The sequence below is a fragment of the Streptomyces tricolor genome (assembly GCF_002155905.1).
Taxonomy (GTDB): domain Bacteria; phylum Actinomycetota; class Actinomycetes; order Streptomycetales; family Streptomycetaceae; genus Streptomyces; species Streptomyces tricolor.
This window is the reverse complement of record NZ_MUMF01000209.1, coordinates 1-55,560: the sequence shown is the minus strand read 5'-3', so window position 1 is coordinate 55,560 and position 55,560 is coordinate 1. Positions and strand designations below refer to the sequence as shown.

The 55,560-nt window shown below is 70.0% G+C and carries 58 protein-coding genes and 2 pseudogenes (1 of these 60 only partly in view); 28 read left to right on the top strand and 32 right to left on the bottom strand.

Going from position 1 to position 55,560, the window contains the following annotated elements; translation table 11 throughout:
- The coding region annotated (locus CCN44_RS16335; protein WP_086698062.1) for an ATP-dependent Clp protease ATP-binding subunit crosses the window boundary (this coding region is incomplete at its 5' end): on the top strand, nt 1–98 show 98 of its 1,893 nt. The annotated region extends 1,795 nt beyond the left edge of the window.
- A gap of 3 nt (nt 99–101) precedes the next feature.
- Here CCN44_RS16335 and ggt read toward each other — a convergent pair.
- Nucleotides 102–1,898, bottom strand: a complete 1,797-nt coding sequence (gene ggt / locus CCN44_RS16330; RefSeq protein ID WP_208639784.1) for a gamma-glutamyltransferase — start codon at nt 1,896–1,898, stop codon at nt 102–104.
- Nucleotides 1,899–2,005: 107 nt separating this feature from the next.
- Here ggt and CCN44_RS16325 point away from each other — a divergent pair, with 107 nt between their 5' ends.
- Both CCN44_RS16325 and CCN44_RS16320 read left to right on the top strand, forming a co-directional pair.
- Nucleotides 2,006–2,749 (top strand): hypothetical protein, encoded by a 744-nt coding sequence (locus tag CCN44_RS16325; protein WP_086698061.1) that lies wholly within the window; start codon nt 2,006–2,008, stop codon nt 2,747–2,749.
- Between the two features lie 107 nt (nt 2,750–2,856).
- The gene (locus CCN44_RS16320; protein ID WP_086698060.1) at nt 2,857–4,422 is read left to right on the top strand and encodes a CocE/NonD family hydrolase; all 1,566 of its coding nucleotides are present in this window, start codon (nt 2,857–2,859) and stop codon (nt 4,420–4,422) included.
- A gap of 49 nt (nt 4,423–4,471) precedes the next feature.
- On the opposite strand, the gene CCN44_RS16315 is transcribed toward CCN44_RS16320, so the two are convergent.
- From CCN44_RS16315 to CCN44_RS46245, 10 genes are all read right to left on the bottom strand, one after another.
- Nucleotides 4,472–5,350, bottom strand: coding sequence for an amino acid ABC transporter permease (locus CCN44_RS16315; RefSeq protein ID WP_086698059.1), 879 nt, complete (start codon nt 5,348–5,350; stop codon nt 4,472–4,474).
- Nucleotides 5,347–5,991, bottom strand: coding sequence for an amino acid ABC transporter permease (locus CCN44_RS16310; protein WP_059254096.1), 645 nt, complete (start codon nt 5,989–5,991; stop codon nt 5,347–5,349). The genes CCN44_RS16315 and CCN44_RS16310 overlap by 4 nt, the downstream gene beginning before the upstream one ends.
- Before the next feature lie 11 nt (nt 5,992–6,002).
- Nucleotides 6,003–6,926, bottom strand: coding sequence for a glutamate ABC transporter substrate-binding protein (locus CCN44_RS16305; RefSeq protein WP_086698058.1), 924 nt, complete (start codon nt 6,924–6,926; stop codon nt 6,003–6,005).
- Between the two features lie 17 nt (nt 6,927–6,943).
- Entirely contained in the window at nt 6,944–7,687 is a 744-nt protein-coding gene (locus CCN44_RS16300; RefSeq protein WP_059254092.1) for an amino acid ABC transporter ATP-binding protein, read from the bottom strand.
- Nucleotides 7,688–7,822: 135 nt separating this feature from the next.
- Nucleotides 7,823–8,242, bottom strand: a complete 420-nt coding sequence (locus CCN44_RS16295; protein WP_059254090.1) for a DUF6278 family protein — start codon at nt 8,240–8,242, stop codon at nt 7,823–7,825.
- Between the two features lie 15 nt (nt 8,243–8,257).
- The gene (locus CCN44_RS16290; protein ID WP_059254088.1) at nt 8,258–9,037 is read right to left on the bottom strand and encodes an exodeoxyribonuclease III; all 780 of its coding nucleotides are present in this window, start codon (nt 9,035–9,037) and stop codon (nt 8,258–8,260) included.
- A 35-nt stretch (nt 9,038–9,072) separates the two neighbouring features.
- The gene (locus CCN44_RS16285) at nt 9,073–9,708 is read right to left on the bottom strand and encodes an MBL fold metallo-hydrolase (protein ID WP_059254087.1); all 636 of its coding nucleotides are present in this window, start codon (nt 9,706–9,708) and stop codon (nt 9,073–9,075) included.
- Between the two features lie 38 nt (nt 9,709–9,746).
- The gene (gene pcaDC / locus CCN44_RS16280; protein ID WP_086698057.1) at nt 9,747–11,033 is read right to left on the bottom strand and encodes a bifunctional 3-oxoadipate enol-lactonase/4-carboxymuconolactone decarboxylase PcaDC; all 1,287 of its coding nucleotides are present in this window, start codon (nt 11,031–11,033) and stop codon (nt 9,747–9,749) included.
- Nucleotides 11,034–11,519: 486 nt separating this feature from the next.
- Nucleotides 11,520–12,695, bottom strand: coding sequence for a tyrosine-type recombinase/integrase (locus tag CCN44_RS16275; protein WP_237480900.1), 1,176 nt, complete (start codon nt 12,693–12,695; stop codon nt 11,520–11,522).
- Nucleotides 12,696–14,774: 2,079 nt separating this feature from the next.
- Entirely contained in the window at nt 14,775–15,197 is a 423-nt protein-coding gene (locus CCN44_RS46245; protein WP_244203928.1) for a hypothetical protein, read from the bottom strand.
- Between CCN44_RS46245 and CCN44_RS16265 the strand changes: the two genes are divergently transcribed.
- Nucleotides 15,096–15,449, top strand: coding sequence for a YcaO-like family protein (locus CCN44_RS16265; protein WP_404829632.1), 354 nt, complete (start codon nt 15,096–15,098; stop codon nt 15,447–15,449). The genes CCN44_RS46245 and CCN44_RS16265 overlap by 102 nt on opposite strands.
- Before the next feature lie 15 nt (nt 15,450–15,464).
- Here CCN44_RS16265 and CCN44_RS16260 read toward each other — a convergent pair whose 3' ends face one another.
- Entirely contained in the window at nt 15,465–16,784 is a 1,320-nt protein-coding gene (locus CCN44_RS16260) for an MFS transporter (protein ID WP_086698071.1), read from the bottom strand.
- A gap of 191 nt (nt 16,785–16,975) precedes the next feature.
- Here CCN44_RS16260 and CCN44_RS16255 point away from each other — a divergent pair.
- A pseudogene (locus CCN44_RS16255) lies at nt 16,976–17,832 on the top strand (IS5 family transposase).
- Between the two features lie 118 nt (nt 17,833–17,950).
- On the opposite strand, the gene CCN44_RS16250 reads toward CCN44_RS16255, so the two are convergent.
- Entirely contained in the window at nt 17,951–18,343 is a 393-nt protein-coding gene (locus tag CCN44_RS16250; protein WP_086698053.1) for a phosphotransferase family protein, read from the bottom strand.
- A 62-nt stretch (nt 18,344–18,405) separates the two neighbouring features.
- Here CCN44_RS16250 and CCN44_RS16245 point away from each other — a divergent pair, with 62 nt between their 5' ends.
- Nucleotides 18,406–19,422 (top strand): NAD-dependent epimerase/dehydratase family protein, encoded by a 1,017-nt coding sequence (locus tag CCN44_RS16245; protein WP_086698052.1) that lies wholly within the window; start codon nt 18,406–18,408, stop codon nt 19,420–19,422.
- Between the two features lies 1 nt (nt 19,423).
- On the opposite strand, the gene CCN44_RS16240 is transcribed toward CCN44_RS16245, so the two are convergent.
- The gene (locus tag CCN44_RS16240; RefSeq protein WP_237480904.1) at nt 19,424–20,752 is read right to left on the bottom strand and encodes a DNA-binding protein; all 1,329 of its coding nucleotides are present in this window, start codon (nt 20,750–20,752) and stop codon (nt 19,424–19,426) included.
- A 438-nt stretch (nt 20,753–21,190) separates the two neighbouring features.
- On the opposite strand from CCN44_RS16240, the gene CCN44_RS16235 reads away from it, so the two are divergent.
- The 6 genes from CCN44_RS16235 (at nt 21,191) to CCN44_RS16210 (ending at nt 26,419) form a co-directional block, all read left to right on the top strand.
- The gene (locus CCN44_RS16235; RefSeq protein WP_143649795.1) at nt 21,191–21,589 is read left to right on the top strand and encodes a hypothetical protein; all 399 of its coding nucleotides are present in this window, start codon (nt 21,191–21,193) and stop codon (nt 21,587–21,589) included.
- Nucleotides 21,586–22,185: a hypothetical protein gene (locus CCN44_RS16230; RefSeq protein WP_237480906.1), complete on the top strand. Its 600-nt coding sequence runs from the start codon at nt 21,586–21,588 to the stop codon at nt 22,183–22,185. The genes CCN44_RS16235 and CCN44_RS16230 overlap by 4 nt, the downstream gene beginning before the upstream one ends.
- A gap of 130 nt (nt 22,186–22,315) precedes the next feature.
- Nucleotides 22,316–23,290, top strand: a complete 975-nt coding sequence (locus CCN44_RS16225; protein WP_086698050.1) for a D-alanine--D-alanine ligase family protein — start codon at nt 22,316–22,318, stop codon at nt 23,288–23,290.
- 53 nt (nt 23,291–23,343) lie between these two features.
- Nucleotides 23,344–24,315 (top strand): threonine ammonia-lyase, encoded by a 972-nt coding sequence (locus CCN44_RS16220; RefSeq protein WP_237480907.1) that lies wholly within the window; start codon nt 23,344–23,346, stop codon nt 24,313–24,315.
- A gap of 31 nt (nt 24,316–24,346) precedes the next feature.
- Nucleotides 24,347–25,006 carry a peptidase gene (locus CCN44_RS16215; protein ID WP_308406200.1) on the top strand — a complete coding sequence of 220 codons (660 nt, stop codon included), beginning with the start codon at nt 24,347–24,349 and terminating at the stop codon, nt 25,004–25,006.
- Between the two features lie 15 nt (nt 25,007–25,021).
- Nucleotides 25,022–26,419, top strand: a complete 1,398-nt coding sequence (locus CCN44_RS16210; protein WP_086698048.1) for a UDP-N-acetylmuramoyl-tripeptide--D-alanyl-D-alanine ligase — start codon at nt 25,022–25,024, stop codon at nt 26,417–26,419.
- On the opposite strand, the gene CCN44_RS16205 is transcribed toward CCN44_RS16210, so the two are convergent.
- Complete coding sequence (locus CCN44_RS16205; protein WP_086698047.1) at nt 26,416–27,852, bottom strand: UDP-N-acetylmuramate--L-alanine ligase; 1,437 nt, start codon at nt 27,850–27,852, stop codon at nt 26,416–26,418. The genes CCN44_RS16210 and CCN44_RS16205 overlap by 4 nt on opposite strands.
- A 995-nt stretch (nt 27,853–28,847) precedes the next feature.
- On the opposite strand from CCN44_RS16205, the gene CCN44_RS16195 reads away from it, so the two are divergent.
- From CCN44_RS16195 to CCN44_RS16175, 7 genes are all read left to right on the top strand, one after another.
- Nucleotides 28,848–30,050: an IS110 family RNA-guided transposase gene (locus CCN44_RS16195; RefSeq protein WP_107502075.1), complete on the top strand. Its 1,203-nt coding sequence runs from the start codon at nt 28,848–28,850 to the stop codon at nt 30,048–30,050.
- Nucleotides 30,047–30,457 carry a hypothetical protein gene (locus CCN44_RS16190; RefSeq protein WP_237480910.1) on the top strand — a complete coding sequence of 137 codons (411 nt, stop codon included), beginning with the start codon at nt 30,047–30,049 and terminating at the stop codon, nt 30,455–30,457. Before CCN44_RS16195 ends, CCN44_RS16190 begins: the two co-directional genes overlap by 4 nt.
- Nucleotides 30,458–30,465: 8 nt before the next feature.
- Complete coding sequence (locus CCN44_RS44435; RefSeq protein ID WP_158103108.1) at nt 30,466–30,627, top strand: hypothetical protein; 162 nt, start codon at nt 30,466–30,468, stop codon at nt 30,625–30,627.
- Between the two features lie 40 nt (nt 30,628–30,667).
- On the top strand, nt 30,668–31,006 hold the full coding sequence (locus CCN44_RS16185) for a hypothetical protein (protein WP_143649793.1): 339 nt from the start codon (nt 30,668–30,670) through the stop codon (nt 31,004–31,006).
- Between the two features lie 10 nt (nt 31,007–31,016).
- The gene (locus tag CCN44_RS16180) at nt 31,017–32,951 is read left to right on the top strand and encodes an RHS repeat-associated core domain-containing protein (protein WP_308406201.1); all 1,935 of its coding nucleotides are present in this window, start codon (nt 31,017–31,019) and stop codon (nt 32,949–32,951) included.
- A 26-nt stretch (nt 32,952–32,977) separates the two neighbouring features.
- Nucleotides 32,978–33,262: a hypothetical protein gene (locus tag CCN44_RS44055; RefSeq protein WP_143649791.1), complete on the top strand. Its 285-nt coding sequence runs from the start codon at nt 32,978–32,980 to the stop codon at nt 33,260–33,262.
- A 729-nt stretch (nt 33,263–33,991) separates the two neighbouring features.
- Nucleotides 33,992–34,819 carry a glycoside hydrolase domain-containing protein gene (locus tag CCN44_RS16175; protein ID WP_086698043.1) on the top strand — a complete coding sequence of 276 codons (828 nt, stop codon included), beginning with the start codon at nt 33,992–33,994 and terminating at the stop codon, nt 34,817–34,819.
- A gap of 77 nt (nt 34,820–34,896) precedes the next feature.
- On the opposite strand, the gene CCN44_RS16170 is transcribed toward CCN44_RS16175, so the two are convergent.
- The 3 genes from CCN44_RS16170 to CCN44_RS16160 are packed head-to-tail and all read right to left on the bottom strand — an operon-like array spanning nt 34,897 to nt 36,929.
- On the bottom strand, nt 34,897–35,877 hold the full coding sequence (locus CCN44_RS16170; RefSeq protein WP_086698042.1) for a M56 family metallopeptidase: 981 nt from the start codon (nt 35,875–35,877) through the stop codon (nt 34,897–34,899).
- Nucleotides 35,874–36,245, bottom strand: coding sequence for a BlaI/MecI/CopY family transcriptional regulator (locus CCN44_RS16165; protein ID WP_086698041.1), 372 nt, complete (start codon nt 36,243–36,245; stop codon nt 35,874–35,876). The genes CCN44_RS16170 and CCN44_RS16165 overlap by 4 nt, the downstream gene beginning before the upstream one ends.
- 45 nt (nt 36,246–36,290) lie before the next feature.
- Nucleotides 36,291–36,929 carry a class I SAM-dependent methyltransferase gene (locus CCN44_RS16160; RefSeq protein WP_086698040.1) on the bottom strand — a complete coding sequence of 213 codons (639 nt, stop codon included), beginning with the start codon at nt 36,927–36,929 and terminating at the stop codon, nt 36,291–36,293.
- Between the two features lie 129 nt (nt 36,930–37,058).
- Between CCN44_RS16160 and CCN44_RS16155 the strand changes: the two genes are divergently transcribed.
- From CCN44_RS16155 to CCN44_RS16135, 4 genes are all read left to right on the top strand, one after another.
- Nucleotides 37,059–37,820 (top strand): cytochrome c biogenesis CcdA family protein, encoded by a 762-nt coding sequence (locus CCN44_RS16155; RefSeq protein ID WP_086698039.1) that lies wholly within the window; start codon nt 37,059–37,061, stop codon nt 37,818–37,820.
- 621 nt (nt 37,821–38,441) lie between these two features.
- Nucleotides 38,442–39,611 (top strand): urease accessory protein UreH domain-containing protein, encoded by a 1,170-nt coding sequence (locus tag CCN44_RS16145; protein ID WP_086698037.1) that lies wholly within the window; start codon nt 38,442–38,444, stop codon nt 39,609–39,611.
- On the top strand, nt 39,611–39,868 hold the full coding sequence (locus CCN44_RS16140) for a heavy-metal-associated domain-containing protein (protein ID WP_086698036.1): 258 nt from the start codon (nt 39,611–39,613) through the stop codon (nt 39,866–39,868). Before CCN44_RS16145 ends, CCN44_RS16140 begins: the two co-directional genes overlap by 1 nt.
- A gap of 431 nt (nt 39,869–40,299) precedes the next feature.
- Nucleotides 40,300–40,647 carry a DMT family transporter gene (locus CCN44_RS16135; RefSeq protein WP_086698065.1) on the top strand — a complete coding sequence of 116 codons (348 nt, stop codon included), beginning with the start codon at nt 40,300–40,302 and terminating at the stop codon, nt 40,645–40,647.
- A gap of 50 nt (nt 40,648–40,697) precedes the next feature.
- Here CCN44_RS16135 and CCN44_RS16130 read toward each other — a convergent pair whose 3' ends face one another.
- The 3 genes from CCN44_RS16130 to CCN44_RS16120 all read right to left on the bottom strand — a co-directional run bounded on the left by CCN44_RS16130 (nt 40,698) and on the right by CCN44_RS16120 (nt 42,564).
- Nucleotides 40,698–41,540 carry a Crp/Fnr family transcriptional regulator gene (locus tag CCN44_RS16130; RefSeq protein ID WP_237480912.1) on the bottom strand — a complete coding sequence of 281 codons (843 nt, stop codon included), beginning with the start codon at nt 41,538–41,540 and terminating at the stop codon, nt 40,698–40,700.
- A gap of 65 nt (nt 41,541–41,605) precedes the next feature.
- Nucleotides 41,606–42,091: a hypothetical protein gene (locus CCN44_RS16125; protein WP_086698035.1), complete on the bottom strand. Its 486-nt coding sequence runs from the start codon at nt 42,089–42,091 to the stop codon at nt 41,606–41,608.
- Nucleotides 42,092–42,261: 170 nt separating this feature from the next.
- Nucleotides 42,262–42,564 (bottom strand): DUF427 domain-containing protein, encoded by a 303-nt coding sequence (locus CCN44_RS16120; protein WP_086698034.1) that lies wholly within the window; start codon nt 42,562–42,564, stop codon nt 42,262–42,264.
- Between the two features lie 42 nt (nt 42,565–42,606).
- Here CCN44_RS16120 and CCN44_RS16115 point away from each other — a divergent pair, with 42 nt between their 5' ends.
- Nucleotides 42,607–43,038, top strand: a complete 432-nt coding sequence (locus CCN44_RS16115; RefSeq protein WP_143649789.1) for a thioredoxin domain-containing protein — start codon at nt 42,607–42,609, stop codon at nt 43,036–43,038.
- A 156-nt stretch (nt 43,039–43,194) separates the two neighbouring features.
- Nucleotides 43,195–43,569: a sensor histidine kinase gene (locus CCN44_RS16110; RefSeq protein WP_237480913.1), complete on the top strand. Its 375-nt coding sequence runs from the start codon at nt 43,195–43,197 to the stop codon at nt 43,567–43,569.
- Between the two features lie 105 nt (nt 43,570–43,674).
- Here CCN44_RS16110 and CCN44_RS16105 read toward each other — a convergent pair whose 3' ends face one another.
- Together CCN44_RS16105 and CCN44_RS45045 are read right to left on the bottom strand one after the other, a co-directional pair.
- The gene (locus CCN44_RS16105; protein ID WP_208639783.1) at nt 43,675–44,877 is read right to left on the bottom strand and encodes an MFS transporter; all 1,203 of its coding nucleotides are present in this window, start codon (nt 44,875–44,877) and stop codon (nt 43,675–43,677) included.
- Nucleotides 44,878–44,897: 20 nt separating this feature from the next.
- Nucleotides 44,898–45,044, bottom strand: coding sequence for a hypothetical protein (locus CCN44_RS45045; RefSeq protein ID WP_167403988.1), 147 nt, complete (start codon nt 45,042–45,044; stop codon nt 44,898–44,900).
- Nucleotides 45,045–45,135: 91 nt separating this feature from the next.
- On the opposite strand from CCN44_RS45045, the gene CCN44_RS16100 reads away from it, so the two are divergent.
- The gene (locus CCN44_RS16100; protein ID WP_086698032.1) at nt 45,136–45,561 is read left to right on the top strand and encodes a MerR family DNA-binding protein; all 426 of its coding nucleotides are present in this window, start codon (nt 45,136–45,138) and stop codon (nt 45,559–45,561) included.
- 169 nt (nt 45,562–45,730) lie between these two features.
- On the opposite strand, the gene sigE is transcribed toward CCN44_RS16100, so the two are convergent.
- The 4 genes and pseudogenes from sigE to CCN44_RS16085 all read right to left on the bottom strand — a co-directional run bounded on the left by sigE (nt 45,731) and on the right by CCN44_RS16085 (nt 49,155).
- Nucleotides 45,731–46,519, bottom strand: coding sequence for an RNA polymerase sigma factor SigE (gene sigE / locus CCN44_RS16095; RefSeq protein WP_086698031.1), 789 nt, complete (start codon nt 46,517–46,519; stop codon nt 45,731–45,733).
- Nucleotides 46,520–46,717: 198 nt separating this feature from the next.
- Nucleotides 46,718–47,809 carry a PDR/VanB family oxidoreductase gene (locus CCN44_RS16090; protein WP_404829636.1) on the bottom strand — a complete coding sequence of 364 codons (1,092 nt, stop codon included), beginning with the start codon at nt 47,807–47,809 and terminating at the stop codon, nt 46,718–46,720.
- 99 nt (nt 47,810–47,908) lie between these two features.
- Nucleotides 47,909–48,208: pseudogene (locus CCN44_RS47820) on the bottom strand (hypothetical protein); the annotation flags it as partial.
- A complete protein-coding gene (locus tag CCN44_RS16085) occupies nt 48,208–49,155 on the bottom strand; it encodes an FAD:protein FMN transferase (protein ID WP_143649787.1) in 948 nt (315 codons plus the stop codon). The gene CCN44_RS16085 and the pseudogene CCN44_RS47820, both read right to left, overlap by 1 nt.
- Nucleotides 49,156–49,406: 251 nt before the next feature.
- On the opposite strand from CCN44_RS16085, the gene CCN44_RS44050 reads away from it, so the two are divergent.
- Complete coding sequence (locus tag CCN44_RS44050; protein ID WP_143649785.1) at nt 49,407–49,634, top strand: hypothetical protein; 228 nt, start codon at nt 49,407–49,409, stop codon at nt 49,632–49,634.
- Between the two features lie 271 nt (nt 49,635–49,905).
- On the opposite strand, the gene CCN44_RS44045 is transcribed toward CCN44_RS44050, so the two are convergent.
- The 3 genes from CCN44_RS44045 to CCN44_RS16060 all read right to left on the bottom strand — a co-directional run bounded on the left by CCN44_RS44045 (nt 49,906) and on the right by CCN44_RS16060 (nt 53,167).
- Nucleotides 49,906–50,442: a hypothetical protein gene (locus CCN44_RS44045; RefSeq protein ID WP_143649783.1), complete on the bottom strand. Its 537-nt coding sequence runs from the start codon at nt 50,440–50,442 to the stop codon at nt 49,906–49,908.
- 144 nt (nt 50,443–50,586) lie between these two features.
- On the bottom strand, nt 50,587–52,908 hold the full coding sequence (locus CCN44_RS16065; protein ID WP_086698025.1) for a heavy metal translocating P-type ATPase: 2,322 nt from the start codon (nt 52,906–52,908) through the stop codon (nt 50,587–50,589).
- Between the two features lie 46 nt (nt 52,909–52,954).
- Nucleotides 52,955–53,167, bottom strand: coding sequence for a heavy-metal-associated domain-containing protein (locus tag CCN44_RS16060; protein ID WP_086698024.1), 213 nt, complete (start codon nt 53,165–53,167; stop codon nt 52,955–52,957).
- Nucleotides 53,168–53,300: 133 nt separating this feature from the next.
- Here CCN44_RS16060 and CCN44_RS16055 point away from each other — a divergent pair, with 133 nt between their 5' ends.
- A complete protein-coding gene (locus CCN44_RS16055) occupies nt 53,301–53,717 on the top strand; it encodes a heavy metal-responsive transcriptional regulator (protein WP_208639782.1) in 417 nt (138 codons plus the stop codon).
- Here the strand turns inward: CCN44_RS16055 and CCN44_RS16050 are convergent.
- Together CCN44_RS16050 and CCN44_RS16045 are read right to left on the bottom strand one after the other, a co-directional pair.
- Nucleotides 53,707–54,426, bottom strand: a complete 720-nt coding sequence (locus tag CCN44_RS16050) for a tRNA-dependent cyclodipeptide synthase (RefSeq protein ID WP_086698022.1) — start codon at nt 54,424–54,426, stop codon at nt 53,707–53,709. The two genes, CCN44_RS16055 and CCN44_RS16050, sit on opposite strands and share 11 nt — an antisense overlap.
- A gap of 390 nt (nt 54,427–54,816) precedes the next feature.
- Nucleotides 54,817–55,392, bottom strand: coding sequence for a histidine phosphatase family protein (locus CCN44_RS16045; protein WP_086698021.1), 576 nt, complete (start codon nt 55,390–55,392; stop codon nt 54,817–54,819).
- Between the last annotated feature and the right edge of the window lie 168 nt (nt 55,393–55,560).

Genomic DNA, 55,560 nt, shown 5'->3' with positions numbered 1-55,560 from the left:
GCACGATCTCCGAGGGCAGCCGGGTGACGGTGGACGTGGCGGACGGGCGGCTGGACTTCCGCGCCGCGCAGGCGCAGCCGCCCGCCCCGGAGCTGTGAGGGCTACGGCGCCGGGTTCACCACCATCGCCGAGCCGCCGCCGCGTCGTACCTTCTCGGCGGCGGCCAGCCATTTCCCGCCGGGCAGCCGCTGCACCCCGGTCGCCGCGCCGATCTCCGGGTTCAGCTTGAAGCGGTGCCCGATGGCCTCCAGCCGCTTCCTCAGGTCGCCGTCGTACAGCGCGGGCTCCAGCTCGGTCTGGGCGGCGTTGCGCTGGCTGGCGCGGGGTGCGGCGATCGCGTCGACCAGCGGCAGGTGCCGGTCCAGGAATCCGGTGAGCGTCTGCAGCACGGTGGTGACGATGGTCGCGCCGCCGGGCGAGCCGAGCGCCACCACGGGCTTGCCGTGCCGGTCGAGGACGATGGTCGGGGAGATCGAGGAGCGCGGGCGCTTGCCCGGGCCGGGCAGGTTCGGGTCGTGCACGGCCGGGTTCGCCGGGGCGAAGGAGAAGTCGGTCAGCTCGTTGTTGAGCAGGAAGCCCCGGCCAGGGACGGTGATGCCGCTGCCGCCGGTCTGCTCGATGGTGAGCGTGTAGGCGACGACGTTGCCCCACTTGTCGGCCACGGTCAGGTGGGTGGTGTTCTCGCCCTCGTACGTCGTCGGTGCCGCCTTGCCGCCCCGGCCGCAGGGCACCGGGTGACGCGGGTCGCCCGGGGCGAGCGGGCTGCCGAGCACCGCGTCGTCCTTGATCAGGCAGGCCCGTGAGTCGGCGAACCGCTGGGACAGCAGCTGCCGCGTCGGTACGGACTCGAAGGCGGGGTCGCCGACCCAGCGCCCGCGGTCGGCGAAGGCGATCCGGCTGGCCTCGATGTAGCGGTGCAGGTAGCGCACCTCGCTCGCCTTCGACAGGTTCGTGTTCTCCAGGATGTTGAGCGCCTCGCCGACGGTGGTGCCGCCGGAGGAGGAGGGCGCGATGGAGTACACGTTCAGGCCGCGGTACGACGTCCTGGTGGGCGCCTGAAGTTCGACGCGGTAGCCGGCGAGGTCCTTCTCGGCCAGCTTGCCGGGGCGGGCCTTCCAGCCGGAGGCGGGGTCCACGGGCGGGTGTTCGACCGTCTCGACGATGTCGTCGGCGATGTCCCCGCGGTAGAGCGCGCCGACGCCCTTGCGGCCCAGCTCGGCGTAGGTGCGGGCGAGTTCCGGGTTCTTCAGGGTGGAGCCGACGACGGGCAGCTTGCCGCCCGGCAGGAACAGCTTCACCGTGTCGGGGAAGTAGCGGAACCGGGTCTCGTTGGCCGCGGTCTGCGCGCGGAAGGTCTCGTCCACCGTGAAGCCGTCGCGGGCGAGCCGCTCGGCGGGCCTCAGCAGCGTGCGGAGCCCTTTGCTGCCCCACTCGTCCAGCGCCTTCTGCCAGGTGGCGGGGGTGCCCGGGGTACCGACGCTCAGTCCGCTGGTGACGGCGTCGGCGAAGGGCAGCGGCTTGCCGTTCTCCGTGAACAGGTCGGCGTCGGCGCTGAGCGGTGCGGTCTCGCGCCCGTCGATGGTGTGCACCGTACGGGCCCTGGCGTCGTAGTAGACGAAGTAGCCGCCTCCGCCGATGCCGGAGGAGTAGGGCTCGGTGACGCCGAGTGCGGCGGCGGTGGCGACGGCCGCGTCCACCGCGTTGCCGCCGTTCTTCAGTACCTCGATACCGGCGGCGGAGGCGTCCGCGTCGACGCTGGCGACGGCGCCGCCGTAGCCGACGGCCACGGGAACCTTCCCCGCCGTCGCCTTCGTTGTCGCGGTGGGTGGCGCCGCCGCCCCCACCGACACCACGACGGCCGAGACCGCCAGGACAGCCAGCTTCCGCGTACCACCCATCCGAACCTCCCGTCGGAACAGTCCGCGCAGCGTAACCGGATTGCCGGTACTCCGACAGTACGCCGCGGCACGGTGGCCGTCGCCCGGGCCCGCTAGCATGCGCGGCCATGAACGACGACCTGCGCAACATCGTCCTGGGGGTGATAGCCGCCGGCATCTCCGCCGCGCTCGGCTGGGTCGCCCGTACGTATCTGTGGCGGCGCGGACTGCGGCGCAGGCAGGCCTTCTTCGGGCTGCCGGACCACTCGGAGTCGCTGCTGGTCGTCAACCGCAAGGCGGGCGGGCCGGAGCTGACGGTGATGCGGTACGACATGTTCGCGCTGCTGGAACTCGCCGCGCTGATCAAGGACTGCAACGCGCGCGTACAGATCGTGGCGCACGACGCCACCCAGCAGGGCTTCGGCGAGCGGACGGAGTTCTGCGTCGGCGGCCCCTACTCCAATCTCCGGATGGCGGCCCACCTCTCCTCGCTGCTGCCGGGCGTGCGGATGAACGTGGAGGCCGAGAGCGGTCCGGAGCTGGGCGCCCTGCGGATCGGCGCGGAGGAGTACCGCATGGAGCGCGGCCGGAGCGAGTACATGCTGCTCGCCCGGCTCACCGCCGACGGGCGGGAGGACGTCCGCCCGGTGTTCCTCTTCTGCGGCCAGCGCGCCATCACCAACCAGGCCGCCACCCGCTACCTCGCCCGCCACCACGAGCGGTTGGCCCGGAAGTACGGCGGCGGCTCCTTCGTCCTGCTGCTGAAGGTGGTCAACTCGCAGGCGTACGGCCCGGACGTGGTGGAGCTGGTGGCGGACGTGACGCGGGAGGCGCGGACGCCGCTGCCGGAGCCCGCCGTCACCACCGAGTGACACTTCAACAATCTTTACCCGTACGTAACTTACCGACGGGTTACTTGAGGTAAGAGCGCGCGGTTACCGTCGGGTCACTTTGTATACACGAATGAAGGAGTGACCCCATGGGACAAGGTCGCACCGCGCTGCGCACCTCCGCCGCCGCGGCCGTGTCGGCGGCGCTGCTCGCGGGCACCGTCGTCGGCGTGGCACCGGCCGCCCAGGCGGCCCCGGCCGTCCGGTTCGTCGACATCGCCGGCGACGGCGGCACCGTGCTGAAGGCCAACGTCCTCACGCCCCAGGGCGCCGACGGCAAGCGCGCCTACCCGCTCATCGTGCTGCCCACGAGTTGGGGCCTGCCCCAGGTGGAGTACCTGGCCCAGGCCCAGCGGCTGGCCGACGCCGGCTATGTGGTGCTCACCTACAACGTGCGCGGCTTCTGGCAGTCCGGCGGCCGGATAGAAGTGGCCGGCCCGCCCGACATAGCCGACGCCTCCCGGGTCATCGACTGGGCGCTCGCCCACACCCCCGCCGACCCGGAGCACATCGGCATGGCGGGGGTGTCCTACGGCGCCGGGATCAGCCTGCTCACCGCGGCGCACGACAAGCGGGTCAAGGCCGTGGCCGCGCTCAGCGGCTGGGCCGACCTGATCGACTCGATCTACTCGGGCCGCACCCAGCACCTCCAGGCGGCGGCCGTGCTGGACGGCGCGGCCACCCTCACCGGCCGCGAGAGCCCCGAACTGCGACAGATCTTCGACAACCTGTACTCCTCGAACCTGACGAAGGAACAGGAGATGATCGACTGGGGGCGGAAACGTTCCGCCACGACCTATGTCGACCAGCTGAACAAGAACGGCGCCGCCGTCATGCTGGCCAACGCCTGGGGCGACACGGTCTTCCCGGTGAACCAGTACGCCTCCTTCTACGAGAAGCTGACCGTCCCCAAGCGGCTCCAGCTGCGCCCGGGCGACCACGCGACCCCCGAGCTGACCGGCCTGTTCGGGCTGCCCAACGACGTGTGGACGGACACCCGGCGCTGGTTCGACCACTACCTGAGGGGCGCCGACAACGGCGTCGAGCGCGAGCAGCCGGTCCGGCTGAAGTCCCGTAACGCGGGGGGATACGAGGGCTACCCGGACTGGAAGTCGGTCACCGCGACCCGGAAGAAGATCGCACTGGCGGGCTCCACCACCATCCGCGCGAACGTCGACTCCGGCGCGGACGGCGGGATCGTGTTCCTCTCCAGCATCCTGGACCAGGTCGCCCAGCTCCCGCCCGTCGCGTCGCTGCCGCTGCTGCCGCGCCGCTGGGCGGCCGTGTGGCAGTCGGAGCGGTACGGCAGCGCGCAGCGGGTGCGCGGCACCACCACCCTGCACACCACGCTCACCCCGACCGCGGAGAGCGGCACGCTCGTCGCCCACCTGTACGACGTGGGCCCGCTCGGCTTCGGCAAGCTGGTCACCCACGCGCCCTACACCTGGCACGGGCGGACGCCCGGCGCACCGTTCGCCGTCAACCTGGAGCTGTTCTCCACGGCCTACGACGTCCCCGCCGGGCACCGCCTCGCGCTGGTGGTCGACACGGTCGACCCGCTCTACGCCGAGCACAACCCGTCCGGCGCGCAGCTGACCTTCTCCTCGCCCGCGGACGACCCGTCGTACGTGTCCGTCCCGCTCGGCGAGCAGTGATCTCCGGCTGCCGCCGGACGAGCAGGGCCCGCGTGAACTGCCGCCCCCCTTACGGTCTCGGGGCCGTGGGGGGCACCCCACCCGGCAGCAGCGCCCCCGGCCCGGGTGTGGCGACCGCCACCCCCTTGGTCTTGGGGCTGCGCCGCTCACGCCGGGACACCCAGTCGGCGAACCACGAGAGCAGCATGCACATCCCGATGTAGATCGGCGAGATCACCATCACCACAGGGATGAACGGCAAATCGTAGTCGAGATCGGAGGCGATGAGTTTCCCGGCATGGAGGAACTCCTCGTAGGTGATGAGAAAGCCGAGGGAGGTGTCCTTCAGGGCGACCACCAGCTGGCTGATGATGGCGGGCAGCATGGCGCGCACCGCCTGCGGGACGAGGACGTGCGCCATGACCTGCGTCTTGCGCATGCCGAGCGCGAACGCGGCCTCCCGCTGGCCGCGTTCGACGGCGTTCACGCCCGAGCGGAAGACCTCGGCGAGCACCGAGCCGTTGTAGAGGGTGAGTCCGGCGACCAGCGCGGGCAGCGGCTGCACCCGCAGCGCCACGAAGATGAAGAAGATCATCACCAGGACGGGCATCGCGCGGAAGAACTCCACGACGAGCGTGGCGAGCCAGCGCACCGGCCGGTGGTCCGACAGCCGGCCGGTGGCCAGCAGCCCGCCGAGCGCGAGCGAGAGGACGGCCGCGATGGCGAAGGCCTTCAGGGTGTTGCCGAGACCGCGCAGCAGCAGTTCCTGAATGCCCTGGTAGGCGAACGGCATCCACTTGGTGGAGGTGAACTGGCCGGTGTCGAACAGCAGGTACAGGATCCAGGCGAGCAGCGCGAGGATGACGACGGTGGACAGGGCGCCGTAGAGGGCGTGCCGCCGGCGGGTGCGCGGGCCCGGGAGGTCGTAGAGCGCGGTGGCCTCGGTCATCGGGGCACCCCCCAGGTCCGTTCCAGCGCGTGGAACAGGGCGCTGATGGCGAGCGTGATGACCAGATAGCCGGCGGCGATCCAGACGAACGTCCAGATGATGTTGTAGCCGAGTTCGTTGAGCGTCTTGTACGTGCCGAGGAGTTCGGTCACGCTGAACGCGCCCGCGATGGCCGAGTTCTTGGCGAGCGCGATGAGGGTGGAGCCGACGGGCGGGATCACGGACCGGAACGCCTGCGGCAGCACCACCAGCGACAGGGTCTGCCCGAAGGACATCCCGAGGCTGCGGGCCGCCTCCCCCTGCCCCTTGGGCACGGTGTTGATGCCGGAGCGCAGCGCCTCGCAGACGAACGCCGAGGTGTAGCAGCCGAGGGCGAGGACCGCGAACACCTGGAAGGGCAGCACCAGTCCGAACCGGGGCAGGCCGAGCAGCACCGCGAAGAAGAGCAGGGTGAGCGGGGTGTTGCGCAGCACGGTGACCCAGGCTGTGCCGAACACCCGCAGCGAGCCGACGGGCGCCACCCGGAAGGAGGCCATCAGGAAGCCCAGGGCGAGGGCCAGGAGGGAGGCGTAGACGGTCAGTTCGAGGGTGCCGAGGAAACCGGCGCCGTAGGTCGAGAAGTTGTCTGTCAGTACGTTCATGCCGTCCTCGGTCAGCTCGCCGGGTAGCGGTCGATGGCGGGCGGCTGGGGTGCGGGCACACCGGACAGGCCGAGCGTGGCGTCGTACGCCTTCTTCCAGTCGCCGTTCTTCTCGCGGGCCGCCAGCGCGTCGTCGAGCGCGAAGCGCAGGGCGTTGTCGCCGTGCGGGACGCCGATGCCGTAGGGCTCCTCGGAGAAGGGCTTGCCGACGACCTTCAGTTCGCCGGGGGCCTTGGCCGCGTAGCCGATCAGGATGGCGTCGTCGGTGGTGACCGCCTCGACCTGGTAGGTGAGGAGGTTGTCGACGCAGACCGAGTAGGTGTCGTAGGCGACCAGGACCGCCTTCGGGTAGTCGGCCTTGATGCGCTGGTACGGCGTGGAACCGGCCGCGGAGCAGACGCGTTTGCCGGGGAGGTCCTGGGGGCCGTGGATGTCGTGCTCGTCGGTGCGTACGAGGAGGGACTGGCCGGCCAGGTAGTAGGGGCCGGCGAAGCCGACGAGCTTCTTGCGGTTCGCGTTGATGGTGTAGGTGCCGACGTAGTAGTCGATCTGGCCGTTCTGCAGGGCGGTCTCGCGGTTGGCGGAGGCGATGGTGCGGAAGCGGATCGTCTTCGGCGGGAGGCCGAGGGAGGCGGACATCATCTTGGCGATCTCGATGTCGAAGCCGGAGTAGGTGCCGGTGGCCGGGTCCTTCTCGCCGAGGTAGGGCTGGTCCTCCTTGACGCCGACGACGAAGTGGCCGCGTTTCTTCGCCCGGGTCCAGGTCCGGGAGGCGGGCAGCCGGAAGCCCTCGGCCACCTGGTAGTGCGGGAGTCTCTCGGCCGCCGGGCCCTTGCTGGGCGGGCTGCCCTCCTTGCCGCAGGCGGCGGCGAGGCCGGCCAGCAGTCCGGCGAGGACGGCGCACAGGGCGCGGGGCGCGCGGGTGGTACGGAACACGGGTCGCACTCCCCCGGTCAGTGCTTGAGGATCTTGGAGAGGAAGTCCTTGGCGCGGTCGCTGCTCGGGGCGGTGAAGAACTCGTCCGGGCTGCGGTCCTCGACGATCCGGCCGTCGGCCATGAAGACGACACGGTTGGCGGAGGCGCGGGCGAAGCCCATCTCGTGGGTGACGACGACCATGGTCATGCCGTCCCGGGCGAGCTGCCGCATCACCTCGAGCACCTCGTTGATCATCTCGGGGTCGAGGGCGGAGGTGGGTTCGTCGAAGAGCATCGCCTTGGGTTCCATGGCCAGCGCGCGGGCGATGGCGACGCGCTGCTGCTGGCCGCCGGAGAGCTGGGCCGGGTACTTGTCGGCCTGGTCGAGCAGGCCCACGCGGTCGAGGAGTTCGCGGGAGCGGCGGTCGGCGTCGTCCCGTTTCCGCTTGCGGACCTTGACCTGGGCGAGCGAGACGTTCTGCAGGACCGTCCGGTGGGCGAAGAGGTTGAAGGACTGGAAGACCATGCCGACCTCGGCCCGGAGCCGGGCGAGCGCCTTGCCCTCCGCGGGCAGCGGCTGCCCGTCGAGGGTGATAGTGCCGGACTCGATGGTCTCCAGCCGGTTGATCGTCCGGCACAGCGTCGACTTGCCCGATCCGGAGGGGCCGATGACCACGACCACCTCCCCCTTGCCGACGGTCAGGTCGATGTCCCGCAGGACGTGCAGCTCCCCGTAGTACTTGTTGACGTTCCGCAGTTCGATCAACGGATCGACGGCCATCCGCAGCCCTACTCACTCTCAGCTGTGTCGTGGTTGCCGCAACCTATCCAGACGCCAGCGGAGTTGACGGGCGACACGCACCTTCCGGGCAATAGCCGTATTTACGCCAATGGGGGGATCGGGGAGCCGCCGGTGTCAGGTCTCGGCGATCTCCGCGTACAGCTGGGACAGCTCGGGGGCCCCGTTCGCCGCCCACTCCTGCCCGGCCGGCACCACCTCCACCGTCCGGCCGGAGGCGAGCCGTACGACGGGCTCGCCGTCGGGCGTCAGCTGCCAGGCGGCGCCGGGTACGGTGCGCACCACGACCGTGCCCAGGTACAGCCCGGCGTCATGGCCCAGCGCGGGCAGGGTCTCGGGGTCGTCCCGCCAGCGCGGGACCAGCTGGTCCAGGGCCTCCAGGGAGGCCGGGGTGCCGTCGAGGCGGACGCCCGCCAGGTCCGCCTGCGCGCGGAGCAGCTCGCACTCGGCCAGCAGCGCGGCGACCGCCTCGGGGGCGGCGGGCGGCGCCGCGTCACCGCTCTTCACGCGCCGCGGGCCCAGGAACGGAAGGTGCATGGACCCAGCGTGGCATCACACGTCCAGGTCGACCACCACCGGCGCGTGGTCGGAGGCCCCCTTGCCCTTGCGCTCCTCGCGGTCGACGTAGGCGTCCTTGACGGCCTGCGCGAACGGCTCGTTGCCGTACACCAGGTCGATGCGCATGCCGCGGTTCTTCGGGAAGCAGAGCTGGCGGTAGTCCCAGTACGTGAACGGGTGGTCGTACTTCAGCGGGCGCGGCACGATGTCGTCCAGGCCCGCCTCGCGCAGGCCGGCCAGGGCGGCGCGCTCGGCCGGGGTGACGTGGGTGGAGCCCTCGAAGGCGGCCGGGTCGTAGACGTCGTCGTCCGTCGGTGCCACGTTGTAGTCGCCCAGCACGGCGAACGGGCGGCTGCCCTGCGCGTCGCCGTACACGGCCGCCTTCAGGGCCTCGAACCACTGGAGCTTGTACGCGTAGTGCGGGTGGCCCACCTCGCGGCCGTTCGGCACGTACACCGACCAGACGCGGACCGGGCCGCAGGTCGCCGAGATGGCGCGCGGCTCGGTCAGGCCGTCGTAGCCGGGGTCGCCGGGCAGGCCCTTGACCACGTCCTCCAGACCGACGCGGGAGAGCACCGCCACCCCGTTCCACCGGCCGGTCGCGTGGACCGCGGCCTCGTAGCCCAGCTCGCGCAGTTCCTCGAACGGGAACTGCTCCTCGGCGATCTTGGCCTCCTGGAGGCAGAGCACGTCGGTGCCGCTGCTCTCCAGCCAGGCCAGCAGACGGGGGAGGCGGGCGGTGATCGAGTTCACGTTCCAGGTAGCGATGCGCATGCCTCACAACCTACCCGGAGCCACTGACAACGGGCTCAGACCTCGGTCCACGCCCCCGGCGTCAGCCGCTGGTGGTCCGCGCCGCCGAGGCGGCCGAGGTGGCCGTCGTAGATCGGCCGGGCGAGGTCGGTGAGCAGGGCGTCGTGGACGTCGTAGGCGCGCCGCGGTCCGACCTCGCGGACGTAGTCGATGACCTCGGAGATCTTGTTCCAGGGGGCCATCACCGGCACCAGCAGCGTCTCCACCGGGCGGTCGGGGACGGTGAGGGCGTCGCCGGGGTGGAAGACCGTACCGCCGTCGATCAGGTAGCCGACGTTGGTGACGCGCGGGATGTCCGGGTGGATCACCGCGTGCAGCTCGCCGTGGACCTGGACGTCGAAGCCGGCGGCGGTGAAGGTGTCGCCGTGGCCCACGGTGTGCACGCGGCCCGGGAAGGCCGCCGTGATCCGGTCGGCGACGGACCGCAGCGTCCAGATGCGGGCGGCCGGGTTGTTCTCCATGGCGGCCCGCAGCCGGAACTCGTCGAAGTGGTCCGGGTGCTCGTGCGTGACCAGGATCGCGTCCGCGCCGAGGGCGGCGTCCTCCTCGGAGAACCCGCCCGGATCGATGACGAGCGTCTGCCCCTCCTTCTCGAGCCGGACGCAGGCATGGGACTTCTTCGTCAGCTTCATGGCTCCCCATCCTGCCGCCTGCGGCCGTCTCGCGGGCGCTACTCGGCGGGCGTGGTCTCCTCCCGGATCACCTGCTGGGCCACCCGGAACGCGCTGTTCGCGGCCGGCACCCCGCAGTAGACGGCCGCCTGGAGCAGCACTTCCTTGATCTCGACCGGGGTGAGCCCGTTGCGCAGGGCCGCCCGGGTGTGGAAGGCCAGCTCCTCCAGGTGGCCGCCCGCGACCAGCGCGGTGAGCGTGATGCAGCTGCGGGTGCGGCGGTCCAGGCCCGGCCGGTCCCAGATCTCGCCCCAGGCGTAGCGGGTGATGAACTCCTGGAAGTCCCCGGAGAACTCGTCGGCCTGCGCCAGCGCCCGGTCCACGTGGGCGTCGCCGAGCACCTCGCGGCGGATCTTCAGCCCCGTCTCGTACCGGTCCGGGGGCCCGGCGGGCGGTGCCGGTACGGCCGCGGGGGCGATCTCGGCGACCGGCGCGGGCTGCGGCGCGGCCGGCACGGGGACGGCGGGGGCGGCCGGCAGGACGGTCTGGCCGGTGTCGAAGGGCTGCTGCCAGGCGGTGCTGAAGTGGTGGACGAGCAGGTCGGTGACGGCGGCGGGCTGCTCCACCGGCACCAGGTGGGAGGCGCCGGGGACGACCGCGAGCCGGGCGTCCGGGATGCCGGCGACCAGGGTGCGGGCCTCGGCGGGGCCGGTGACCTGGTCGTCGGAGCCGACCAGCACCAGGGTCGGCACCCCGACCCGGCCCAGCTCGGGCCGGACGTCGAAGGCGGCGAGGGCCTCGCAGGCGGCGATGTAGCAGCCCGGGTCGGTGGTGCGGACCATCTGCACGGCCCACTCGGTGATCGCGGGCTGCGCGGCGGCGAACCCGCCGGTGAACCAGCGGTCGGGCGCGGTCCGGGCGATCGGGTCGAGCCCGTTGGTGCGTACGACCACCCCGCGCTGCCGGAACTCGTCGGCGGTGCCGAACCGGGGGGAGGCCGCGACCAGCGCGAGGGAGGCGACCCGCGCGGGGTGGCGCAGGGCCAGCTCGATGCCGATCGCGCCGCCCAGCGCACAGCCCGCGTAGCCGAACCGCTGCACGCCGAGCGCGTCCAGCGTGGCCAGCAGCCGGGCGGTCAGCTCGGCGACCGAACCCGCCGGGTGGGCCGGGGCGCCGCCGTGGCCGGGCAGATCGAACCGGAAGACCCGCCACTGCTCGGCCAGCTCCGGCACCTGGCGGTCCCACATGTGCCATGTGGTACCCAGGGAGGGACCCAAGATCAGGACGGGAGCCTCTTCTGGCCCGTCAAAGCGGTATTGCAGGGTGTTCGACGGTGTCTCACTCACGCCTCAGACCCTCTCACGTCTCACAAAATCTCACAGAGCCCGGGGAACCCGCCGGCTCTTGACCCTCTCGGCGCGGCACGTCCGACACTGCCGGAACCCTCGAGCATCCCAGATACGAGTCCTCCGGCGTGTACGCGTGGCCGCTTGGACCGTGCGTCCTCCTGGATCGCGCGCTCTCCCAGTCCCTGCGCCGCAAAGCTTCCTTCTTCGGCATGGCTTCCAGGTGGTCCGGGTTGCAGCAAAGCGTAAATTGCCGTCCCCAAGGATCGGCACGACGCACCTGGAAGCCCTCCGGAATCTCACCGACCAACAACCTGAACACCACACGGTGGACAAGCTGTGTCTCTCCCTCATAGGAGACCTGGCCGTAGCCTGACTGCCCCTCGTTGCAGCTACCGGTCTACAGCCAGCAGCCGGTCTCCGGGTCCACCTCGATCTTGGCTGCCATGCAGCTGGGCAGGTCGCTCGGTCGGTAGGCCGCCCGGCTCACGCTTGCCCCTCCGTCGCAGCACCGTGCAGGCCATCCCACGTTGTGGCGGCTTCGCGAAGGTCTTCGACGTCCGGCTTCACGTACCACTTCTTGGTGGTCTTCACATTCGTGTGTCCGGCCCACCGCGCAAGGATGTGATCCGGCACGCCGTTGTTGGCCAGAAACGTGAGGCACGACGAACGAGCGTCGTAGAGACGGACTCGGCGGAGACCGAGGATTTCCATGAGCCGATACGCGCGTCGACGGAGCTGCTTGATCGTGAAGGCTGCTCCGGTCTCGTGCACCAAGACGTAGCCGGACTCTGCGTATGCCTCACCCAGGGCCAGCTTCTCCTTGGCCTGGAGGGCCTTGAACGACTTGAGAGCAGCCAGCACCGGAGCCGGCAACGGAAGGTCCCGTTCACCGGCCAGGGACTTGGTGTCCTTCTCCACCACGTACCGATTGCCCATCATCGTCCGTGTGTTGGCTATGGTGATCGTGGCGTTGTCCAGATCGACGTCTTCCCACCGGAGTCCGCAGACTTCAGCCGGACGTAGACCCATGAGGGACAGCAGGAGCGGGGCGTAGAGCCGTTCTTCGCTGACGCCACGGACGAACGTCTGAACCTCCAGGACGTTCCAGGGCTTCACCTCCTGCTTGTTCTTCCTCTCTTCCTTGCGTGCTCTGCGCGGAATGGTCACGTGCTGGGCGACATTTATGGGCACCAGCCGACGCGTCACGGCTCGGTTCAGAGCGTCCTTCAGCCGAGCAAGGCTCATGTCCACGCTGGTCACTCCGAGCGGAGTGCCGGCCTTTCCACCGCGTACGCGCCCGTGCTTCAGAGCCCAGTGCATCCACCCTTCTACGTCCTCTTCAGTGAGCTCCTGAAGACGGATGCTGCCCAACTTCCCCCGCACCCGGTCCAGGGTGATGCGGTAGTTGTAAATAGTGGTTTCTTCCAAGTCGTCAGCCTTCATGGCCAGCCACTGGTCGAGCCACTCATTCACGGTGAGCTTATTTGGCGGTGCGAGCGTCCCTTCCTGGTGACGGTTGGTGATGCGGGCATACTCGGCCTTCGCTTCCTTCAGCGTGCCGAATGTACGAGTTAGCTGCTTGCGCTTCCCGGTGGTGGGGTCGATGCCTATATCGACCACGAACCGGTACCGGATCTGCCCCTTCGTGTTCGGCGGCAACTTCTTGATCGGGTCGGACAGGGTTAATCACTCTCCTTAAGGCCGTAAAATTCCACATTGATGGAGGGCCGCAACGCCTCAGGGAAGGGACGCCGCGGCCTCAAGGCGCCAGCAGACGGTGCCGTTCTCTACTAGTTGCGGCGCCATTTGCTGCATCCGCTACTGCTCCACCGCCAAGCGCAGCCGCATGCGGACGCCCTCAAATGGTCATCACGATTGCCGGTTTGGCTAACCGGCGATCGTGGTCTATGTTCCGCGCCCGCACAGGCAATCTCGTTAGTGGACGAAGTTCAGGAGACCAGCCAGTACGACGGAGACGGGGCGTCGCGCCGTCCGTCACTGGCACCGGGGAGCCCATCGCGGTGAGCCGGTCGAGGTTTGCCTGCCACGACGCGCTCGGGAGCAACAGCGGTCCCGGCGACGTGTTCGGGTTGCGGCTCCAGGGCGTGCCGCCATGTGGGCGAGGTTCCTCGACCCCGGCGGTAGCCAGCTTTGCTGCAAGTCCTCGCCGAACAGCCCGCCTACATACACGCAGAGAGGCAACGCCTTGGAGACGGCCCGTAGTTCTTTCACTGTGCGGTCCGCGCGTTCCTGGCGCCAGGCCGTTGGGAAGGGTGCAACGAGTAAGTCGGAGAGTGGCCTTCGGCAGGTGGGACTCCTTGGATCGGGGCCTCGGCGAGAAGGCCGAGGAGCGTGAGCTGATGTACCGGCTGCCGTCATGGCCGACCTGTCTGTTGGTCGACCCGGAGACCTAAGCCCCTTGCTGACCTGGTATTTTCCCGGACGTTTTAGGTTGACATGGTCTCGGAGCAGGTTCCAGTCCTTCGGGGCTATTTCTCGTCTGCCGAGGGCGAATCCGCCGCCCTGGAGACGCCCCGCGCAGCGACTGCTGTGACTCGGGTTATCCGGCTCGGAGTATCGGAGCCGGTTACGTGTTCCTTGCCAGGAAGCGCACTGGGCGACAGAGCGGGATCAACAACGCCAGATTCCACGCCGACTCGGCGGAAGCATCGCTGTCTTTCAGCGAACGGGCGCTGCGGATTTCAGGACAGCAGCGGGTGGGAGCCGCTCATTACCTCCTGGTGTCTTTGCGGCACTACCTACTGCGTCCGCTACGACTCCACCGCCAAGCACAGCCGCTGCGAACACCCTCAATGGTCTTCACGATCCTCGGTTTGGCTAACCGGCGATCGTGGTCTATGTTGTGCGCCCGCAGGTTCACGGACCCTTCCTAACGGACGAAACGCAAGGGACCAGCCGGCACTACCAGAGGCCCGGGTCCCACTGGCCGTCACGAGCGCCAGGGGCCGGTCGGGCCGGTCGAGGTTTGCGGGTCAGGGTGCGGCTCCGCGGTGTGTCGCGATGTGCGCGAGGACCAGTCGGTCCGGGCGGTAGCCGCGTTGCAACACGCCTCGTCGAACAGCTCGGCCGCACAGACGCAGAGACACAGCGCCAGGAAGAGCGCCCCGTAGCCCTCTCGCTCCTGTGCGGTCCACACGTTCAGGTGCCAAGTGCCAAGCGGAAGGGAGTGGTGAAACGGGCGGGTCGGAGAGCCGCATTCGACAGGTGGTATTCCTTGGGTCGGGGCCTCTGCGATGAGGCCGGGCAGCATGAGGTGCGCCGGCTGCCGTCACAGCCGACCTGTCTGTTGGTTTGCCCGGAAGCCCGAACCCCTCTGCTGGCCTGGTGCTGTCCGGGACGTTGTACGTTGACATGGTCCCGGAGCAGGTTCCAGTCCTTCGGGGCTCTTTCTCGTCTGCCGTGGGCGAATGCTGTCCGCTGTCATCGAACCCAGGCGGCGACGATCCTTGCCATCCAACCGAGTCGTCCCAGGTCAGCCCTGTCTGAGCCACCTATTCAGCACGACGGGCTTTGACAGCGAGCCCAGTCCGCGCAGGTCGGAGGCGTTGACCGGACTGGGTTCGCTGTCAACGGACAAATCCGCCTCAGGCACCGGCATGCGGTGGTTGCGGTATCTCGGCCTCCCCTACATGGAGCAGTCTTCTGGCGTACGCACGCGGCGCCTGCTTGGCCTGGCGGCTGTGGGACCACGGCAGCGAGGGAGCACGACCAGGAGCTTCAGAAACTGAGGACCTCGGTGAGCTGAGCACGCGGCCGACCGGTGAGAGCGTTGCGCAGCGCCTCGGCCCGGGTTTGTACCAGCCCGGTACGGAATCCGGTGGGGAGTTCGTTCCACACGTCGGTCGCCATGTCGGCGGCGCCTTGGGGGTCCTTGTCGATGCGCAGGCATTGGGCGTGGTCGAGTGCCAGGAGGGCTCGGGTCATGACGGAGGGTGAGTCGGTGAGGGCGAGGTGTGGCACGCCGAGCGCGCCATCCCGGACGCCTCCGTGCCGCAGGCTCCCGCCTGCGCCCTCCACCTCCCCTATGCGGTAACCGACTTGGAACAGCACCAGGAAAGCCTCCTGACCCACCGTGTGCTCCTCGACTGGATCCCCGCCCGCCCCGTGGCCGATGGCGCCGAGACGCTCGTGCCAGAGCACGCGGTACGGCTGGGCCGCACGGTCCACAACGACTGGCGCCTGCACCTGCCCAGCGCCTCCACCAACGGTCTGGCATCCGGAAACACCCGCGCCGAGGCGATCGTGCACGGCCCGTGCGAGGTGATCGAGCGCGACGTCCTGTCCGCCCTGACCGGCCCGGGCCTACTGGGACCTGCCCACAGATGCTGGCCTCGACGTGCGCGATGCCGAAGCCCGCGACCGGGGCCTGCGCAGCTTCGTCGCCGCCATTGAGACCGCCCGCACCTTCTACCTCGGCGCCGTCACCAGCACCGCAGCCTCCGCTTCCGCTTCAGCGGGGGCGAGCGTCAACGCCCTCACCTGACTCAGCATCAACGGCACGAACATGGCCGCCACGATGGCGGCGGCCCCGGCCGCGAGCGTCGCCCGCAGCCCGAACAGCGCGCTCACCGGCCCGGCCGCCACATACCCCAGCGGCACCGGCAGCACCTGGCCCAACGTGGAGTACGACAGGATGCGGCTGAGCCGTTCCTTCGGGATGCGCTCCTGGAGCAGGCTCGACCACACGGTCATGCTCACCGACAGCCCCGTCCCGGCGGCGCAGGTACTGACCGCCAGGACCGCGAGCGGCAGGGTGAGGGCCATGGCCGCCAGGGGCAGCGACATCGCCCCCGTTCCCACGCACACCACCACACCGACCCGGGACGGCTTCCACATCAGGGCCATGGCAGCGCCGAGCACCAGGCCGCCGGTGAACGCGCTGACCACCAGGCCCCATGCCGCCGCACCGCCCAGATAGCGATCCCCGTAGACCGGTCCGAGCATCTGGTAGCCGACCAGCCACACCGGCACGACCACCGCGCCCTGAAGCACCATCACCCACAGCCAGCTCCGGGCCCAGAAGTCGTCCCACCCGTCCTTGAGGTCGCGCACGAACCCGGTACGGAGCTTCGTCCGGGCGGGCGCTAGGTCGAGACGGGCGAAAAGGACGGCCGCCGCGGCGAACGTCGCGGCGTACCAGCCGATCACCCAGCTCGGACCGAAAGCGGCAACCAGCGCGCCACCCACGGCGGGCCCGGCGACCTTGACCGAGTTCTGGCCGATCTTGAGCAGTGCGTTCGCCTGGTACCGCATCTCACCCGGCACCACCTCCACCACGACACCGCCGGCGGCCGGGGCGAAGAAGGCTCCCGCCGCGCCGCACAGCGCGGAGATCGCCACCAGATGCCACACCCGCGCCGACCCGGCCCACAGCAGGACGGCCGCGACCCCCTCGGCCGCGGCGCACAGGACGTTCTTCCACACCATCACCCGGGCGCGCGAGAACCGGTCGGCGACCACACCGCCGATCAGCAGGAGCAGGATCTGCGGCACCACCCCGGCCGCGAGGACCAAGCCGAGGCCCGAGGCGCCTGCGCCGAGGCCCAGGACCGCGAAGGCAAGGCCGACAGGGGCCACAGCCGAACCGGTCCAGGAGAGCATCCGCGCCGTGAAATGCAGCCGGAACGGGCGGATGGCGAGAGGCGCGCACGCCTCCGTGGTTCTCGTACGCAGCGGTATGCGCGGAACCGGTGCCGAAGCGCTGTTCCGACTCGGCAACCACGGCATGCGCATGATCCAACTCCGCCCAGCAAGCACAAGACCCGGCACCAGAACGGCACCGGGACAGGCGCAAACCCTAGGGCACCACGAAGATCATGTGTCGCCGATACACCACAAAGCCCATACTCCTCATGGCGCATTTCGGCCACGCGCTGCCTAAGGCGTGTCTCTTTGATGGGCTGAGCAGTTGATCGGATGTGTCTGTCCGGTTGGTGATCAGTGAGCGATGTGGGACCGGATCGAGCCGTTGATGCCGGCCGATCCGGTCCGTGGGCGACGGTGGGCGGATCACCGCCGCACGATCGAGGCCATCGCGTGGAAGTACCGCACCTGCTCGCCCTGGCGCGACCTGCCCGCAGAGCTCGGCTCGTTCAAGACCGCGCACAAGCGACTGCTGCGGTGGGCGGTCGACGGGACGTGGGAGAACATCTTCGCCGCTGTCCTGGCCGCGGCGGACGCCGACGACGACATCGGCTGGACCGCCTCGGTGGATTCCACCGTCTGCCGGGCCCACCAGCACGCCGCCGGAGCCCGCAAAGGGTGAACTGGCCCATGCAGAGCCCGCCGACCACGCCCTCGGACGCTCCCGCGGTGGCCTGAGCACCAAGGTCCACCTGGCCAGCGACCTCCACGCCCGGCCCCTGGCCATCACGGTCACCGCCGGACAGGCAGGCGACGCACCGGCGTTCACCGCTGTGATGGCCGCACTCCGCGTGCCTCGCAGCGGGCGTGGGCGTCCCCGCACCAGACCGGACGTGGTGATCGCGGACCGGGCCTACTCCTCCCGCGCGATCCGCTCCCACCTGCGCGAGCGGCATATCCGGGCGGTCATCCCGCAGCCCTTGGACCAGACCCGCAACCGGCTGCGACGCGGCCCGCGTGGCGGCCGGCCACCGGGCTTCGACGCCGATGCCTACAAGCAGCGAAACACCGTCGAGCGATGCATCAACCGCCTGAAACAGTGGCGCGGCATAGCGATGCGCACCGACAAACTCGCCATCGCCTACAAGCCGCACTCCACCTCGCCGCCATCCTCATCTGGGCCCGCAGATGACCAAAGAGACAGAACCTAGCCCGGCCGTCGTATCGGACGCCCAATGCGGCCCGGCCTGGAGGACCGGGCGAAGGGTCCGCGTTGCGGGGTCAGGCGGCGCGGACGAAGCGGCACGGCACTACATGATCCTTTTCCAGTGCCAGGGGCGCGGCTCTGCCCGGCCACGCAGGCAGTCGACGCGGTACTGGGCCTCTGCCCGCCACTCGGGGCGCGTGGCCGCGTGCTGGGCCGCGTAGGTCGTCATGCGCAACTCGTGAGCCCCGGCGAGGAGTTCGTACCCCTCCCACTCGGTGACGTCTGTTCCATCGGCCCCACAGAACTCGGCGTACTCGGCAGGAGTGACTGCGCCGGTGGTGGTCATCGCGATGGCGGTGGACACGAGATCCCATTCCGGCGGACCGACGGGGGCCCTCTCGAAGTCCAGCAATACCGGCCCACCTGCCGTGCGTACGACGTTGCCGACCCAGGCGTCACCGTGCACGACACACTCAGGCAGGGCACAAGCAGCCAACCGCTGGCTGAGAGTTGCCCCGCACTGGCCTGTGGTCCTCGCCTTCGGGCAGGATCGCGGCCATGAGGATTCTGGTCATCGGTGGAACCTGGTTCCTGGGGAAGTTCATTGCGGAGGGAGCGCTCGCGCGAGGGTGGTCTGTAACCACCTTCAATCGCGGGCGTTCCGGCCAGGACGTGGAAGGCGTACAGCCAGTACACGGGGACCGAACCGTCCGCGAAGACCTGCAACGCCTTGCCCAGCAGGGGCCGTGGGACGCCGTAGTCGACACGTCCAGTTCCGACTTCCCGCCCCGGGATGTCCTGCTGGCCGCGACCACTCTCCGCGATGTGGCTCGCCGCTGGGTCCACATCTCGACTGTGTCCGTCTACCAGGGGTGGCCACATCAGCCGCTCAATGACGCCTCCCCCGTCCTGGACTGCCCGGCCGACGCAGACGAGTCGTACGGATACACCGGCGAGGACGGGAGCCCCACGGTCTACGGATTCCAGAAGGCTGGTGGGGAACGCGCTGTGTCCGAGGCCTTCGGCGACGCCGCAGTGTTCCTGCGGCCCGGGGTCATCCTGGGCCCCGGGGAGTACGTCGGCCGACTCCCGTGGTGGCTGACCCGGGCCAAGCGGGGCGGGAAGATCCTCGCTCCCGCGCCGAGCGGGCAGCGCATTCAGCCGGTCGACGTCCGCGACGTCGCGGAGTTCGCCCTCGACCAGGCCGCGAGCGACACGAGCGGCAGCTACAACGTCACCCACCCAGACGGCATCACCTTCGAAGGCTTCATCGGCGAATGCCTCTCCGTCACCGGCGGGGCCGGAAAGCCGGTATGGGTGGCGCCGGACGTCCTGGTCGACCACGGCATTGCTCAGTGGACCGAGCTGCCGCTGTGGCGTACGCACGCCGGTGTCTGGGCGGTTGACTCCAGCCGGGCGGTCGCCGCGGGGCTGCGGTGCCGGCCGATCGCGGAAACGGTCCGCGACACCTGGGCCTGGCTCGCAGCCGATGGGCGTCCCGTGGACCACCCGAGGTGGGCAGAGCACGGGATCGCCCCGGAGAAGGAAGCGAAGATCCTCGCTTCTCTGGCCTGACTCAGGCTTCCAGCTGAAGCAGCACGGACCGGTCGCCGAGCTGACGCCTGTTCGCTGCGCTGGTGAAGTCCTCCAGGCGGTCGCGCAGTTCGCGCGGCAGTACGGCCGCACGGAAGGCCGGCCGTGCAAGGAAGTGCTGGATCTGCCTAGTCCTCACGAGTACGCCGGTTACGCGCTGGTCCGCCGGGATGTTCCACAGCGGGGTCAGCGCCTCGGCAGCGCTCTCCACGTCATCGGCGAGCAGCCGGGCCATGGCCAGGTCGGCGGCAGCACCGCCGAGGACGTGAGCGGATCGGGCTTCCGCCGGCTTCTGCTGGATGAGGTGGAGAGCCCGACGTGCTGCTTGCTCGGCGTGGTCTGCCTGCTCGATGAGGAGGGCCGTGGAGCTGCTGGACATGGCCAGTCGTTCCGGTGTGAAGCCGAACTCACCGCCGACCCCGTCGTGCAGGTCGTCGCGCGCCCCGCTCTCGATCTCCTCGGACAACCGGACTGTGCGGAGGGCGGTCTCGTAGTCGCCGAGGTACCCGTGCGCGCGGGCCTCGATCGCGAGCAGCCGTCGGCGAGCGACGTCGCCGAGGCCGCCGTACGTCTGTGCCCGCCGGGCCTTGCTGACGGCCTCACCGGGCTCGCCCGTGAAGTAGGCGACGTAGGCAAGGATGCCATCGGCGTACGCCCGCAACGGCTCGAAGCGGGCGGTTTCTCCGTACAGGTCGGCAGCGCGAGCCAGCCGGGTAGCAGCGGGGAAGACGCCGAGGTCGAAGGCGGAAGCGGCGAGCAAGGCCATGGTCTGGCCGCTCAGTACCAGCAGCCGCTGTTTCTGAACTGGTACCTCCGTCTGGTCGCGTCGGAGCGCGAGTTCGCCCCGGAGCTTCTGGCCCCTTCTGAAGGCCTCGTACGGTGCGATGGAGTCGTAGTCGCGCGCGAGCTCCATCACGTCGTCAGTGAGTTGGTCGAGGGTGGTGTCGGAGACGGATGCCGCGGCTGCTGCGCTGGCTTCGTCCTGGGCGTCGCGGGCGGTCATGTTGATTTCTTGCTCCAGGTTGAACGCGGGTGCCTTCGGATCTGCGGGCTGAGGCGGCGGCGCGAACAGGTCTGCGACGCTCCGGCCGAGCATGGCCTTCAGCACGCGGCGGGTGTCCGGGGACAGCGAATCGGGATTGACGTCCCCGGCTCTCCAGCGGCGGACGGTTCTTTCACTGCACGTCGGGTTGTCGGGGCCCTTCTGCACGACCTCGTCAGCTATGTGGTCGAACAGCTTGATGAACTCGGGGACGCCCAAGCCGCGCTTATCGCAAAGCTGCTTCAGGAGCGTCTCGGGTGGTGCACTCACGTCGTCCCCCAGTCCTCGAGCCAGGCCTGTCGGCGGTCCGCCTGCGGATCGATCCCTTCGCACGAAGGGGATACCGCCGTTCTTCTCCAGTGCAACACATCTGTGCAGGACGGCACTTGAGTGGCCGCCAGCTGACCGTTGGCCGCGTGACGGCCACTCAAATGGCACCCCGCTGACATGGCGGTGGCACCCCGAACGGGACGACGCTGATCAACACCCTCGCTGACAGTGCACGTCCGAGCGCAATCGTGAACCAGGGAGCCCCCCGTGAACCCCCCGACGCAGCGCATCCCACTCCCCACCAGTCAAGCGACCGAATCCGGAACGGCGCCAGCCGACGCGGGTCAAGGTGCTGCGGCCGTCGCGTCCGTGATCGCTCTCCCCCTCCGGGAGGAAGAGAAGGAGCCGGCACGCTCCCGGTGGAGCTGGAGCACATCGTTGACGGCGAACGAGGACGCGCATCGCAACGCGCGACTTCGCGTTCGTCCTGCCCTTCACGTCGCCAACTGGCCCGGGAACAGCGACGCCGCGACGCGCCTGGCGAGCGTGCTCGTGGGCAACGCGGCAGCACACGCCGAATCCATGAGCGACGGCAAGGTTCCGCTGCGACTGGTGGAACTCCCGACCGGTGAACTCGCCATCGAGGTGGACGACGGCACACCGGAGTTCCCCAATGCCGAGAAGGCCCTCGCGGAAGCCAAGACGGGGAGCGGCCTTTGGTGGGTGAGCCACTACCGAGCGCGACTGTCCTGGGACGTCTTGAGAGACGACAGCGACCAGGTGGTGGGCAAAACCGTGCAGGTCATTCTCCCCATGGCGTGGGGTGAGTCCGTGTGACCAGGTCGCCGCTTGCCCAGCGTACGGTCACCCCGGACCGAAAACTCCCGGCGGCGCAGGCTGCCAAGTTCGACCCCGTGGGCGTCACGCTCACGCCCGAGGACGTTGCCCCGGACATGGGGGACTTGGCCACCCGCGTGAGGAACATTCTGGACTTCCAGAGAGGGCGACTTGTCCAGCTCCCCCTGGGGGGCAACCTGTTCGACGTCGTGATCACCGCGAGCGGGCCTGCCGCCCTGGAAGCGGTCCGCAGCATGGACCTGGTCCAGCGCGGCACCGACGTGGAGGGCCCGGTCGACGCCTGCGGCCCCGTCATCGAAGACCCGGAACGCGGCTGCCTGATCTGGCTCGTACCTCCCGGTACGAGCCAGAGGTGGGAGCCGCACCGGTTCGGCGTGTGCCTCGGGCGCCCCCATCAGATCGTTCTGCCGGCGATGAAGCACTCGGAACCGCCTGGGGCGTATTGGCTGCGGCCCTGCCGCGGCGACCGGCTCGTACCCCCGATCCCACTTCGAGAGCTGCTGTCCAATCACCAGCCCGGCCCCATCCCCCACGAGGCGCTTCCCGAGGTAGCGGTGCTGGGGGCGGCCTTCTGACTCCCGCGCGCGGCGGCTGACCGTCACGCGCCGCCGCGCGCGGGCTTCCACTCCCTGCCGCCGAGGTGTTCCCCCGCTCGGCGGCAGGGTCACGACCGCAGGGCACCACAGTGACCAGACGGAGACCTCCATGCGTATTGCCCCCCTCGACCCAGCCGACATCAGAGATCCCATCGCGGTGATCACCGGCGGATGGTCCCGCGAAAAGGATCGCTCCTGGCTGTCAGGCAACACCGTTGCCGAGGCACTGTCCGAGATGGGGGTCAAAACCCTCGTCTTAGACCTCGCAGACAACCGCGACACGCTCCTCGAAGGCCTCGCCGAAGCCTCGAAAGCCTTCCTGGCCATCGCAGGCCGGGGCGCGGAGGACGGCCGCCTCCAGGGCCTGCTGGAAACCCTCGACATCCCCTACACCGGATCGGGCGTGCTGGCCTCCGCCATCGGCATGAACAAGATCACCGCCAAGACCGTGGTGTCAGCCGCCGGCGTACGAGTTCCCCGCGGAACCCGAATCGACCCGACCGCGACCGCTGAGGACGAGAGCCTGCGCGTCAGCCGCATGCTGGAGCTGCCCGTGATGGTCAAGCCGGTCAGTGAAGGCGGGTCAATCGGGCTCCAGGTCGCTCCCACGGTGGACAGCCTCGCTCAGGCGCTCATCGATGTCGCCGACGGGGAGCTGATGGCCGAGGCGTTCATTCCGGGGCGGGCGGTGAGCGTCGGCGTCCTGGAAGACCAGCTCGGCGTCGTGCACGTCCTGCCGGCGCTGGAAGCTCGGACGCCGAACGGCATCTACTCCTACGCCGCGAAGCGCGGCGACGCCGAGTGCGACTACCACTGTCCAGCCCGGGTCAGCCCCGACACGCTGGCGGACCTTCAGCGCCAGGCGGCGGCTGCGCACTGCGCCCTGTACTGCCACTCGTACTCCCGGCACGACTTCGTCGTCGGCGACGATGGCCGCGCCTGGTGGCTGGAGATCAACACACTGCCCGGCCTGTCGCGGGCCGGAAACCTGGCCCGCATGGCGCTCGCCGACGGCATCCCGTACGAGCTGCTGTTGACCCACATCCTGCGCGGCGCGGACATCGACCGCCGTACGCGCCCGTGAGGACCCGAGAGGCCCACGCCGTGACAGTGACAATCCACCAGCTCCTCCAGGCCGTGGAGAACCTGCGCGGTGTCGCCGTGCGAACTCCCATGCTCACCTCGGAGGCCTTCAACGAGCAGATCGGCCGCCAAGTCTGGCTGAAGGCGGAAAACCAACAACGCACCGGCAGCTTCAAATTCCGCGGCGCCTACAACGCACTGGCGCTCGTGAGCGCCCCGGACCGCAGTCGAGGCGTCATCTGCGCCTCCTCCGGCAACCACGCCGCTGCCCTCGCCCTGGCCGCTCGCCACTTTGGTGTACCGGCCATCGTGGTGGTCCCCAAGGATCTCCCCGCAGCCAAACGGCAGGCGACCGAGGCCCTCGGCGCACGCATCGTGACCTACGACCGTCTCTCCGGCCGCCGTGACGCCCTGGTCCACCAGATCGCCCACCGGCACGGTCTGACGATCGTGCCCTCCGCGAACCACCCCAACGTCATCGCCGGGGCTGGCACCGTCGGCTGGGAGATGCTCCAGGAAGCCCCCGATCTGGCCGCACTACTCGTGCCGGTGGGTGGTGGCGGACTTGCGGCCGGCACCGCGCTAGCGGCGAGCGGGCACGACCCGAGCCTCCAGGTGTTCGGCGTCGAGCCGGCCCTCGCCGATGACACGCATCGTTCCCTGCGAGTCGGTCAGCTCATCTCCATCCCACCGCCGGCCACCATCGCTGACGGGCTCGGTCACTCCGAACCCGCCCGCATCCCCTTCGAGATCAACCAACGTCTCCTCGCCGACGTCGTCACAGTGCCCGAGGAGGCGATATCCGAGGCGATGGCGCACCTCTACCGCCACTTCCGTCTCGTGGTCGAGCCCTCCGGTGCCGTCGCGTTCGCGGGGCTGCTCCAGGCCCTCAAGCGTCTCCCGGACGGCCCGGTCGGCGTGGTCGTTTCCGGCGGCAACGTCGACTGGAACACCTACAGAACCCAACTGGACATCGCCATCACCCGAATGGAGAGCCCCCCACATGCCGCCGCCGTGCTGCACTAACACGTCCACACCCGGAGCCGTCCACCATCCCGTGTGGACGGTCACCCAGTACGCCTCCGCCGACCTGATCGGCCGCATTGCATACGACGGACACGACCCCGGCGATGACCCCAACTGGGAGCGCACCGGCGCCCCGACCCGTACCATGTACGCCCGCTGGTGTCGGCACATGTGCGGCATCGCCTGCCTGCGCATGGTGCTCCTGCACCGTGACGGCCACGCCCCCAGCCTGTTCGAACTCCTCACCGGCGCCGTCCGCTACGGCGCGTACGTCCAGCAGGACAGCACGATCAAGGGCCTGATCTATGCGCCCTTCGTCAAGTACGTGGCGGACACTCACCAACTCCCGGGCGAAGTGCACAGGGAACTCGACCTGGACGGTCTCGTAGATCTCCTGGACGCCAGCCGGATGGTGATGGTCTCCGTCTCCAAGGAAATCCGCCGCCCGGACATCGACCCGGAGCGCCGCGGCGGGCACCTCGTGCTGGCCATCGGCCGCCAAGACGGGGAGATCGTCCTCCGCAACCCGAGCGGCCACACCCCAAAGGCCCTTGCGCCCGCCATGCCCCTGGACCGCTTCGGCGCCTTCTTCGGCGGCCGGGGCATCTCACTCGACCCGCGCAGCACCGTACGGCGCTGGCCTTCCATGACGGCCGTGTCCCGCCCGGTAGCGTCGCACCCAACCACCTGAGCAGGGAGAATCACGTTGCACGCCACGTCTTTGACCACGATCGCAGCCATCGCCGGCGGACGTCTCGCCGACGTCCTGGACCCCGAGGCCCAAGTCACGCAGCCCGCCGTGTTCGACTCCCGCGAAGCCGTCCCCGGATCGCTCTTCCTCGCGCTCAAGGGCCAGCACTCCGACGGCCACGCGTACGCCGAGGCCGCCATCAACAAGGGCGCGGTCGCCGCGCTCGTCACGCACCCTGTCGGCGTCCCCGCAATCGTCGTCGACGACGTCCTCACCGCGTTCGGACGACTCGGCCGCTTCCTCCTGCACGATACGGTCGGCCAGGCCACCGTCGTGGCCATCACCGGCTCGGCCGGCAAGACGAGCACGAAGGACTTCATCGCTCAGGTGCTCCCCGGCAACGTGGTCGCCACACCGCAGTCCTTCAACAACGAAATCGGCCTCCCGCTCACGATCACCATGGCCGACAAGGACACCGATTACCTCGTCCTGGAGATGGGCGCCCGCCACATCGGCGACATCCGCGACCTCACCCGGATCGCCCAGCCCGACATCAGCGTCGTCACCAACGTCGGTACCGCGCACGTCGGCGAGTTCGGCAGCCGCGAGAACATCGCCCAGGCCAAGGGCGAGATCGTCGAAGCGCTCCCCCCAGGCGGTCTCGCCGTCCTCAACGCCGACGACAACTTCGTACGGGAGATGCAGCACCGCACCCGGGGCCGCATCGTCACGTACGGGCTCAACGAACAGGCCACCATCCGCGCCGTCGACGTCGCGACCGACCGGCAGGGCCGCGCCTCCTACACCCTGGTCACCCCCGAGGGCAGCGCCCGCGTCCAGCTTCAGTTCGTCGGCGACGTGCAAGTCCCCAACAGCCTGGCCGCAGCCGCCGTCGCCCGCGAAGCAGGGCTCTACGTCGAGCAGGTCGCCGCGCGCCTGTCCGAAGCCCTTCCGCGCTCCCGCTGGCGGATGGAGACGACCACCAGGGCCGACGGGGTCACGATCGTCAACGACGCCTACAACGCCAACCCCACCTCGATGCGCCACTCCCTGGACGCCCTGGCCTCCATGACCGGCGGCCATGACCAGCGCTCCATCGCCGTCCTCGGCCGGATGAACGAGCTCGGCGACGACGCACGCACCGAGCACGAGGAGATCGGCAAGTACGCCGCCACGCTGGGCTTGGACCGGATCATCCTGGTGGGAGGGGACGAAGCCGGATGGATGCAGCAGGGCGTGAGCAGCGTCGGCGGGAAGGCCATCCACCTGCCCGACCAGGACACCGCGCTGGACCTGCTCCACTCGATCCTCCGTCCCGGCGACGTCGTCCTGGTCAAGGCAAGCCGAGGGGTCCAGTTGCAGCAGCTCGCCGACCGGCTGCTGGAACCGGACCCCTACCCCGCGGACGCTTAGGCGACGGGGGCCATGTCGGCCAGAGTGCGCCGGAGCATCAGCCCGCACTCACTCAGGTCGCCGGTCCCCATCAGCACCACCACGTCGTCGGCCTGCGCCGCCTTCGAGGCGCACACCACGGCGTCCTCCCGCGCCGTCTCCACGGCCAGGACCGAGCCCCCGGCCTGGCCGATGGAGACGGACAGCTCACGCAGCGACGCCTCGCTGAGACGCGCGTCGCCCGTGAGCACCACGGCGTCGCTCCCGGCCAGCGCCTTGCCGACCTCGGCGCCGAACGTGTCGAGCCGGGCCTGGCCGGTGGGGCGGAACAGCATGATCAGCCGACCCGTCCCCGCCAGGCTGCGCGCGGCGCTCAGGTCCGCGGCGACCTCGGTGGGGTGGTGCGCGTAGGAGTCGTAGATCCGCACTCCCGCCATCATGCCCGCCGAGGTCATCCGCCTCTGCACGCTGCCGTAGTAGCCCAACTGCTCCATCGCCAGGTCGAGATCCTGGTCCAGGACGTGCAGGGCGGCGACAGCCGCAGCAGCGTTCATCAGCTGATGCACGCCCGGGATTCGCAGCGACAGATGGAACTGCCGACCCTGCGGCCCGCACAGCAGCGCCGAGCTGCGCCCGTCGGCGCTGGCCATCTCCGACAGGCACCAGTCCGCCGAGGACGACGCACCGAACATCACGACCCGCGGCCCTTCCCCGGTCTTCAGCCGGGACGCCAACTCGATGCAGCCGGCGGAGTCGGCGTTCAGTACGACCGTGCCTTCCGCCCCCATGCCCCGGGCGGACGCCTCGAACGCGTTCAGGTAGTCCGCTGCGCTGGCGTAGTTCTCCGGGTGGTCGTAGTCGATGTTCGTCACCACCGCGACGTTCACCCTGACCCCGAGGAGCGTGCGGTCCGACTCATCGACCTCGGCGATGAACACGCTGCCGTCGCCCGCGCGGCCACCGCTTCCCGGGCCTTCGAGGTCGGCGCCGACCGCGTACGACGGGCTCTCGCCCATGCGGCTGAGCGTTACGGCCAGCATGCCCGCCGTGCTGGACTTGCCGTGCGTTCCGAGCACCCCGACAGCGCGGCGCCCGGACATCAGAGCGTCCAGCGCCGCCGACCGGTGCACCACGGGAACGCCCCGCTCCCGTGCCGCGAGGATCTCGGGGTTGTCCGGTGCGATGGCGTGCGTGAACACCACCGCGGTGGCGTCCGCCGGCAGTTGCTCGGCGGCGTGCCCGGTGTGCACGGTCACGCCCAGCCGAGCCAGCTCCTCCACTCGCTGCGAAGCCGTGACGTCGCTGCCGGAGACGGACAGCCCGCGCTCCGCGCAGACCCGCGCCACGGGCAGCATGCCGGTACCGGCGATCCCGACGAAGTGCGGGCGGGACAGGTCGACGGGCTCACCGGCCGACAGGCTCGGGACGATCGTGGGGATTGCGGTTTCTGCCATGAGTCAGCCTCCTCCGAGGCGGCCCCAGCCGCCTCAACTGGCACGAAACGCCTCCTAATTGGGCGCACGGCAACAGTCCCGCGCAGCCCCTCAGACCGTCTACGACCTGCGATGTTGCGAATGCATCCGCAACACGCTCACACGCGTCACCTCCGCCCCATGCGCCCGGATGGCACGCAATGAGGGCCCCCAACTACGCGCTCGCTCTTGCCCTCTCCGAGGCCGGATGGAACAACAGCGAGACGGCTCGCCGTATCAACACCCGGGCGCGGGAGCGAGGCCATCGAAGCGTCGCCGTTGACCGCTCCCGGGTCGGCCGATGGATTCGCCACGGCGAGAAGCCCCGCGCCCCTGTTCCTGGACTCCTTGCCGACCTTTTGACGGAAGAACTGGGTCGGCCTTACACGCCACAGCTCCTCGGGATCGGCCCGGCACGCTGTCTGCTTATCCCGTTAGATCCAGCTGACCATCGCACTCTGGCGGTCAACGCAGCAGCCGCGAACATGCCAGTCGAGCGCTACGCCCAAACACTGCTTCGTTTGGCCCTTGCGCAGCCCGCTTCCATGCAACTCGGAGATCTTTCCCATCATGGGGTGTAACGCCTGCCGGAGTGACTCCGTCCATGAGACGGCCAGGCGTTGGCGCTCGGCCACGATCTGATGTATCGCCGCCGGGAGGAACCTGACTGTGTCGACCCCAGTTCTCGACGGAACCGAACAGCTCTTCTTCGAGCCGTTCGCCGACCTCTTCTCCCCCCCCATTACCGTCTTCGTAGCCCCGCAACGGGGTTACTGGCCTTCGGAGTTGGCATGACTACCTCCCCTTGTCGAGTGCATGGCCTGGGGGGTGGTGTCACCAGCTCCAAAGGCACTGACAGACCGCTGATTAGGGGCATGACCACCGACTTCTTCGCAGGTCGGGAGGCTCTTCGTAATGTGGATGTGGCGCTCAGTGCCGTGGCAGGGCCGGGTGAGTACGACCGGAGGACACAGCACGTGATCGATACCGGCGACATCGACGTCTACCTCGGCCTGGACGTCGGCAAGGGCGAACACCACGCCACCGCGCTCACTCCGGCCGGGAAGAAGACCTTCGACCGTCGTCGGCCCAACAGCGAGCCCAAGCTCCGCGAGGTCTTCGCCAAGCTGCAGGCCAAGCACGGCACCGTTCTCGTCATCGTCGACCAGGTGGCCTCCATCGGCGCCCTGCCGCTGACCGTCGCCCGTGACCTGGGCTGCCACGTCGCCTATCTGCCCGGCCTGACGATGCGCAGGATCGCCGACCTCTATCCCGGCGAGGCAAAGACCGACGCGAAGGACGCGTTCATCATTGCCGACGCGGCCAGGTCGATGCCCCACACACTGCGATCGGTCGACCTCGACGACGAGACGATCGCCGAGCTGCAGATGCTTGTCGGGTTCGATGACGACCTCGCCGCCGAGGCGACCCGCCTGTCCAACCGGCTGCGGGGCCTGTTCACACAGATCCACCCGCATCTGGAACGGGTCCTCGGCCCGCGCATGCAGCACCCAGCCGTGCTCAGGCTGCTGGACCAGTTCGGCTCGCCGGCCCAGATCCGCAAGGCCGGACGCCGACGGCTCATCACCCTGATCCGGCCGAAAGCACCGCGCATGGCCGAGCGGCTGATCGATGACGTCTTCACCGCGCTCGACGAACAGACCGTCGTCGTCCCGGGCACCGATGCGGCCGCACTGATCGTCCCCAGCCTCGCCTCCTCGCTCCAGGCCGTGCTCGACCAGCGCAAACTGCTGGCCCACCGGATCGAGGAACTGCTGGAGGCCCACCCTCTTTCCAAGGTCCTGATGTCCATGCCCGGCATCGGCATCAGGACCGGCGCCCGCATCCTCATCGACGTCGGCGACGGCACCGCGTTCCCGTCCGCCGCCCACCTCGCCGCCTATGCCGGCCTCGCTCCAGCGACCCGGACCTCCGGGTCCTCCATCCGCGGCGAACAACCCTCTCGGAGAGGAAACAAGCAGCTCAAACGGGCCTTCTTCCTCTCCGCGTTCGCCGCACTGGCCGACCCGGCCTCCCGCAGCTACTACGACAAGAAGATCACCCAGGGCAAGCACCACACCCAGGCCATCCTCTGCCTCGCCCGCCGCCGGGCCGACGTGCTCTTCGCAATGCTCCGCGACGGCGCCTTCTACCAACCACCAACCCCGATCACCCCTTGACCAAAGTCATAGGGGCACCCCCCCCGGAACAGCCCACGCCGCCGACCGCCGCCGAAGAACTGGACCAGGCCCTGGCCCACGCCTGGATCGTCGCGGCCGAGATCAAGGTCGAGGAGCGCGTCGCCAAGCTCGCCGACTTCCGCGGCAGCTTCACCACCGTGGCGGGCACCCGCGTGGACGCCCTTGAGGTGTACTGCCGCAACTGCCGACGGCCGTACGAAGACGTGGCAGAGGACGACTGCGAGGCCCTGATCGACAACCGGCACCTGATCGGCGGCGACCAGACCCAGCGCGCGAAGCGCAAGATCCCTCAACCGCCCTCGAACGCCCGCATCGTGCCCGGCGGGGTCATTCAGCGGCGCGGCATCGGCGCGTACGTCAGCGGCGTCTCCCGGCCAGCCCGGTAGGGGGACACGTGCGCACCTTCTTCCTAGGTCTTCTTCTCGGCGGCCTCTCCGCAGGCGTCACCCACCACTACACCGGGCACCCACAGCTCGCCGCCTCCGTGGGCATCGTGGCCGCAGTCGCCACCTGGCTCGGCATCGCTACCGTGATCTTCTGCTTCGGCTCCGAGTAGGCCCGAGACGCAAGCACGGCGGGTTCTTACAGTCCGCCGCGTGAATCCTCCAACGCAGTCTCCGCCCCCCCAAGCCACCGGGCACCCCGGCGTCGCATCGTTGCGCGACCTGCTCGGCCTACTCCTGATCGGCTCCGGGACGGTCGGACTGCTCGGGGCACTGCACGCAGCCGCACCGCTCGCGACGCTCTTCCTGGCCGGCCTGGTCCTCTGCGTCGGCGGCGGCACAGTCCTCCACATCTCCCCTCCCCTGCACCGCGCCGCCCGGCTCATCGCCGGATACTGCGCTCTCTCCCTCGGCCTGACAGTGCTGGCGGCCCTCGCTTTCGCCCTCAAGCCCTGGTCGTGGCCGCGCCCGAACGAGCCGATTTGGCTATAAGGGTTGATAGTTGGGTGGGACCAACCCGGCCCAGCTGCCCACGATGACCGCCGAATACGACTGGTGGGGCAACACCGCGAAGACCACCGAGAGGGCCGGCACGGCCACCCGCACCATCACCCGCGGCTACGACGAGGCAGGCCGACCCACCACCGTGCAGACGACCGGCCTCGGTGCGGCCGTACCGTCCACCACGACGAGCTACGACCCCGATTCGGGCCGCGCGATCAAGACGGCGTCGTCCACCGGCGGCACCCTGACCCGCGCCTACGACAAGCTCGGCCGGGAGATCTCCTACACCGACGCGGACGGAGGCACCACCACCACCACCACCACGTACGACCGGCGCAACCGCCCCGTAAATGTCGGCAACAGCGTCCCCAGCACGGTCACCTACACCTACGACTCGACCCTTGAGCCACGAGGGCTGGCCACCAAGGTGACCGACTCGATCGCCGGCGCCTTCACCGCCACGTACGACGCGGACGGCGCGGTGGCCTCCGAGAAGCTGCCGGGCGGCTACACGCTCAAGCAGGCCAAGGACGCCACGGGCGCCGTCGTCGAGCGCACGTACACCCGGGACAGCGACGGGGTGACCGTCTACAACGACGCCGCCACCTCCACCATCCACGGCCAGGCCGCCACCCGCTCCGGCTGGTCGCACCAGGAGTTCGGCTACGACGACGCCGGACGCCTCACCCGGGTCGAGGACACCAGCGACAACATCTGCACCCTGCGGACGTACGCCCTGGACAGCCGCTCCAACCGGACCGGCACGACCGAGGCCGCGGCCGCTCCCGGGCTGCTCTGCCCGACCAGCGCGGGCACGGTGAAGAGCCGCACCTGCGACACCGCGGACCGCATCGTCGACTCGGGCTACACCTACGACGCCTTCGGGCGCACGACCGCGCTCCCGGGCTCGACCCTGTCGTACTACGCCAACGACCTGGTGCAACGGCAGACCGCCGGTTCCCAGCGCCAGACGTGGCAACTCGACGCCGCACTGCGGTTCCGCTCCTGGACAGTGGAGACCAACAACGCCGGCACCTGGAGCCAGACGGCAGCCAAGACCAACCACTACGGCAACGACACGGACAGCCCGAGCTGGATCGTGGAGAACGCCGCCCAGGGCACCGTGACCCGCAACGTCACCTCGGCCACGGGCACGTTCAGCGCGACCACCGGCAAGACCGGCGGCACCGTCCTCCAGCTGACCAGCAACCACGGCGACGTCGCCCTCCAGCTGCCGCTGGACTCGGCGGTCGCGCCGACGGTCGTCGACAGCAACGAGAACGGCGCCTCCCGCACGGGCAAGACCGCCCAGCGCTACGGATGGTTCGGCTCCAACCAGCGCTCCGGCGAGACGCTCACCGGAATCGTCCTGATGGGCGCGCGGCTGTACGACCCGAACACCGCGCGGTTCCTCCAGCTGGACCCGGTCTTCGGCGGCAACTGCAACGCCTACGATTTCGTCTGCGCCGACCCGGTCAACGGCACCGACCTCGACGGCCGGTGCGGCGCCTGGGGCAACCCCTTCAAGCCCTGCGACAAGTGGCGCATCCTGATGTGGTCGCGCTCTCCCGGAAGCCATTGGAAGACCATCCGTGAGGGAAGTACCACCAACGTCACCGTGAACGGCAAGAAGTACGGCAAGTTCGGTCTGCGGCACATCAAGGACAAGCACGTCGGAGCAGGGAAGCGCTCCGCGTGGAGATCCAGCTCCACCATGATCAGCGACCTGAAGAAGGCGCTCATATCAGGCAAGTGGCGGAACGCCTGGGGCGGTGTCTATGACGGAAAGTGGGACATCACGTACTCGTACTGGACCGGCTGTGGGTGCCGCAAGAAAAAGAAGTACACGGTCTACGTGTACTACCGCACCACACCGGCATCCGACGGAAAGCCTCTGGGCGTGACCACTGCCTACATCAACCGGACCGGGTGACCTTCGGAGGGAGAATGTCTCAGCAGATGAACGAACCGGACTCGCCCGATGCACTCATCAGGGCAGCCGCCGAGAGCATCTCGGGCCGGCTGGCAGGAGAGGAAGGTCCCGTAGCAGCACTGCGGTCGGTCGTCCACATGATCGACAATGACGAGGCCGAACTGGCCGTGGACGACCTCGCGCGAGTGATCGGGTATTACCGCATCCGCATCTCGCGAACGGAGTACGACCAGATCGCCGCGGCGGCCGCACAGCTCGATGCGCTGGACTCACTCACCGAAGTGAGAGTCGATCGCTTCATCGGCGACTGAGACGCCCGGCTGTCCCCATGACCCGGGCACACCTTGGATGACGGCGGCCTTCGAGACCATGGTCTCGAAGGCCGCCGTCATCTGTGCGGAGAGCATCGAACCAGCCTGTGCCGTGTCCGTCAGAAGGGATCCGCACGGACTCGCCCAGCCCGCCCGGTCGTGCCCGTAGAGCTGGACGCAGCCGCGGCCGCCGCCCTGATTACGCCCACTGCACTCTCCGTCCGAGTCAACTGGCGAGGAGACAGCTCCCCCCTGGAAGCCGTTCGGTACGGTTTCCCCGGGGACAGCAAAAGCGGCGATCGCCAGGTACTCAGTCGCCGCGCCATATCTCTTCCGGCCCCGATCCCTTCAGCATTCTGTGGCCCGTATGGCCGCCGTGACCCTCGCCCACGCGGCGGAAAGGCGCACCAATGGGTCGGCCGTTCCCAGCCGCTGTGGGTGTGGTTACCTACGGCACACTGCCCATTTGACCTCCTGACGCGACGCCTTGGCTTCTTGTTGGGCGACGGTCAGCCGTTGTGCAGCTCCTGGCAGCGCATGGACGCTCCTCCGCTGCCGACCAGCATGTAGACCTTGGATAGGGTGTGGAGGACTCCGACTCGGAGCTCAACCGCGCCGCCACAGAAGACGCCGAGTGCTGCAGCCATACCGCAGGGTGTGTCACCGCTCTGAAAACCTTCCGCCGGTGCACCAAATGCGGCCGTGGGCTGCGTTCCGAATGGGGTGGGAATGGCCAGTCACCGGCTGTCCAAGAGAAGCCGTTACATCGCGTGGGTCGCAACCGGCGTCGTCGTGGTCGCGGGCGCCGGGGTCGCTGCGCAGACCTCCATGGCCGCCACGAGCTGGCCGGCGCAGAAGACGTACACGGGCAGGGCGTTCGACACCTGCACGGCGCCCTCCCTCGCCGCGATGAAGGCCTGGAATAACGGCTTCTACGGTGCGGCCGCGGTCTACATCGGCGGCAAGAACCGCGGCTGCGCCCAGCCCAACCTCACCCAGTCCTGGGTGAAGTCGGTCAGTGCAGCCGGGTGGAAGATCATCCCGCTCTACGTCGGCGCCCAGCCGCCCTGCCAGACCAGCAAGAACCCGGAGAAATTCACCGCCACCACGGCAGCCTCTCTCGGGGCGAGCAACGCCAAGGACGCGATCGCCAAGGCGTCCGCACTCGGCATGAAGCCCGGCAGCGCCGTCTACCTCGACATGGAGCCGTACGACATCACGAACAAAGCGTGCAACGACGCCGTCCTGACGTACGTGCGCTCCTTCACCAAGACCCTGCGAGCCAAGACCTACCGCGCCGGGTACTACGGCTTCAGCAGCTCAAGCGCCAATGCCGTCGCCACCGCCACCAACCGGACCGACCTCCCGGGGAACCTGTGGTATGCGCTGTGGAACAAGCAGAACACCACAACCGCGGACTGGCCCTGGGACCCCAAGCTGTACACCAACCACAGCCGTGCACACCAGTACATGGTCAACAGCAAGGAGACCCGCGGTGGCTACACCATCACCGTCGACCGCAACGCCTGGGACGCCCCGGTGGCCATCATCGGATAAGGGTCGCATCTCCCGCGAAATGGTCTAAAAGAGCAGCGGAGGTACGGGAGTCTTCAGCCGACTGGGCGCGGGGAGGGTCAGCGCATGGTGGTGACCTGGGCGGCCGGGGTGCCGTCCGGGCAGTAGTTCAGCTGGGTCGCGGCCGCCGCCGGGCCGCCGACGACCAGCAGCGGCACGGCGAGCGCGATGACCGCGGTCAGGGAACCGGCCGCGATGCGCAGGCGGCTGAGCGGGCGGTGCGGCTCGATGAGGCGACGTACCCGGCGAGCGGCGGTCGAGCCGCCTGCCGAGAGGGCCACGGCCGGGGCACTCCCGCCGGCGACCGCCAGGAGTGCGGCCGCAGTGGTCAGGCGCCCGGAGCGGGCCGCCGCGACGTCGTCGGCGCGCATCTCCACCAGCCGGCCGATCTCCGCCTCGGCGATGTGGAACAGCGGCACGCGCGGGAAGGCGCGGGCCAGTGCCTGCGCCCAGGCCAGTACGGCGTCGTGCCGCTCGGCCTGGTGGGCACGCTCGTGGGCCAGGACTGCTTCGAGTTGGTCGTCGGCTGCGAGGGCGCGCAGTGCGCCGGTGGTGATCACGGTGCGGCGGTGGCGGCCGGGGAGGCAGTAGGCGGCGGGTTCCTCGTGGTCGAGGATGACCAGTCCGCGGGCCGTGTCCGGCCGACCGACGATGTCGAGCACCTCGCGGTGTGTCTGCCGCTCCCGGCGGATGCGCAGCAGGGCAGCACCTGTGCACCACGCCACCCGGCCCAGCACCGCGAGCGCGAGCACGGCCCCGGCCGCTCCGGCCGATGCCCCGCCGGGGGTGGCGTACTGCGCAGTCAGCGCCATCACGCACGCCTGCAGCAGTTCGGCGAGGTCCGTGCTCACGCGCACGGTGGGCACGCTCAGCGCGAGGCCGGCCAGAACGGCGGCGCTGAGCGCCGAGGCGCCGAGCACCTGCCAGACCACGATGCCCAGCCGCGGAGCCCGCTCGGCCCAGTGGGCGCCGCGCAGCAGCCGCGGCGCCACCGTGCTCAACAGGGCGGCGTACACGAACAGGATGGCGGCGACGATCACTTCGACGCCTCCCTGGCCACGGCCTGATCGAGCAGGCGGTGCAGTTCCTCGGCCTCTCCGTGCGGCATCTGCTGTACGAAGCGGGCGAGCGTCGCCGTGCGGTTCTCGGCCACGGCGAGGGCCTCGCCCATCAGTCCGGCGACGTAGTCCTCGCGGCTCCTGGTGGCGCCGTACCGGAATGCGCGGCCGTCCTTCTCCTTCGACAGCCAGCCCTTGCGGTGCAGGATTTCGGTGACCGTGTGGACGGTGTTGTAGGCAGGCTCGGGGTCCCGACTGAGGCGTTCGAGGACCTCGCGCACGCGCAGCGGTTTGCCCGCCGCCCACACCGCATCCATGATCGCGGCCTCCAGCTCGCCGAACTGCGCCACGTGTCCTCCTCCCGAACCGGAATACTCCCGGACATCCTAAGCGGCCTAGGTGGACGGCCGGGCCGTCCCGATGATCGACGGGGAGGCCGGGTTGGCCCGGCCGTTGATCAGGAAGTAGAAGCGGCGGATGTCCTGGATGGCGAAGCCCGCCTCCTGGATGGCGTGTTCGGTGTCGCGGGTGAGGTGGCAGCCGCCGCCGGCCAGCCGCCACGGCAGGGCCAGTGCCTTCTGAGCCCGACGGAAACCGGGCCGCTCGGAGCGGACGTGCTCGTAGAAGCGCAGCTCACCGCTCGGCTTCAGCACCCGACGGGCCTCCGCCAGGGCACCCGGTACGTCCTTGACGGTGCACAGCACCAGCGAGCACACCGCCACGTCGAAGCCGTCGTCCTCCAGCGGCAGCTCCTCCGCCAGCCCAGCCACCACGTCCACCGGCACAGGCGCCTCCGCCGCCGCCTTCTCGGCCAGCGCCCGCAGCCTCGGCTCCGGCTCCACTGCCACGACCTGGGTCACCTCGGGCGGGTAATGCCGGAAGTTCGAGCCCGTACCGGCCCCGATCTCCACCACCCGGCCACGCACGCCCGTCAGCATCTCCTGGCGGTGCTCGATCGAGCCGTGCGCGTCGGCGAAGGCGGCAATGCGCGGATACAGACGGGCGAACACCGGATGCGACATCGCTTTGGCCATGACGTCCTCCTCGGTGGCGGGCGGAGGCGGGCACCCCCGAGGTTTCTCCTAAGAAGGTTGGGAGTATGCTCGCCCGGGCGGTCTGGCGTGACGTGCCGCCTCAGTTCCACCCTGCCCCGGAGGCCGTCCTTGAGCCAAGGCATACCCGACCTCGTCTCCAGCGGCCCGCTGCTGCTGGCGGCGCCGCTCGCGCTCCTCGCGGGCGGGGTGTCGTTCTTCTCGCCGTGCTGTCTGCCGCTGGTGCCCGGCTATGTCTCGTACGCCACCGGCATGTCGGCGGCCGACGTACAGGACGGGCGGGAGGGCAAGGGCCGGATGGTCGCCGGGACGGCGCTGTTCATTCTCGGCTTCTCCGCCCTGTTCGCGAGCTACGGGGCCGCGCTCGGCTACGTCGGGAACACTCTGCTCGACCACCAGGACCTCATCACCCGGATCCTCGGCGTGCTGACCATCCTGCTGGGCCTGCTCTTCGTCGGCGCCTTCGAACGCATCCCGTTCGCCGGACGCACGTTCCGAATGACCTACCACCCGCGTGCGGGTCTGGCCGGGGCCCCGCTGCTCGGGGTGATGTTCGGGCTGGGCTGGACCCCGTGTATCGGCCCGACCCTCGCCGCCGTGATGAGCCTGTCCTTCACCACCGGCAGCGCCGGGCGCGGCGCTCTGCTCGCCTTCGTCTACAGCGTCGGCCTGGGCCTGCCCTTCCTCGTCGCCGCCCTCGGCTTCCGGCGTGCGCTGCAGGCCTTCGGGTTCGCGCGTCGCAACGCGCGGAACGTCATGCGCTTCGGCGGAGCGATGCTGGTGATCGTCGGCATTCTGCAGGTCAGCGGCGCCTGGGCGTACCTGACCGGGCTGCTGCGTTACTGGGTCGCGGGCTACCAACCGGCGCTGTGAATCACCAAATGGCCAGGCTGGAGGGTCTGCACGGGCTAGCATCCCGTGCCGTGGCCAGGACACGCGTGCGATTGTCCCCAGCCCGGCGGTGGGCCGGGCTGCTGGCCGTGCTGGCCCTGGCCCTGTGCGGTGCCGGGCTCATGCCGGCCGCGATGGCGGCTCCCATGGACCTCATGGGGCCGATGAGCGCGATGGAGACGGCGCCCGCCGCTCCGATGACATCGTCCCCGGGGGGCCGAGTGTCCCCGGCGTCCTTGGTGTCCTCGGTGCGGACCGACAGAGCGGACGCCGAAGAGAGGGCCGGGTCCGTGGGCTCCATGGACACCATGGTCATGAGCTGCCGGCCCTCCGCCACACACAGGCCGTCCGGCGCCCCGCTCGCCTTTGCTGCGCATGCCCCCTCGCCAGCCGGGCAGGGCCTCACCCTGCCGACGGATGTTCAGCGGGCACCGCCGACTCCCGCTTCCCGCACAGGGCCAGATATCCACAGACTCTGCATAAGTCGGAGCTGATCGAGCACGCCCGCCCGGCCGTACGGCTCAGCGGGTTCCGCTGCCCGATCCGCTTCGGCATGCCGCCATGCGCGCGTGCCGTCTTCTGCCACCACGGAGTTCTCCGAGTATGGCCTCGACTCTCACTCTGTTCGTCACCAGCGTCGGTACTGGTCTGATCGCCGGGGGCGCGTCCTGCGCCGCCGTGCAGGGCGGCCTGCTCGCCGGCGCAGTCACCCGCCGCAGCTCCACCGCCACTCCCACACCGGTCCCTGCCGCGGCCAGGGCGCGCGGCGCCTCCCGGGTCGCGGTGAAAGACCGCCGTCCCTCCCCGTCACCGGCCAACGATCCGCCGGCTGAGCCGAAGGCGCTGGTGCCGGTCGGCGCGTTCCTGGCGGGCAAGCTCGTCTCCCACACCGTGCTCGGTGCCCTGCTCGGCGTCTTCGGCGACGCGTTGCAGCCCAGCCCGCGCGCCCGGGCCGTGATGCTCATCGCCGCCGGATTGTTGATGGTGCTGTTCGCCCTGGACCTGTTCGGCGTCAAGGCGGTGGCCCGGCTGGTGCCCAGGCCCCCCGCCTCCTTCGGCCGGCTGCTGCGCCGCAGCGCCAAGACCGAGTCTGTCGCCACGCCGGCGCTGATCGGGCTGGCGACCGTGCTGGTGCCGTGCGGGGTCACGCTGTCGGTCGAGCTGATCGCGGTCACCTCCGGCTCGCCGTTGGCCGGTGCCGCCGTCATGGCGGGATTCGTGCTGGGCACCGCCCCGCTGTTCGCCGCCCTCGGCTACCTGTTCCGCCGCACCAGCCGGGCACTGTCCGGGCAGCTCGCGGCCCTCACCGGCGTGGTCGTGCTCGCCGTCGCCACCTGGACGGTGGCCACCGGCGTCCAGGCCGGCGGCTGGGCCACCTTCAACCCGGGCGGCTCACCCGAAGCGGCCTCCGCCGCCACGCCGCCGGCCTCCGACGAAACCGCGCAGGGCAGCGGCCAGAAGAAGTCGGTCACCAGCGGGCCGGTGAGCATGGACGCCTCCGGCACGCAGATCGTCACCCTCACGGTCACCGACTTCTACGTGCCCACCGAGTTCACCGCGCAGGCGGGCGTGCCCACCACACTGGTGCTACGCGGCAAGGACTCCGGCGGCTGCGCCCGCGCCTTCACCATCCCCGAGCTCGGCGTCCAGGAGATCGTCAAGCGCAACGGCGACACGAAGATCGATCTCGGCACCCGCGATCCCGGTGTGCTGCGCTTCTCCTGCGCCATGGGCATGCAGACCGGCACCATCACCTTCCAGAAAGACGCGTAATGGCACTGTTCAGTCGTAAGCGAAACACCGAAACCGGACCGGTGGTCGTCCTGCAGGTGGAGGGCATGCACTGCAGCAGCTGCGGCCTCTCCATCGACGACGAGCTGGAAGAGGTGCCCGGCATCCGCTCAGCCCACACCGACGTGCGCAGCGGACGCTCCACCATCCGCCTGGAGGAAGAGGCGACCGTGGATACCGACGCCCTTGTCGCCGCGGTGCGGCGCGCCGGCGAGTACACGGCCCAGCCCGTCGGCTGACAGACGAAGGCGGCGCGGACCGGCTGGGAGACCCCGGCCGGCCCACGCTGTCGGGCACTATCCACTGACTGAGAACCTGTGGGTGCTGATCAAGACCGAATGGGTCAGCGGCCGCCTCTTCGCCACCGGGCCGAAGGCGGACCTGGCGCTGTTCGAGTACATCGACGATCATCGCCGGTCGGCATCCCGGCGACGGCCGTCACCGCCGTCGTCGTCGCCACTCCGCCGATATGCCGGCCGCCCCTCACCGGATCGCCCGAGAACTCCTCCGATGCCGGGGCCGCACATATGCTCCAACCGACCCGGAAGGCCCTTGCAGGAGTCCCGGCAACCGCGACGAGTCAGTGCATACTCGCACCAAGGGGATGAACCGGTCGGTGAAGCGGTCACCCACGTGCCGCCCCGAGGCGTGGAGGGACTCACCCATGGCCATGGCGTGGCTGCTCGTCATTGTCGCTGGACTGTTCGAGACCGGCTTCGCGGTGAGCCTCAAGCTGTCCCAGGGCTTCACCCGGTTGTGGCCGACCATCGGGTTCTGTGTTTTCGCATTGGCCAGCTTCGGTCTGCTGACGCTCTCGCTGAAGAAACTGGACGTCGGCCCCGCGTATGCGGTGTGGACCGGCATCGGCGCGTCGGGCACGGCGATCTACGGCATGGCCTTCCTCGGCGACGTGGTCTCCACCCTCAAGATCGTCTCGATCACATTGGTGATCGTCGGGACCATCGGTCTCCAGCTCTCCGGCTCCGCCAGGGAGCGGGCCCGACCGCCGCAGCCGTGACCAACTGGTCAAGGTCGCAGCCAGGCGTGGGCGCAACGATGTCGATGACGTCAGCCTGCGGCGTCCTTGAGGCGGTCGGAGTCGAGGACGGTGATGCGGCCGCGGGCGAGGCGGATCAGACCGTGGTCGGCGTAGTCGCGCAGGACCTTGGTGCAGGTCTCGCGGGAGGTGCCGGCGAGGGCGGCGAGCTGTTCGTGGGTGAGAGCGATCTGCGGGTGCCGTCCGCCGGGCCGCAGTGGGCTTGTCGGCGGCTGGGCGGCGGTGAGGGTGTCGAGGGTAGTGGCGATGCGCTGGGCGACGGTCTTGAAGACGCTGTCGGACAGCCGCTGTTCGAGGTCGGCGAGGCGGCGGCCGAGGATCTCGGTGATGCGGGCGGCGATCCGGGCGTCGGTGAGCAGCAGCCGGTTCACGTCGGTGCGGCTCATCACGCAGACGGTGACGTCGTCGAGGGCCTCGGCGTAGTTGTCGTACATGTGCTGTCCGAGCAGCACCATCTCGCCGAAGATGGTGCCCGGAGTGATGATCGCGGTGGTGAGTGCCCGGCCGTCCGCGGAGACCCGGAAGACGCGCACGCGGCCCTTCTTGAGGATGAACAGCACCTCGCTGGGCTGGGACGGGGAGTACAGGATCTCGCCCGCGTGGTACGTCTTCATCGGCGCGGCCTCCGCGATGCCCGCCATCTCCTTCTCGGACAGGTCGCAGAAGATGTCGACCTCGGCCAGGCACCAGGTCCGCTCCGCTGCATCGGCGTCCGAACCGGCGTCGATCATGGTGTGCGTCTCCTCGCGTCGTCCCGGGGCCCAGGGCGGCGGCGCGGCGCCCCATGCCGGGCTGGCCAGCGCGTCCGCGCTGTCCGCCAGACAGTAGGGCACCGCGTTCCCGTCGTCGCCCATGCGGCGCGGCGCGGCCCCCAAGGGCGGGCTGCCGGGGCCGGGTGTTGACGCGGGCGGTTCGGGGCTCATCCTCCGGCCGTGGTGGTGCGCTTGCCCATCACTTGGGCGATGCAGGAGAAGGTCAGGCCAGCCAGCAGCCCGAAGACCAGGTGGCCACCGAGGCTGGAGCTGGTGACGTCGTTCCACTCGAAGACCGGCATGCCCATGTTGGCGGGCATGATCCACAGGGCGCCGACGGTCCACCACACGGCGCCGTAAACCAGGCCGAGCACGATGGCGGGGGCGAGCTTCTGTGCGTACTGGCCGAGCAGGACGCCGAAGCCGATGCCGGCGAAGAGGGCGATGGAAAGGTGGATCAGCCAGCCGACGAAGGCGTTGGTGGAGCCGAGCAGCCCGGCCACCATGGTGATCATCGCGGTGTCCGCCATCGGGCGAGACACCGACATCCAGATGCCGAACCCGACGCCACCGACCAGTCCGGCCGCCGCGCCCCACACGGCGTGGACCGGGATGACCGCGGTGGCAGGAGATACCCGCAGCGTGGTTGCCATGACAATGTGTCCTCTCCTGGTCGGGATCCTTGCTTCGATCCCGACGCTAGGAGCGATGGCATGTACAAGTATGTGAGGGCGCTTACGTACCCGGCGGTAGGGGTACGTCAGGTCGATTCCACGGGATCAGCAGGACGTGGCCGAGCGTGCCGTGCGCGGCGGCGGGTCGGTCACGGCGCGGTCCCCGGCTCCCCCTCCACCGTGATCCCCCGCCAGAACGCCACATGGTTCTTGATCCGGCGGGCCAGCGGGCTCGGATGCGGGTAGTACCAGGCCGCATCCGGGTTCACCGCGCCGTCCACGGTGACCGTGTAGTACCGGGCGAGCCCCTTCCAGAAGCACAGCGACCACGTCGAACTCGCCGTGAAGTACTGGCGGTGCAGCGATTCGGGCGGGAAGTAGTGGTTGCCCTCGACGATCACCGTACGGTCCGCTTCCGCGATCACCGTGCCGTTCCATACAGCCCGCAACATGGCCCCGCTCCTCCTCGAACCAGGGTGGAGACCCACCTCGCGATGCCACGCTACGCAGGACAGCACCCCGGTTCGGTGACCGCGCTCACGGTTCCCATCCGGGAGGAGATCTACCGTGGCCGGGAGGAGGCCGCCCCGCGCCGCCGAAGGGAGATGACCATGGATCTCATCGTGCTCGCGGTGCCCGACTGCCCGAACGTCGCCGCGATGCTTGAGCGCCTCGAACAGGCACTGCCCGACGACGCCGCCCCGGTGGACGTACACGTGATCAGCAGCGAGGCGGAGGCGGCCCGCTACGGCATGCACGGATCCCCGACCCTGCTGATCAACGGCACCGATCCCTTCGCCTCGCAGGACACCACCGTCAGCGTCTCGTGCCGGATTTACCGCGACGCCGACGGACGCACCATCGGTGCCCCGAGCGTGGAACAACTCACCGACGCCCTGAACCACGCACACCAAACCCAGCAGTGAGCCAGCTGTCGGGCGCCTATTGGGCTCTCGTGCAGCCGCCCTCATGCGCGGCGTGGTGCGGGTTGCCTGGCGCGGAGGGTCAGCCCGAGCCACGTGGCCCAGCCGATCGGCTGCAGCACCCAGTAGCTGGAGATCCGATACAGCAGGGTGGCCGCCATGGGGGTACGCCTGCGGCAGATCGTCACCAACCAGCTCACCAACGCCCTCAAGTTCGTCCCCGCTGGCGGCACCGTCAACGTCACCCTGCGCCGCGACGGCGACTGGGCCGAACTGCGCGTGGCCGACACCGGGCCCGGCATCCCCGCCGAGGACCTGCCCCGCATCTTCGACCGCTTCTTCCGCAGCCGCACCGCCCGCGCCGACGGCTCCGGCATCGGCCTCGCCGTCGCAGCAGAACTCACCGCCGCCCACAGCGGCACCCTCACCGCCGACAGCGCACCCGGCCAGGGCGCCACCTTCACCACCCGGCTGCCCGCCACCAGCTCAGCACGCCCCCGCAAGCCGGGACAGTCCCCGCGATCCACGCCATAAGCACGCCATTGCGCGTCCGTTCCCGCCACCCTCAAACCCTGAAACCCAAGAAGCCCAGGGAAGCGGGGTGGGTCAGCGCAGTGACTGAACGGCGTAGAGAGGGAGTTACCTCTGTGTCGTGACGGTCGTGGCCGAGGCGGCCCGGCCGATGAGCGCGGCCGCGGCCAGCAGGGCTGCTCCGATGGCGTAGACGGCGGTGATGCCGGCCGCGTCGGCCAGCCAGCCGCCCAGAGCGAGGGAGGCGAGGCGGCCGAGCTGCCAGATCAGGTCGAATGCGGCGAATACGCGGCCCCGGGCGGCGGGCGGAGTCTTGGCCTGGAGCAGCGAGTTGAAGGTGACCGCGCCGGTGGAGGTGGCCACCCCGTACCCGGCCAGGCTGCCCAGTGCCACGACCGGGACGCGCACCAGGGCGAGGACCGCGTCCACGACCGCGCGCAGCAGGTAGGGGCCGAAGACGAACGCCGGTCGGTGCGGGTCGGACACGTACCGGGTGAGCAGCAGCGGACCGGCGGCGGCACCGACCCCGATAGAGGCCAAGGCCATGCCATAGCCGGACGGGCCCAGCCCGAGCCGGTCGCGCACCAGCACGACCAGCAAGGCGCTCGTCGCTCCGGCCGACAGCGCGGCCAGTCCTTGCCCAGCGGCCAGGGCCCGCAGCACCCGGTGCCCGGCCAGCACCCCGATACCGTCGCGGGCCTGCCGCCAGAAACCGCCCCGGGTCGCGCCCACCGGGCGGCGTGGCAGGCGCAGGCGGGCCAGCACGGCGGCGGAGGCGGCAAAGCTGGCCGCGTTCATCCAGAACGCGGGGCCGTAGCCGATAGCGGCAACCACCAAACCGGCGGCCGGGGCCAGCACGATCTGGGACAGCACCGCGGCGGTCCAGATCCCGGAGTTGGCAGCGATCAGTTCCTCCTCGTCCACCAGCGCGGGCAGCACCGCCCCGGCGGCCGGGTTGAAGAACGCCGACGCCCCCGACATCGCGAACGCCACCGCGTAGATGCCCGGCACCGAGTGGTCCACCAGCGGCAGCGCCGCGGCCAGCAGCATCCGGGCCAGATCGGCGATCACCATCACCCGCACCGGCGCAAGCCGGTCGACGACCACCCCGGCGACCGGAGCGAGCAGCAGCACCGGCGCGATCTCGGCGGCGACCACCCCGGCCACGCCCAGCCCGGAACCCGTGCGCTCCCACACCAACAGACTCAGCGCGACGGTGGCGAAGGCATCGCCCCAGGCGGAGGCGGTCCGCGCGAACCACAGGCGACGGTAGCCGGGCAGGGCGAACACCTGACGCAGGCCGGTGTTCACCCTGCCCGGCCGGGTCCGGCTCAGCGGACCTTCTCCATCACGTGCCCGCAGCAGCAGGTGGGGTTGCGGTCTCCGCCGTGACCGGGGGCCGCGCCCTTGGTCACCGTGATCTCACAGCCGCACTCCGGGTCCGGGCACCGGTACACCTCGCCCTCGACGAGTGGCATGACCTGCGCCTCCTTCCGTGGCGTCGTCGTACGCTGGAGACGCTAGAACCTTCACCCGGGGTGAAGGTCAAGCCGGGAACGGAGGCGTGCGATGGCCGGGACCATGACCGTGGGACAGGCAGCGCAGGCGGCTGGGGTCACCCGCCGGGCCGTGCGGCTGTACGAGGAGCGTGGCCTGCTGGCCTCCGCCCCGCGCACCGCGGCCGGCTACCGCCTGTACGACCAGGACGACATCGACACCCTGGTCTTCATCCGCCGAGCCCGCGCCCTCGACCTCCCCCTCGACGACATCGCCGCCATCCTCGCCCTGCGCCGCGGCGGCACCGCTCCCTGCACCGCCGTACAGGAGCTCGTCGATGCCCGCATCGCCGAGATCGACCGGACCATCGCCGACCTGCGGGCCCTGCGTGCAAGCCTGGTCGCCACCCGCCGGGACGCGGCGGAGGCGAGTCCCGCGTCGCAGCCGGGCGGAGCGGTCTGCCCGATCATCGAGCGTCAGGCGACGGCAGCCGGTTGAGGGCTGGGTCGCCCTTGCCCTCGTCGTGGGTACGGCCGTGTTGAGTCGCGCGCCTCAAGTGCCGGTCCCGGGCTGTCGCAGACAGACACGAGCCGTCCCGGGCGGGACAGCGCCACCGTTGACCGCTGGTTGTCCGGTGCCCGATCCGAGTCGATAACCCGGAACGGGTTCAGGACTGCCTCGCCGAGACCCGCGAGGGACCAGGGAACGCCACGGCAGCCCCGGCGGATCCCCTGCCGGCCACGGCACGATGGACCAGCTCGGTGCGCAGCCGGGCGCGGCCGCGGTGGATGCGGCTGCGCACCGTCCCGAGCTTCACGCCGAGTGTCGTGGCGATCTCCTCGTACGGCAGGCCCTCGATGTCGCACAGAACGATCGCCGCACGGCACTCCGCGGGCAGTGCGTCGAGAGCGGCCTGCACCTCGGTGTCGAGCTGGGCGTCGTGGTGAGCCCGCGCCGGATCCTGTTCCCTGGCCGGCACCCGCTCGGCGGCGGCGTCGGTCAGGTGCTCGAACCGGATACGGGGCCGCCGCCGGGCCATGTCGAGGAAGAGGTTCACGGTGATCCGGTGCAGCCACCCCTGGAAGGTGCCGGGTCGGTACCGGTCCAGTGACCGGAAGACCCGTATGAAGACCTCTTGAGTCAGGTCCTCGGCATCGTGCTGGTTGCCGGAGAGCCGGTACGCGAGCCGGTAGACCTGGTGGGCGTGGCGGCGGACGATCTCGTCCCAGCTCGGCATGGTCCACACCTCTCCGGCGGGGCCGTTGTGGGCGCCGGGCACGGCATCCGAACGACCGCTGGGGAGTCGGCGCCGCTCGAGGAGGCCGACTGCCGCGTCATCGGTGTTCCCCGGGCTCCCCAGTGCGGGCACGGAGCCACAGGCCGACCGGGCAGACCCGGCAGGCGTCGCGTCGGGAAGGACACCACACGCGCCGCTGTCGCTGAGGTCGCGGTTCATCGGATTCTCCTCGCAACGCATCTCCTGCCTGATGCGGTCCGTGACACCAGGCGGCAGTGGCACAGCCACGGCAGGAACAAAACTATGCGCAAGGGGATGAAGGCCCTGTGAAGCGTCCATGTGCTTGCCGGGAAGGCAGCGGCGGTTTCACCTATTCACCGGTCTGCCCCGGTCGGGGTTCGCATTCCCGCTGTCGGGTCACAGGTCCACCGCCAGGATCGGGCTGCGGGCACGTGAGACGCACGGATAGATCACATCGCGACGCTCACGCTCGCTCACGGCCAGCACGGTGTCGCGGTGGTCGGGAGTCCCCTCCAAGACGCGCAGCTCGCAGCTGCCGCAGAAGCCCTCCTCGCAGGAGGCGGGCGCTTCGGGAACCGCCTCCCGGATCACCTGCAGCAGGCTGCGATCGGCCGGGACGGGCAGGATTCGTCCGGTGCGTCTCAGCTCGACTTTGAACTCGCCGACGTCCGGGTGATGTCGGTCGGCTCGGTAGGCGCCGAAGCGTTCGGTGTGCAGATGCCGGTCGGGGAAGTCCGCGATGGTCTTCTCCAGGGCGGCGAGCAGTGGTTCTGGGCCGCAGGCGTAGACCGGGGCGCCGCGCGGGGTGTCGGCCAGGGCGGCGGCGAGGTCGGGCAGGCCGTCGGTGTCCTCGGGGACCAGCTGGACCAGGCCGCTACCGTAGGCGGCCAGTTCGTCGGCGAACGCCATGGCGGCGCGAGACCGGCCGCCGTAGATCAGGCGCCATTCGCGCCCGGCCGCGGCCACCGCGCGGATCATCGGCAGGATCGGAGTGATGCCGATGCCGCCCGCGATGAACAGGTAGTGGTTCGCCAGGACCAGCGGGAACCTGTTGCGGGGGCCCCGGACGGCGATCCCCTGCCCGGCTCGCAGACTGTGCACCTCCGCCGATCCGCCGCGCCCGTCCGCTACGTCCAGGACACCGACGCGGTAGCTGTCCCGGTCGGCCGGGTCCCCGCACAGCGAGTACGACCGGACCAGACCGGAGGGCAGCACCAAGTCGACGTGGGCGCCCGGTTCCCACGCGGGCAGTGACGCGCCGTCCGCGGCGGCGAGTTCGACGGCCACAACGCCGTCGGCGGCATGCCGCAGCTCGCTGACGACGACGCGCCGCCCTGCGGGCTCCTCGCGGCGCACCGGCGGCGGGGCGGCTTCCCCCGTCGCCGCGGGCTTCGCACTGACAGTGCTGAACGTGCGGCGTCCGACCAGTAGCCGGTAGATGGTCAGGAAGGCGACGACCGAGGCCAGCACGAGTGCGGTCCAGCGCACCGTGCCCTCATCGGTTCCAGCGGTCAGCGCATGCACGGTGCCGAGCACGAACAGAGCGAAGGTGCTCGTGTGGACGTACCGCCACCACTGGTGCGGGATACGCGACCTGAGCAGCGAGGTGGCCTGGACCGCGGCGAACAGGTACAGCGCGATCACACCCCAGGCCACCGCCACCGGCCGGTAGTCGGAGGTGAACGGGAAAATGATCTGGACCAGGCCGATGTCCACCCAGGAGTCGGCGAGCAGGCCGAGCAGGTGGATGCCCAGGAAGACCAGGGAGAGCGCGGACAGAAAGCGGTGCAGATCCAGCAGGCGCCCCGGCACCGCCTTCGGGCCCAGTACCCGGGTGGACAGCAGCAGTCCCCACACCACCGTGGCCGACAACAGCCACCAGGACATCAACCCGCCGACGCGGGCGAGATACCAGGACAGTTGGGAGACCACTTCACAAACCTTTCCCAGGGCCCGGCGCGGTGCGCCGTGCCGTCTTCGGTCACGAGCAGGCCGGCGACCCCGTGGGTCTCCAGCAGGGCCACTCCGGCGGGCAGCCCGACGATCAGCGCCGCCTTCGCGAGCACCTCGGCCCAGTGCGCCTCGCCGGCCACCACGGTCACGCTGTCCACGTCGCTGGTGGCGGGCGCCCCGCTGCCCGGATCGATCAGGTGGTGCAACTCCCGCCCCTGGCTCTGCCATCGGCGGCGCAGCCGGGTGGAGGTGGCGACGGCTCCCTCACCGAGGGCCAGCCACGCCAGGTCCGTCCCGGGGTGGGCCTCGTTCTCGACGGCAACCACCCAGGCATCGGAGCCGGGGGCCGCTCCCGTCGTCCGTACGTCGCCGCCCAGGTTGACGCAGGCCCCGTCGGCACCTGCGGCCATCAGTTCCTGCGCGATGAGGTCGGCCGCGTACCCCTTGCCGATGCCGCCGAGGTCGAGTCGCACGCCGGGCGGTACGCGCACCCGATCGTCGCGGATCTCGATACCTGCGCAGCCTGGCACGGGGTCAGGCCGCGGCCTGTCCGGCTGCTCCTGCGGCAGTGCGTCGAAGCTGTCGGTGTATCCGGCGGCTTCGAGGGCGGGCAGGATCGTCGGGTCGAACAGGCCGCCGGTCGCCTCCCACGCCCGTATCGCCTGCCGTACGAGTGCGACGGTCGGCGGCGACAGGGCGACCCACCGGCCGGGCGAGGCGTTGAGGCGGCACAGCTCGCTGTCGGGACGGAAGCGGGACCAGAGGGACTCCAGCTCTTCCAGACGGCTGCGTGCCCTCTGCACGAGTTCTGGCTCGCGGCCTCCGGCCACCAGGAGATGGCCGGTGGAGCCCATCGCCGCGAAGCGCGCTTCAGCTGCCACTGCTGCGCGTCATCGGGGCGGACGGGGGCGCCAACTGGCCCTCGCCTTGGCCCTGCTGGGCCGGGGGCTGGGCCTGGGTCGGTGTCGGAGCCGTGGGTGTCTGAGCCGCGGGCTTCGTCTTTCCGCAGCCGCTGCCGCTGCTGCGCGTCACTGGGGTGGACGGCGAGACCTGGGACTGCGCCGGGGCAGGAGTTGCGGCTGTCGGAGAAGCGGACGAGGGAGGGACCGGGCTGGAGACAGCTGCTGGTGACGTGGTCGCGGCGGAGGGCTCGGCCGCGACCACCAGGGCCGTGGTCAGCAAGGCCGCACCGGCCAGGCTCGCGCTGGCCACCGTGATCCGTATCGCTGTACGCCGGTCCCGTTCGTCGGGGTTGGAGTGGTCAGCCATCGCCCATCTCCATGTCGGCTCCGTTCCCCTCCAAGCCGTCGTCCTCCTGGCCCCAGCTGTCGTCGCCCATGTCGTCCCCGTCCCGGACTGACGTGTCGCCGGGCCCGGTGCCTGGGATGCCAGAACCGGGGAGTGAGGACGCGGCGGCTGCCGTTACCGAGGCGGTCGAGGGAACCGGGGTGTCCGGTCCGCCGCCGGCCACCGCGGCGGTGGCGACGGCCACGGAGGCGGCCACGACGGCGGCTCCACCAACAGCGGCGAGTGCCATGCGAGACCCCACCTTCCCGATGAACGAACTACTCCTGCGCATAGACGATGTGCTCTCTCCCGACGGGACGACCGGCTTGGTGATCAGTGCGCCACTACATGTCGCCCATGCCCATATCCATGTCCATGCCGTCGTCCTCCTCGTCCATACCGTTCATGCCGCCCATGCCTGAGCCGCTTCCGTTCTGGCCCATGCCCGAGCCGTCCTGCCCGCCCATGCCCATACCGCCGGAGCTCTTGTCCGTGCCCTTGTCCTGGTCCATGCGCATGTTCATGCCGGCCTCCATGCCCATGCGCATGGCCTCCATCCACATGCGCATCTCCATCTCGCTCATGCCGCCGCCGTTGCTCTGCATGCCGTCCATACCGTTACCGGTGCCGGGGGTGCTGGGCGCCGGGCTGGGCGTACCGTCGGCCGGCTGGGACGGTGCGGCGGGGGCCGCCGGAGCCGGGGATGCCGGGACGGTCGAGCTGCTGGATGGCGAGGGGCTCGCCATGCCCGACATGGAGGGGGGCGGGGTGTCCGGCCCACCGCCGGCGACGGCCGCGGTGGCGACGACAGCGGTGACGCCGACCGTCACGACAGCTGCCGCGACGGCGAGGGCGGTGCGGTGCGTGATGGTGCCTGCCATGGAGTTGCTCCTCTTTCTGTCGAATTCCGTGGGCTGCTTGGCGAGGGACAGAGATGAATCTCAGTCCCCTTAGTTGTTTAGGTTGTGAGGTCGGTTTGGTCCCAGGCCCGCTCGGTGGGGCTGCCGGGTATCAGAGGCGGCGGCTCAGGCGCGGTGGGCGGGCTGGAAGCGCCGCAGCCGCAGGCTGTTGCTGACGACGAACACCGAGGAACTGGCCATCGCTGCCCCGGCGATGAGCGGGTTGAGCAGGCCGAGCGCGGCCAGCGGCAGGGCGGCGACGTTGTAGGCGAACGCCCAGAACAGGTTGCCCTTGATGGTCGACAGCGTCCGGCGAGCGAGGCGAATCGCATCGGCGGCACCCCTCAAGTCGCCCTTGACCAGGGTGAGATCGGCTGCCGCGATCGCCGTGTCCGTCCCCGTGCCCATCGCCAGCCCCAGGTCGGCCTGGGCGAGGGCGGCGGCGTCGTTGACCCCGTCGCCGACCATCGCCACGACCTTGCCCTGCTCCTGCAGCCGTTTGACCTCGGCGACCTTGTCCTCGGGGTGCACCTCGGCGATGACCTGCTCGATGCCGACTTCGCCCGCGACGTGCTCGGCTGCCGCGGTGTTGTCACCGGTCAGCAGCACCGGGGTCAGGCCCAGCTCCTTGAACTGGGCGACCGCCTGCGCGCTGGTGGGCTTGACGGTGTCGGCGACCACCAGCGCGGCGCGCACTCGGCCGTCCCAGGCGGCGAACACGACCGTACGGCCGGTGCGTTCGGCCTTCTTCTGCGCCTGGAGCAGGTCCGCGGGGACCTCCAGGTCCTGGTCGTCGGACAGCCAACTCGCCCGTCCGGCCAGTACCTGGTGTCCGTCGACCATGCCCGTCACGCCCCGGCCGGCGTGGTTGGCGAAGTCGGCGACAGGCGCGAGGTCCCCGGCCTCGTCTTCGGCGGCGTCCGCGATCGCCTTGGCGATCGGGTGCTCACTGGCGTGCTCCAGCGCCCCGGCCAGCCGCAGGACCTCGGCCCGCTCCTCGCCGTCGACGGTGACCACGTCGACCAGGCGCATCTTCCCCTCGGTGACGGTGCCGGTCTTGTCCAGCACGATGGTGTCGATCCGGCGGGTGGACTCCAGCACCTCCGGCCCCCGGATCAGCAGGCCGAGCTGGGCGCCGCGCCCTGTGCCGACCATCAGCGCGGTCGGAGTGGCCAGGCCCAGCGAACACGGACAGGCGATGATCAGCACCGCCACCGCCGCGGTGAGCGCCATGGCGGCCGGGTAGCCCAGGATCAACCAGGCGAACAGGGTCTCGACCGCCAGCAGGATCACGATCGGCACGAATATCGCGGAGATGGAGTCGGCAAGACGCTGCACCTCGGCCTTGCCGGTCTGCGCCTCCTCCACCAGCCGGGCGATCTGCGCGAGCTTGGTGTCCGAGCCCACGCGTGTGGCCCGTACGACCAGACGGCCCCCGGCGTTGACGGTGGCGCCGGTGACGGCGTCGTCCGGGCCGACTTCCACCGGCAGCGACTCGCCGGTCAGCAGCGACTCGTCCACTGCCGAGGTGCCCTCGACGACGATGCCGTCGCTGGCGATCTTCTCCCCGGGCCGCACCACGAACTCGTCCCCGACCGCCAACTGCTCGATCGGCACCCGCACTTCACGCCCGCCCCGCAGCACGGCGACGTCCTTGGCCCCCAGGTCCATCAGGGCCCGGATCGCCTCACCGGCCCGGCGCCGTGCACGGGCCTCGAAGTAGCGGCCGGCCAGGATGAACGCGGTCAGCGCGGCGGCCACTTCCAGGTAGATCTCCGGCTGCCCGGCGTGCTCGCCCGAGCGCGGCAGCAGGGAGAAGCCCATGCTCATGCCGGGTTCGCCCGCGCCGCCCCAGAACAGGGCGTAGACGCTCCAGGCCCAGGCCGCCAGCACGCCGAGCGAGACCAGGGTGTCCATGGTCGTCGCCCGGTGCCGCAGGTTCAGCGCGGCGGCGCGGTGGAAGGGCCAGGCGCCCCACAGCGCCACCGGGGAGGCCAGCGCGAAGGCCAGCCACTGCCAGAACCGGAACTGCAGGGGCGGGATCATCGACAGCGCCACGACCGGCAGGGTCAGCACCGCCGAGGCCAGCAGCCGGTCCTGCAGCGCCCGCACATGCCGCTCTTCCTCGCTGACCGCCCCGTCACCGGCCGCATCCTGGCTCCCCGGGGCGGCAGAGGCCGGCGGCGCGGGCAGGCTGGCGCCGTAACCGGTGGCCTTCACCGTGGCGATCAGGTCCTCGGGCGTCAGGTCCTCGGGGTAGCCGACGCGGGCGCTGGCGGTGGCGAAGTTCACCGTCGCGCTGACGCCTGGCATCTTGTTCAGCTTGCGCTCGATGCGGTTCGCGCATGAGGCGCAGGTCATGCCGGTGATGGACAGGTCGACGGTCTGCGCCGGAGCACTCTCGTCGGGGGACTCCGCCGTGGGCAACTGGGTGGTCGTGGTAGTCATGCAAGGCTCGTCATTCATGTGCGGGGACCGGGGGCCGGACGAGGCGTCAGACCCCGACCAACTCGTAGTCGCCCGCCTCCGTCAGGGCCGCCCGGACGTCCTCGGTCGCCAGCGGGCCGTCGCTGGCCACCGTGACACGGCCCGCCTCGACGTCGACCTCGACCTTCTGCACCCCGGAGAGGGTCGTGAGCTCCTCGGTGATGGCATCGGCGCAGTGGCCGCAGGTCATGCCGGTGACCGTGTAGGTGCACTTGCTCATCAAACGCTCCTCGCTCCATGAGAACGACCACCGGGAAGGGCGGCACAACGTCTCAGGCACCTCTGGACGCCCACAGCGTTACACTTCCAGCCCACTGGAACTTCAAGTGAGGAGCCCCATGAAAATCGGCGAAGTGGCCGAGCTCACAGGGACCAGCACCAAGACCATCCGCTTCTACGAGGACTCCGGCCTGGTGCCTCCCCCGGCCCGCACCCCCAGTGGCCACCGCGTCTACGGCCCCGAGACCACCGACCGGCTCCGCTTCATCCGCCGCTGCCAGGCCGCCGGCATGACGCTGCAGGAAGTACGCCAGATCCTCACCGTCCACGACAGCGGCGAAAGCCCTTGCGGCCACGTCAGCCGCGTCCTGACCGAGCGGCTGGACAACGTCCGCGCCCAGATCGCCGAACTCGTCACCCTCGAGGCCCACCTGGAATCCCTCCTGGCGCACGCCGCCCAGGGCCGGCCGACCGATCACGACCGGGCCGGCGTCTGCTGGATCCTCGAAACCGACCCTGCCGAGCCCACCGGGCCCGCCGTCACCGAGTGACGGGTTCCGGCCCTGCCGGTACGACGGCGGCGAAGCCCTGCCCCTCCGCAGGCCGCCAGCCCAACTCCCCCGCGTACAGGCGGCGCAGCACCTCAGGCGGCCGGTGATAGCAGAACACCGACGCCCCGGCCCCGACGATCGACGGGGTGTCGAGGAACAGCGGCAGCTCCGCCAGGAAATACCGCACCGCCCGCTCGACCTGCCCCGCCTCCGGCACCCGCCCCGGCGGGAGCTTCCCGGCCAGCACCCAACCGGTGGCCTCCCGGCACGCGTCCCGGAAGCCCGGATCCTCGGCGTACCGCCGCAGCCCGCCCTCATGCAGCCGCTGGAACGCCGCATTGCGCTCCAACTCGGCCCACCCCAGCACCCGCGCCCCCGCGTCCACCACACCGAGCGACGCAAGCGCCGTGACGATCTTGTTGCGGGTGTACTGCCCCTGCCGCCGCGCCTTCCACGCGGCCTTCTCCGGGGAGTACCCCACCGCCTCGAGCGTGAAGGCACTGGGCGCATCCGGCACGAAGAAGTCCACCCGCTCGAACCCGGCGAGACCCCAGGCCGCCAGTTCCCGGATCCGTGCCGTGGAGAAGTAGCCGTTGAACGGGCTGATCCCGAAACAGACGTGCTCGCCCCGCTCGACCGCCTCGGCGCACCGGGCGCTGAGCGGAGTCACCGTCAGGGCGGCCCCGCCGCCGCCTTGCTCTGTGCTCATGCCCGGACGCTAGGAGGCTCCCCCTGGGGCAAGTGCAAGCAAGACGCGCGCCGCCCACCCGATCGAGGTACGCCGTCATCCCTCACCGGCCGTTCAAGCCGCCCGATGTGGTGAGCGACGCCGGACGGCCGGACGCGTTGGGTCTTCGGGTGGTGCGTCGGCTGCTCCCGGCCAGCGCTGCCCGGGGCCCTGGCGGTTCGGTCGCCGCGGGCGCGGACTCGGCAGCGTGGTCCTGGCGGTGCGGGCGGGTCGGCCGGTGGGCCTGTCCGGCCGCCACGGCGCCATCTCCATGCGTGACAACGTAGTGCCGCACCAGCGGAACGAGGCCAGGTGGTCCTCGGGTGCGCGCCGCGCCTTTGGCGGGCGGGACGATGCAACTGCGTCCCCAACCTACTCGGCGTCCCCCAGCGGCCGTCCTGCCCGCAGATTCCACCGACTGGCGCGCCCGCTGAACTCCAAGGCGGTCAACGGCGGTACGTCGATCCGCCAGAAGGCCTCCGCCGTCACCCCCAACGCCCGCACCGCCGCCGCGCGGACGGCCTCCGGCTCCACGACGGCGATCACCCGCCCCGCCTCACCGGCCACCGCATCCAGCCACCCTCCGACCCTGTCGCACAGCTCCAGCAGCGACTCCCCGCCGTGCGGCGCGCATCCCGGATCCGTCAGCCAGGCCGCGACCGCCTCCGGCTCGGCGGCGGTCACCTCTTCCAAGTTCCTGCCCTGCCACCGGCCCACCGCCCACCCGGCGACGTCGGGCAGCGGCACCGCCTCCAGCCCGAGCCCGGCGGCCGTCTCCCGGCAGCGCACCGAGGGGGAGGCGAACACCCGGTCGGCCGTCGGCAGTGTTCCGGCGGCGGACTGCGCCCGCCGCAGCCCAGCGGCGTCCAACGAGCAACAATCGTCGAACCGCGCTTCCCGTAGCGCCGCGCTGACCGCTGGTGAGATCAACATCACCCGGCTTGTCATGCACCCTCCTCCTACCGCCGAACGAGCTTGCAAACACCGGAACTTGGGCGTACGGGAGCGGATCCGGCGCACGTCGGTGCCACCCGCGCGCTCTTGGCGGGAATGCCGCCCCGCGCTACCTTCACCACGACATTGACGACGGCATGACGGAAGTCCGGTGAGAATCCG

Bases quoted from the DNA above. Each gene is read 5' to 3' on its own strand.
- ggt (WP_208639784.1), bottom strand. From the start codon at position 1,898: ATGGGTGGTACGCGGAAGCTGGCTGTCCTGGCGGTCTCGGCCGTCGTG.
- CCN44_RS16325 (WP_086698061.1), top strand. From the start codon at position 2,006: ATGAACGACGACCTGCGCAACATCGTCCTGGGGGTGATAGCCGCCGGC.
- CCN44_RS16320 (WP_086698060.1), top strand. From the start codon at position 2,857: ATGGGACAAGGTCGCACCGCGCTGCGCACCTCCGCCGCCGCGGCCGTG.
- CCN44_RS16315 (WP_086698059.1), bottom strand. From the start codon at position 5,350: ATGACCGAGGCCACCGCGCTCTACGACCTCCCGGGCCCGCGCACCCGC.
- CCN44_RS16310 (WP_059254096.1), bottom strand. From the start codon at position 5,991: ATGAACGTACTGACAGACAACTTCTCGACCTACGGCGCCGGTTTCCTC.
- CCN44_RS16300 (WP_059254092.1), bottom strand. From the start codon at position 7,687: ATGGCCGTCGATCCGTTGATCGAACTGCGGAACGTCAACAAGTACTAC.
- CCN44_RS16295 (WP_059254090.1), bottom strand. From the start codon at position 8,242: ATGCACCTTCCGTTCCTGGGCCCGCGGCGCGTGAAGAGCGGTGACGCG.
- CCN44_RS16290 (WP_059254088.1), bottom strand. From the start codon at position 9,037: ATGCGCATCGCTACCTGGAACGTGAACTCGATCACCGCCCGCCTCCCC.
- CCN44_RS16285 (WP_059254087.1), bottom strand. From the start codon at position 9,708: ATGAAGCTGACGAAGAAGTCCCATGCCTGCGTCCGGCTCGAGAAGGAG.
- CCN44_RS16260 (WP_086698071.1), bottom strand. From the start codon at position 16,784: ATGCCGTGGTTGCCGAGTCGGAACAGCGCTTCGGCACCGGTTCCGCGC.
- CCN44_RS16245 (WP_086698052.1), top strand. From the start codon at position 18,406: ATGAGGATTCTGGTCATCGGTGGAACCTGGTTCCTGGGGAAGTTCATT.
- CCN44_RS16225 (WP_086698050.1), top strand. From the start codon at position 22,316: ATGCGTATTGCCCCCCTCGACCCAGCCGACATCAGAGATCCCATCGCG.
- CCN44_RS16205 (WP_086698047.1), bottom strand. From the start codon at position 27,852: ATGGCAGAAACCGCAATCCCCACGATCGTCCCGAGCCTGTCGGCCGGT.
- CCN44_RS44055 (WP_143649791.1), top strand. From the start codon at position 32,978: ATGAACGAACCGGACTCGCCCGATGCACTCATCAGGGCAGCCGCCGAG.
- CCN44_RS16175 (WP_086698043.1), top strand. From the start codon at position 33,992: ATGGCCAGTCACCGGCTGTCCAAGAGAAGCCGTTACATCGCGTGGGTC.
- CCN44_RS16160 (WP_086698040.1), bottom strand. From the start codon at position 36,929: ATGGCCAAAGCGATGTCGCATCCGGTGTTCGCCCGTCTGTATCCGCGC.
- CCN44_RS16145 (WP_086698037.1), top strand. From the start codon at position 38,442: ATGGCCTCGACTCTCACTCTGTTCGTCACCAGCGTCGGTACTGGTCTG.
- CCN44_RS16140 (WP_086698036.1), top strand. From the start codon at position 39,611: ATGGCACTGTTCAGTCGTAAGCGAAACACCGAAACCGGACCGGTGGTC.
- CCN44_RS16135 (WP_086698065.1), top strand. From the start codon at position 40,300: ATGGCGTGGCTGCTCGTCATTGTCGCTGGACTGTTCGAGACCGGCTTC.
- CCN44_RS16130 (WP_237480912.1), bottom strand. From the start codon at position 41,540: ATGGGCGACGACGGGAACGCGGTGCCCTACTGTCTGGCGGACAGCGCG.
- CCN44_RS16125 (WP_086698035.1), bottom strand. From the start codon at position 42,091: ATGGCAACCACGCTGCGGGTATCTCCTGCCACCGCGGTCATCCCGGTC.
- CCN44_RS16120 (WP_086698034.1), bottom strand. From the start codon at position 42,564: ATGTTGCGGGCTGTATGGAACGGCACGGTGATCGCGGAAGCGGACCGT.
- CCN44_RS16115 (WP_143649789.1), top strand. From the start codon at position 42,607: ATGCCACGCTACGCAGGACAGCACCCCGGTTCGGTGACCGCGCTCACG.
- CCN44_RS16110 (WP_237480913.1), top strand. From the start codon at position 43,195: ATGGGGGTACGCCTGCGGCAGATCGTCACCAACCAGCTCACCAACGCC.
- CCN44_RS45045 (WP_167403988.1), bottom strand. From the start codon at position 45,044: ATGCCACTCGTCGAGGGCGAGGTGTACCGGTGCCCGGACCCGGAGTGC.
- CCN44_RS16100 (WP_086698032.1), top strand. From the start codon at position 45,136: ATGGCCGGGACCATGACCGTGGGACAGGCAGCGCAGGCGGCTGGGGTC.
- sigE (WP_086698031.1), bottom strand. From the start codon at position 46,519: ATGAACCGCGACCTCAGCGACAGCGGCGCGTGTGGTGTCCTTCCCGAC.
- CCN44_RS44045 (WP_143649783.1), bottom strand. From the start codon at position 50,442: ATGGCAGGCACCATCACGCACCGCACCGCCCTCGCCGTCGCGGCAGCT.
- CCN44_RS16065 (WP_086698025.1), bottom strand. From the start codon at position 52,908: ATGACTACCACGACCACCCAGTTGCCCACGGCGGAGTCCCCCGACGAG.
- CCN44_RS16060 (WP_086698024.1), bottom strand. From the start codon at position 53,167: ATGAGCAAGTGCACCTACACGGTCACCGGCATGACCTGCGGCCACTGC.
- CCN44_RS16050 (WP_086698022.1), bottom strand. From the start codon at position 54,426: ATGAGCACAGAGCAAGGCGGCGGCGGGGCCGCCCTGACGGTGACTCCG.
- CCN44_RS16045 (WP_086698021.1), bottom strand. From the start codon at position 55,392: ATGACAAGCCGGGTGATGTTGATCTCACCAGCGGTCAGCGCGGCGCTA.